This is a genomic window from Desulfovibrio legallii (genome assembly GCF_900102485.1).
GTDB classification, from domain to species: domain Bacteria; phylum Desulfobacterota; class Desulfovibrionia; order Desulfovibrionales; family Desulfovibrionaceae; genus Desulfovibrio; species Desulfovibrio legallii_A.
In genome coordinates, this window is sequence record NZ_FNBX01000011.1 from 53080 (window position 1) to 94967 (window position 41888).

The window sequence follows — 41888 nt, forward strand, 5'->3', positions numbered from 1 at the left end:
CGGCGCGGTGAACACTCTGGCCCAGGTGCGCAAGGGCGTGCGCCTGGTCTCCGACCTCTCCCAGGCCCTCTACGGCTATACCCTCACGGCCGGGGATATGGTCTGCACAGGTTTTGACAACAGCATCGGCGTTTACCGCCGCTTTACCCCGGCGGAACAGGCCGAAGCCACGCGCCACATGGCCTTCATGTTTCCGGAGGAAGACGCGGCCGGGCTTGCGTGCCTGGCGGGGCGCTCCATCCGGCAGCTTTCCACGGGGCAGCTGCGCCGTCTGTTCCTGGCCCGCGCCCTGGCCGGCGGGCCGGACGTCCTGCTGCTGGACGAGCCTTGCTCCGGCCTGGACGCCGCAAGCCGTGGCCGTTATCTGCACCTGCTGGACCAGCTGGCCGCCCGTGGCCTGCATCTGGTTTTTGTTTCCCATCACAGCGAAGACGCGCCCCTTTGCATCAACCGCGAAGCCCGCATGGAAGAAGGCAGGCTGCGCGTGCTGCTCTGAGCCCGCGCGTCCTTCTGCACAGACAGCCGAAGCGGGTCGCCAGACCCTTCCGCCATGCCCTGCCGGCTCAAGCGGGCGCCCTTTGCCGGGCCCGCCCGGTGCGCGAAAAGGCACAAGGCTTCCGGCCCAGGCTTCCCCCCGCCACGGCGGCCCGCCTTCTCCCAAAAAACGGCAAAAGGCCCGTCCGCGGCAGCTGCGGACGGGCCTTTTGGGCGCGCTTGCGCCAAACGCCAAAAAAAGACTAGTACTGCCAGGAGCTGCCGTCGTAACGGATCAGCTCGTTGAGCCGCCGGGACTTAACCTGCTCGCAGGAAGCGGTAAGCGCCTCCTTCCTGGACTTGCCGCGGCACTCAAAAACATTTTCGTGGTAGCGCACAAAGCCCACATACTGGCCTTTGGTGCCGGGGCGCAGCTCCGTGCTTACGTTGCTGGTGTCCACATCCACATAGGTGGCCACATAGTCCTTGCCCTGCTGGCGCACTTCCTTTTCAGCCTTGGAAGGCACCACGGTACGGGAAGCCTGGGCCACCAGACGATGGCCCACCATGTCCAGCTCCGCCGCAATCTGCGTTTCGCCCTTGGGGGCGGACTTGCCCGCCTTGGTCTTAGCGGCTTTTTCCGCTTTGGCTTTGGCGGCTTTTTCCGCTTTGGCGGTCTTGGCGTCCACCTTTTTGCCGGCCTTAGTCGGCGCCGGGGGTTCGGGGGCAGGGGCGGGGGCCGCCGCCTGCTCCTGAGGCTGTGCAGGGGGAACGTCTTTTTGCTCAGTATCGCCGCCGAACCAGGCGCAGCCGCCGGTGGCAAGCCCCAGAACCAGTATACAAGCCAGCATGTTACGCATCTACCAGACCTCCTCACACCAAAGCCGGGCGGCCCAGGCCGCCCGGCTTTCGCTGTAAGTCACATAAGTTGGCCGCTGAAGGCTACTCGAAAGAGATTTCGGTGCGCCGGTTCATGGCGCGGCCTTCGTCGGTTTTGTTGTTGTACTTGAAGGACTTGCCGCGGCCGATGGACGTCATGCGGCTGGCGGGGATGCCCTGCTTCACCAGGTAGTTCTTCACGGAATTGGCGCGCTCCTGAGAGAGCTTCATGTTGTAAGCGTCAGAGCCGATCCAGTCGGTCCAGCCAGAGAGGATCACGCGCTTGTTGGGATTGGACTTGATGAGGCCGGCGGCTTCGTTGAGGATGCCCATGGCCTTGCCGTCAAGAGCGTAAGAATTGAAGGCAAAGTGCACGCCGCGCAGCACGATCACGTCCTCGTCCTGGCAGAACACGGCCAGCACGAAGCGCTCCACGGCAGCGTCGCTGGTGGCCAGCTCTTCGCCGCGCACCACGATGCTGTTGGGGTTCAGAGCGGCAATCTGCTTGATGGTGGCTTCGCCGTTCTTGGTGTCGGCCAGGGAGATGATGTGCACCACCAGGTTGCGCTGGCTGGCGTAGAGCTGGCGGGCCATTTCCACCAGGTCGGTGCCGCGGTTGTTGTCGCCGTCAGTGACCAGGATGAGGGCGGCGTCGCGCTTCATGCTGGAGAGGAAGGGTTCATAGGCCTGCAGGCCGTTGCCCATGCTGGTCATGCGGCCGAAGATCTGGAAGCCGCTGCGCAGCTTGTTGATGCCCGCGGCCATGGCGGCGCGGTCCCAGGGGCCCTGTGCCACGATGGTGCTGTTGGGCGAAATGGTGTGCAGGCCGCCATTGTAGCTCAGGGCGGGGATGGCCGCGTTCACGCGCTGGAGCACGTTTTTGGCCACCACGATTTTGTCCTGCTTCAGCTGGGCGTTTTTCATCATCATGGAGCCGGAGTAGTCCACGACGAAGTCGAAGCTTTCAATTTTTTTGTTGCACGCGGGTGCGGCCGCCGCGGCCACGGCATAACTCAGCACAAGTGCAGCCGCCAGAACGAGAAGACGAAATGATTTCATAGTGCCTCCCAAACGTTGAAAGTGTCGTCGATTACCGTCATCCAACGACGGTAGATCGCGGTATGCCCGCCATAGCACCGTTCCCTGTCCGGCCAAGGGCTTCCCGGGAACGGTAACTGCTTTTCCCATACCCGGCTTTGCGAAAAACCGCAAGGCATAAATGGAAAAGGCGCTCCAGCCGCCGCCGCACGGGCAGCTTCGGCCCGGCCCCTTCGCTGGACAGCGCCCTGCGCATGGGGCATACTTTTATGAAGCGTCAAGGATCGTCCGCATGCCAGTACTGCCCTTTTCCAAATGGAGCCCCGGCGGCAACGCCACCCTCCTCTTCCCCGCCGCCGGGCTTGACGCGCGCGCCCAGGCCCGTCTGGCCGCTCAGGCCCTCAACCCTGCCCTGCTGGGCGGGGAGCAGGCGGGCTTTGTGGACCTGCCCGCACGCCGCCTGCGCATGGCCGGCGGCGAGTTCTGCGTCAACGCCAGCCGCGCCGTGGGCGCATTGCTGGCCCTTACGGACGCGGCGGCCGGACGCGGCGCGCAGAAGGCGTTGCCCAAGGCAGCGGCCGCCCCCTGCGGTACGGACCGGCTGGACACGCTCCACGTTTCCGGCTGGCCCGCGCCCGTGCTCCTGCACACGCGCGGCGCAGGGCCCTTCTGGCAGGTGGAGGCCCGCCTGCCCCTGCCGCCCTGCCCCCTGGAGGATCTCGCCCCCGGCGTCTGCCTGGCGCGCCTGCCGGGCATCTGCCATGTGTTGCTGGACGAGGCCCGGCATCCCCTCCCTGAGGATTGCCGCGCGGCCGCCGCCGCCTGTCGCCACCGCTACGGCCTGGAGGCGGAAGCTGCCGCCGGCGTGGTCTGGTGGCGGCGCACGGACGCGGCGCTGCGCATGACGCCCCTGGTCCATGTGCGGGATGCGGACACCACCTTTCTGGAAAGCGCCTGCGGCTCCGGCGCGCTGGCCCTGGCCCTGCACCTTGCCCGCCTGGACCAGGGGCGCGCTTTCCGCCTGGGCCAGCCCTCCGGCTCTGTGCTGCGGGTGCGCCTTTATGAAGAAAACGCCGCGGGCGGAACCGCCGCCTGGGCCGGGGTGGACGGTCCCGTGGCCCTTGTGGCGCGGGGCCGGGCCTGGCTGGAGGATGCCCCACAGTTATGAAAACGGCGCTGCGCGAAGGCTTCACCACGGGCAGCGCCGCCACGGGCGCGGCCCTGGCGGCCCTGTGCCTGCTGCGCGAAGGCAGCGCCCCCACAGAGGTGGAGGTGCCCCTGCCCCCCTTTGCCCCCGCGCCCCGGCCTGGCCGCCCTGCCGCTGCCTGCCCGGAAACGCCTGGCCCGGAAGCGCTTGTCCCCGCCGCCCCTGGCCCGGAAGCGTCCGGCGATGCGCAGCCCCACGGCTGGCGCACCCTGCCCGTGGCCGCCTGCGGGGCCGGCCCCGCGCCGGAGCTGGCCGCCCTGCCGCTGCCCCCCGGACGCGCGGCCCACGCCGTAGTGCTTAAGGACGGCGGCGACGATCCGGACGCCACCAACGGCGCGCGCATTACCGTCACTATTATAATAGAGGAAGCCACAAGGATGGCGGCGGAACAGAACGCCCCGGCGGCCGCGGCGGCCGCGTCCGGGTCCGGCGCGCCTGGGGATGCGCAGGCTTTTCCGCCCATCCGCATTGACGGCGGGCCCGGCGTAGGCCGGGTCACGTTGCCGGGCCTGCCCGTGCCGGTGGGTGCGGCGGCCATCAATCCCGTGCCGCGCCAGCAGATGGAATGGGCCTTGCGCCACGCGCTGTCCACGCGCCCCGGCCCGCGCCGCCCCCTGACCGCGCTGGTGAGCGTGCCCGAAGGCGCGGCCCTGGCCGCGCGCACCTTCAATCCCCGGCTGGGCATTGTGGGGGGCATTTCCATCCTGGGCACGCAGGGCACGGTGCGCCCGTTCAGCCACGCCGCCTGGAAGGCCACCATCGCCCAGGGGCTGGAAGTGGCCCTGGCCACGGGCTGCCCCGCCGTGGCCCTGAGCACGGGGCGACGCTCCGAACGGCTGCTCATGGCCCGCTACCCCCGGCTCCCTCCCCAGGCCTTTGTGCAGGCGGCGGATTTTGCGGCCTTTTCTCTCAAAGCTGCCGGCGCGTTGCCGGGCGTGGACATTATCTGGGGCTGCTTTTTCGGCAAGCTGCTCAAGCTGGCCCAGGGCCATGCCTACACCCACGCCCGCAGCGCCGATCTGGACCTGACGGCCCTGGCCGCCCTGTGCCGGGAACACGGCGCAACCTGCGCCCCCGCCGTGGCCCGCTGCACCACAGCGGCTCAGGCCCTGGAGCTGCTGCTGTCCGAAGCCGCAGGCCCCGCCGTGCTGCGCGCCGCAACGACCAAAGCTGCGGCGGTGGCCGCCGCCTTTGCCGGCCGTCCCGTGCGGCTGCACCTTTTTCATACCGACGGCAGGGAGCTGGCATGCCTATGAAACAACAAGCCCTCTTGCCCGGACTACCCCTGCCGGCACCCGTCGCAGCCCGGCCCGCCGCTCCGGCAGACGCGGCTCTTCCGGATCCCGCCGCGCCGCCCCTGGCGGACGCCCCCGCCCCCCCGGAGCAGATCGCGCCCCCCGCCGCCGCGGCCGCACTGCCTGCGCCCCTGGCCGCCCTTGCCGATCCATCCTCCGCGTCCTCCGACAGCGCGCCCGACGCCGAGGAAACGCCCGACGCCGAGGACTGGCCGCCCATGGCCCAGATGCTCCAGTCCATGTTCGTCTTTGAGCCCACCACGGCGGCCCCCGCGCCCATCACCGTGCTGGGGCTGGACTGCGGCCGCTTCCACGGCCTGGCCGACCTGCCGCCCTATGCGCGGACGCTGGTTCTGATGGCGGACGTGATCTGCGGCGGCAGAGCGCTGCTTCAGGAACTGGCTGGGCGGGACGTTGCGGACCCCGAAGCGGCGGACCCCAAAGCTGTGCGGGACACAGCGGCGGGCCCCGCAGCGGACAAAGAAGCGAACACGGCAGCGGACGCCGCAGAGGAGACACAGGATGCGGCGGCCTTGCCGCCTGTTCCTTCTCGCACATCCCTGGCCGAGCCGCCCCTCAAGGCCCGGCTGCTGCCCCTGACCACGCCCCTGGAAGCCGTGGTCACCCGCCTGAGCCAGATGCGCGCCGTGGGGGATACGGTGCTGGTGCTGGCCGACGGCGATCCTCTGCTTTTCGGCATCGGGGCCACCCTGGTGCGGCTGCTGGGGGAGGAGGCCGTGCGGCTGCTGCCCGCGGTCAGCTCACTGCAGCAGGCCTGCGCCCGTCTGGCTCTGCCCTGGCACAAGGTCATCTGCCTTTCGCTGCACGGGCGGGACGACCTGGGCCCCCTCAACGTGGCCGCGGGGAAAAACGCCCCCCTCTGCGTGCTGACGGACGCGCGCATGAGCCCGGACGTGCTGGTGCGTCACCTGCTGGACCGGGGCGTGGATTGGTTTGACGCCCATATTTTTGAGCGCATGGGCGCGCCGGATGAAACCGTGAGCCATTTGAGCATGGCCGCGGCCGCGGGGCGCAATTTCGGCCCGGTCTGCACCTTGCTGCTTACCCCGCGTGAGGCCCCGCGCCGCCCCTGCCTGGGCCTGGACAGCGCGGAACTGGCCGTGGAGCGGGGCCTGATCAGCAAAAAACCCGTGCGGGCCGCTGCCCTGGCCCTGCTGCGCATTGCGCCGCGCCATGTGGTCTGGGACATCGGGGCGGGCTCCGGGGCCGTGGCGCTGGAAGCCGCCGTGCTGGCCCACGAGGGCCGGGTGGTGGCTGTGGAGCGTTCTGCCGGGCGGGCCATGAGCATTCAGGAAAACCGCCGCCGCTTCGGCGTGGCCATCCTGGACGTGCGCCTGGGCGAAGCGCCGGAGTGCCTGCCCGGCCTGCCGGACCCGCAGCGCGTCTTCATTGGCGGCGGGCTTTCCGGCGAGGACGGAGAGGATATTCTGGGCCACGTCTGCCACCGGCTGCCTGCGGGCGGCCGGGTGGTGGTCAGCTGCGTGCTGCTGGAGACCCTTTGCCTCTGCCGCAGTTTTTTTGAGCGCCTGGGCTGGCCTGTGGAACTGGAGCAGATCGCCGCCGCCGCGGCCCGTCCCCTGGGGGACGACGTTCACCTCGCCGCCATGAACCCCGTGTTTCTGCTGGCGGCCCAGAAGCCGACCCCGCGCGCCGCCGCGCCCGGAACCGCCGCCGACTGAGCGCAGGCCGCCGCGTGCGGCAATGGCTTACAGCAACAAGGACGACAACATGAATGCCACCCCATCGGATACGGAAGCCCCGGCCCGCGCCGCGCAGCCGGGCATGGTCAGCTTTGTGGGTGCGGGCCCCGGCGATCCGGAGCTGCTCACCATCAAGGGCCGCAAGGCCATAGAAGAGGCCGCCCTGGTGCTCTACGCGGGCTCGCTGGTGCCGCCCGCAGTGGTGGCCTGCGCCGCGCCGGAGGCGGAAGTGCTCGACTCCGCCCCCCTGACCCTGGCGGAATGCCACGCCCTGGTCCGGGCCACGGCCCTGGCCGGGGGCAAGGTGGCCCGCGTGCACACGGGCGACCCTTCCCTCTACGGGGCCCTGCGGGAGCAGGCCGCCCTGCTGGAGGCCGAGGGCATACCCTGGCGGGTCATCCCCGGCATTACCGCCGCCTGCGCGGCGGCCGCAGCCGGGGGCGTCACCTTTACCGTGCCGGAAATAACCCAGAGCCTGATCATCACCCGCCTGGAGGGCCGCACCCCCGTGCCGGAGCGGGAAAGCCTGGCCGCCCTGGCCGCTCACGGCAGCTCCATGGCCGTTTACCTCTCGGCCCGCGACGCCGGCACGCTGCAAAAAGAGCTGCTGCGCCGCCTGCCGCCGGAAACCGCCGTGCTCTGCGCCCACCTGGTGGGCTGGCCCGAAGAGGAGCTCCACTGGACCCGCCTGGACGCCTTGGCCCGCTGCGTGGAAGCGCACAACCTCACCCGGCAGACCGTCTTCCTTATCCTGCCCGGCGAAGGCCGCAAGGGCACGACCTCCCGCCTCTACGCCGCGGATTTTTCCCACGCCTGCCGCGCGGCGCAACCCGCGCCGGAAAAAGAAAAATTTTAGGGCATTGCAACTTTGAAATGCCCTGGCGGCTGCGTGGGCAGACGCCCGCTGTGGAGGCGTAAGCGCAAGTTATTTGCGCTGGTAAGCGCCGAAACGAGCGTGCCGTAAACTTTGAGAATGCCTGTTCTCAAAGGTAATCTGCTCTAAAGAATAGGCAAAAAATCGCAGGATGGGGGCGTGGAGGGCAGGGAACTTTTGTTCACAAAAACTCCCTGCCCCCCACAAAAAAATCTTCTCCCCGCGCTCCGCGTCAGGCGTCTTTGGGCTTGCCAGGGTTTTTCATGTGCACCTGCCCTTCGATGACGCCGCCTTCTTCAGTGAGCAGGCTGGGGGTGCAGACCTGGCCCTCCAGCAGTCCGGAGCTGTACACCACCACGCGGCGGCGAGCGGTGACCTCGCCGGAAAAGCGGCCGGAGAGCAGCAGCTCGCCCACGTCCAGCACGCCTTCCACCTGGGCGTCCTTGCCCACATTGAGCACGCCTTCGCTGACGATTTCGCCGGTATAGCGGCCTTCAATGCGCACGGTGCCTTTGAAGTGCAGTTTGCCTTCATAGACGGTATCGGAACCCAGGTAGGCTATTTCGTCTTTGGCCACGCCCAACCCCTTTTTCGGCTTGCGGTTTACCCCTTGAACATGAAACGGCGCATGGACACGTTGAGCACAATGCCCAACAGGGTGAAGTTGACCAGCGTGGCGCTGCCGCCATAACTGATGAAGGGCAGGGGAATGCCCACCACCGGCATGAGCCCGATGACCATGCTCATGTTGATCAATATCTGCCAGAAAAAATAGAAGAACACGCCCACCACCAGGGTACTGCCGAAGCGGTCCTTCGCCTGCACCGCGGTGGAGAAGATGGAGAGCAGGAAGAGGCAAAACAGCGTAACCAGCACCACGCAGCCCACAAAGCCCCATTCCTCGCCGAACACGGCCACGGCGAAGTCCGAGTGGCGCTCAGGCAGAAAGCGCAGCTGGCTCTGGGTGCCCTCTTTGAAGCCCTTGCCCCAGAGCTGGCCGGAGCCGATGGCGATGCGGGACTGGATGATGTGGTAGCCCGTGCCGCGCGGGTCATTGCCGGGATCCAGAAAGGTGAGAATGCGCTGGCGCTGGTAGTCGTGCATGCCCACAAACCACATGAAGGCGGCCAGTGCGGGCACGGCCAGGAGGCAGGTTTTGAGCACATAGCCGCGGAGCCCGTGAAAGAGGATCATGCCCCCCAGGATGAGCAGGATGAGCAGGGTGGTGCCCAGGTCCGGCTGGGTGATGATCAGGGCGCAGGGCGCGAGCCCCACGCAGAGCACGGCGCAGAAGTCCTTCCAGCCCAGGGGGCGGCCGTCGCGGGCCAGAAGGCGCGCCCCCAGAACCAGCACGGCCAGCTTGGCCAGCTCCGAAGGCTGCACGCTCATGAAGCCCAGGGAGAGCCAGCGCTTGGCCCCGTACACGGTCTTGCCCGCCACGGGCACCAGCAGCAGAAGGAACAGGGTGATGAGGAAAAAAGGCCAGGCCAGATTGCGCAGCTGGCGGTAGTCAAAGCTCATGGCCAGGAGCATGCCGCCCAGGCCGCAGAGGCCCCAGATAAGCTGGCGCTGGTAGAAGCTGGAGAAGGCGAGGCCAGTCTCCACCCGCGTGCCGCTGGCGGAATAGAGGTTGCCCACGCCCACCAGAAAGAGCAGGAGCATGCAGGCCAGAAGGCCCCAGTTGAGATAGCTGAACAGGCGTTTGTCCATGCCGCGTCCGTGGGTTAGTCCGCGCGCCGTCCGCCGGGCGTCGCAGGGGGCGGGGGCGTGCCGGAATCCGGCCCGAAAAGGTACTCATACACCTTGCGGGCCACGGGGCCGGCCACGCTGGAACCGCCGCCGCCGTGCTCCACCATGACGACAACCACATAGGATTTGCCGTCCTTCACGCCCCAGGTGGCTATCCAGGCGTGGTCGCGCTGGGCGTACTCCATTTCGGAACTTTTGAGGCGGCGGTCGCCGGCGGCCATTTTGAGTTTGACCACCTGGGCCGTGCCGGTTTTGCCGCCCATATCCGCGTCCTTGCGGCCCACCACCTTGGCCGTGCCGCCGCCGGCAGTGCGGCGCATGGCATCCACCACAAACTTGAGGGTTTCCGGCCTGGCGGGGATGCGGCCGCGCGCCTCGCGGGGGGCGTCGTCCAACAGCTGGGGCTTGAGCAGATCGCCGCCGTTGAGCAGCCCGGCCACAAATACGGCCACCTGCACGGGCGTGACCAGAGTATAGCCCTGCCCGATGGAAATATTGTAGGTTTCGCCGCGCACCCAGGGGCGGCCGAAGCGCCGCCGCTTCCAGGCCCGGGAGGGCACCAGGCCGGACTTTTCGTGCGGCAGATCGATGCCCGTAGGCCGGCCGAAGCCGCAGGCCTTGGCGTATTCCTCAATTTTGTCGATGCCCATGCGCTCGCCCATAATGTAAAAGTAGACGTCGCAGGAATCAATAAGGGCGTGCAGCAGGTCTTCGGAGCCGTGGCCGCCGCGCTTCCAGCAACGGAAAATCTGGTTGCCCAGTTTGACCTGGCCGGGGCAGAACACGGTTTCGCGCGGGTTGCCGCCGCGCTCCAGGAGCATGGCGGCCATAACCAGCTTCCAGACCGAACCGGGGGGATAGACGCTCTGGATGACCCGGTTCTGGAGAGGGAAGCGGTTGTTGGTGCGCAGGGCGTCCCAGTCCCGTTGCGAGATGCCCGCGGCAAAGAGGTTGTTGTCGTAGGCCGGGGAGGTGACCAGGGCGCGCAGCTTGCCCGTTTCCGGTTCCAGCACCACCACGCAGCCCGCCTCGCCGCCCAGGGCCTCCCAGGCGGCCTGCTGCAGGTCGCGGTCCAGGGAAAGGCGGATTTCCCGACCGCCGCGCGGCTCTTCGCGCAGGGTTTTGCCCAGCACCCGGGCGTGGGCGTCCACCTCCACATCGTACAGCCCCTTGCGCCCGCGCAGCTGCTTTTCCAGCTCCAGTTCCAGGCCCTGCTTGCCCACCAGATCGCCCATGGCCAGGGAGCTGTCCGCGGCCATTTCCTGCTCGTTGGCCTCAGCCACATAGCCAAGCACATGGGCAAAAAGGTCTTTTTCCGGATAGCTGCGCTTGGTGCGCACCACCACTTCCAGACCGGGCCAGGCGTGGATTTCAGACTCAATGCGCGCCACCAGGTCAAAGTCGATGTCCGTGATGAGCAAAAGCGGCTCAAAGGACTTTACCTTGAAGCGGTCCTGGCGGTATTTCTCCCAGAGCTGCGCCAGAGGAATGCCGGACCACTGGCTGATCTGGGCCAGGGTGGCGGGGATGTCCGGGCAGTCTTCCCGCACCAGGGAAAGGCCGTAGGCCGTACGGTTGTCGGCCAGCACGCGGCCTTTGTCGTCCAGAATGCGGCCACGCGGCGCAAAGATGCGCTCGATGCGCAGGCGGTTGTCCTGGGCCTGACGGGCAAATTCCTCGCCCCGGTGCACCTGCAGGTACCAGAAGCGCACCACCAGCACAAAAAACAGCAGCCCCACCATGACCTGCAGCAGGATGGCCCCGGCGCGCGGCGGCTGGTAGCTTTCGCTCTCCACCTGGATGCGCAGCCAGGAGCGGATGCCGCGGCGCGGCCCGCGCGCCACGGAGGGGGAGAGGGGCGCATCAGTTTTCCGCTTCATGCCGGCTTCCGGGTCTGACGGCCACCAGAAGCCGCCAGGCAAAAGGCACAAACAGGGCCTGGATCAGGCTTTTGTCCAGGGTGTCCCGCATGTTGAAGGGCAAATCCTGCAAGGGGGCCATAAGCCAGGAGACGCCGTAGTAGGCCCCGCCCAGACAGGCCGAAAGCAGGAAGACGAAAATGAAGTTTTCCACCTCAAACAACCAGCGCCCCAGCTTGAACAGCACGATGACGGCCGCGTACCAGACGATGATCCCGCCGAAAATCCGCGTGCCCATGCCCTCCTGCAGCAGCACAAAAAGGGGCAGCAGCCAGAGCATGTTTTTGTAGTCGCGCTCCTGCAGCAGGATGATGAGGCCCACGGTCAGCGCGTCCAGCCCCGGCACGGCAGCCTGCAGCGCCACGGCGCAGGCGCAGAAGCACGCCCACCAGAGGACGTTGCGCAGGCGGCTCATGGGGCGACGCTTCCGGGGGCCGGCGGGCCGATGAACTCCTTGGGCGGCGCGCCAAGCTCCGGCGGCGGGGCCACGCCTGTGGGCTCCAGCAGCAGCACCTCTTCCAGGTGCTCCAGGTCCACCAGGGGTTCGGCCTTGATGGCCATGAACTGGGTGTAGTCGGACGGGGCCACGCTGAGCACGCGGGCCACGGGAATGCCCTTGGGGTATTTGCCGTCCAGCCCGGAGGTAATGAGGATTTCGCCCTGGCGCACCTTGGCGTCGCGGTGGACGAAGTTGACCTCCAGCTTCTGGCCCGTGCCCATGCCCGTCAGGATGCCGGGGGCGCGGCTTTCCTGAGAAAAAACGGCGATGCGGCTGGCGGGATCCGTCAGCAGCAGGACAATGGCGCTGTGGGCGCTGGCCCGCAGCACCCGGCCCACCAGCCCCAGGTTGGTGACCAGGGGCGTGCCCGGCCGCCCGCCCGTGCTGTAGCCCCGGCTGATGGTGATGCTGTCCAGCACGGCGTTGGGGCCCATGCGCCCGGCCAGCACGCGTGCGCCCAGGGGCCGCCAGCTCTGGTCCACAGGCAGCTGCACCAGAGCGCGCAGCCGCCGCAGTTCGGCCAGATCCTCGCCGTTGGCCAGCAGCCTGGCCTGGAGATCCTGCACTTCCCGGCGCAGGTGTTCGTTTTCTTCCCGCACGCCTACCAGGTCAAAGTAGCGGGTCCAGACGCCCCCTACCGAATCCTGCACGGCCCGCACCGGCTTGAGCACGGCCCCGGCCAGCTCCAGCCCCACTTCGGCGGCCAGGCCGTCCAGTGCATGGGTGCGCTGATTCCAGGAATACATACCCAGAAACAGGATGAGCAAAACGCCCGCAAGAAGGAGAAGACGCCGCAGTGTCACGTAGGGGTGCTCCCGGGGGGAGGTGGAACTTCCGCTCCTGCCAAAAAACGCGCGGCAGCGTCAGCCGCGGCCGGCGGGCAAAGCGCGCGGCGCCGCCCCGGAGCAGAAACTTCCGGCACGGCGCCGCCTGGCGACATGTGGCGCGGGGGCGGGCCGGACGGCGGGCCTCAGTCGATGCACACTTCCTTAAGGATGTGCAGATTGTCCAAAGCCCGGCCCGTGCCTACCACCACGGTGGAGAGCGGATCGTCCACCACGGTAATGGGCAGGGAGGTTTCCTCCCGCAAAAGCTGGTCCAGACCCTTGAGCAGCGCGCCGCCGCCTGTAAGCACAATGCCCCGGTCCACAATATCCGCCGCCAGTTCCGGCGGGGTCTGCTCCAGGGCGATGCGCACGGCCTGCACGATGCTGTCCACCTGTTCGGAAATGGCCTTGCGCACTTCTTCGGAGGTGATGATGATGTTCTGCGGAATGCCCGTCACCAGGTCGCGGCCCTTGACCTCGATCTGCTGCTCAGGGTCCAGAGGATAGGCCGAGGCGATCTTGATCTTGATCTCTTCCGCCGAAGATTCGCCGATGAGCATGTTGTACTTGCGCTTGACGTGGGTCATGATGGCTTCGTCCATCTTGTCGCCGCCCACGCGCACCGAGCGCGAATACACAATGCCGGAAAGGGAGATCACCGCCACCTCGGTGGTGCCGCCGCCGATGTCCACCACCATGTTGGAGGTGGGCTCCTGAATGGGGAGGTCTGCGCCGATGGCCGCGGCCATGGGCTCCTCAATAAGATAAACCTCGCGCGCGCCGGCGGACTGGGCCGATTCTTTCACCGCGCGCTTTTCCACCTGGGTGATGCCCGTGGGCACGCAGATCATGATGCGCGGCCGCACCAGGCGGCGCGAATTGTGCACCTTGGCGATAAAGTGGCGCAGCATGGCCTCGGTGATTTCAAAGTCGGCAATGACGCCGTCCTTCATGGGACGGATGGCCCAGATGTTGCCGGGCGTTCTGCCCAGCATGCGCTTGGCGTCGTGCCCCACGGCCAGGACCACGTTGTTGCCGCGCGAGTCTTTTTTTACCGCCACCACCGAAGGCTCGCGCAGAACAATGCCGTGCCCTTTGACGTAGACGCAGGTATTGGCCGTGCCCAGGTCAATGGCCAGGTCATTGGAAAACATTCCCAGTGCAAAATCCAGAAGCTTGGACATTCGTCTCACTTTCCTCGCTGTGCTGCTTGCCGCCCGACGCCCCACACCGCCGCACCGGGCGTCGCCGCTGCGCGGCGGACAGGGATCGCCCTTTTTGGTCAGGCCAGACTGAAAACAGTTCCGCTAAAACGGGCGTGAAGTCAAGACGGCGGAGCGAGGGTTCAAAAACTTTGTCCGTGCCGCCGGGGCCGGCGGCGGCGGCCGGAAGGCGCAAAAGCTGCCGCCGCGGCAGGCTTTGCGGCCTGCCCGACGCCGGGCGCGGCAGACCGCCGTGCAAAAAATTCCACTGCCGCGCCGCCGCGGCCTCTGCGCACGCCGCCCCACAAAACCACACGCGCCAAGGTTAATCCAGGTTGAGGATAACGGAAAAAGCCTTAAAAAAAACCGTCACCTTCTGCCCGGCCGTGAGCGACACGGGGTTTTCCGCGCTGCGGTTGCGCAGCGCGCAGACCAGGCTGCCTTCAGGCAGGGCCACCAGAATTTCGGCCACCATTTCGTCTTCGCGCACCCGCTCCACCACGCCCACGAAGCAGTTCTCCGCCGGAGTGGGGGCGTTTTTGGGCAGTTCCCCCGCCTGCACCAGCACCCAGGGGGCCTTGACGCTGGCGTTGACCAGCTTGCCCTCGGCCAGGGCCAGGGTTTTGCGGCTTTCGTCCGTGATCAGGGCGGCCACCCGCAGGCCGCCTGCGGTGCGCAGCACCACCTCCACCAGCAGACCGCTGCTGCGCAGCGAGGTGATGCGGCCCTGAAAGACGTTTCGGGCACTGGTTTTCATGGGTCGCTCCCTTTGCAGTTGTTCGCGCAGCAGCCGCCGGGCCTCCTGCGGGTCGCAGCGCATAAGCCCGCTCTGTCCGGGCGCGGCCCTGCGGCCCAGAAAAATGTCCACCACAGGCAGGGGCAGGCCCTGCCGGCCCAGCTCCAGGGCGCGGGTATGGCGCAGGGCGCGGGCGCTCAACAGGCCCTTGGGCAGACCACAGGCGGCCCCGCACTGCTGCAGACAACGGCGCACATAGCTGGCGTCACAGCGCAGAATTTCATGCGATTCCGGAAACATGGCGGGGTCTTCCAGCACCCGGCGCAGCCTGCGGCTCACCGTAAGCGGCAAGGGCACCTCGCGCCCGGGCGCGCCGTTGACGCCGGGCACACGGATGACGCCCTCCTGCATGTCCATATGCGTGGGCTTGAGCACAAAAATTTCCACCAGGCGCAGGGCGGCGTAGCGCAGGAGCATGAAAATGAGCCACATGCGCAGCCGGGGCCGTTTTTCCCGCGGGCCGCGAGCCGCGCTGGCGCGCTCCCAGAGCCAGGATTCCACGGCCAGCAGCTCCCGCGGGCTGATGCGCCCGGTATCCTGCAGCAGCGCTGTGGAATCGCGCCGCAGAAGCCGCTGACGGAGCCAGGCGCGGTCCGCGGACGAAAGGGTGCGCAGCAGCGCGGCCATTTCCTCACGGTTCTTGCTCTTTTCCATGCTTTTTCCCGTCTTTTTTTTTCATCTTATACAGATAAAGGGTCACGTTTGTACAGCTGTCACGTTTTTTAAAAAAAACGGGATGACCTTGCCCGACCCCTTGCCTGTTGTAGACTGCGAGAAACGCGCACTCCGCGCCACCGCTACTGGAGGATTGTATGAAGAAACTTGTCCTTGCCCTGGCCTGTGTGGCCCTGTTCTCTCTGCCCGCCCGGGCGGCCGAAATGACCGTTTCCGGCGCGGCCAGCCTCACCAACGCCTTCACCGAGCTGAAAACCCTGTTTGAAAAAAGCCACGCCGGGCTCACCGTGCATGTGAACTTCGCCGCCTCCAACCCGCTGCTCAAGCAGATTCAGGAAGGCGCGCCCGTGGACGTGTTTGCCTCCGCCGACCAGGCCACCATGGACAAGGCCGTGGCCTCCAAGGTGGTAGACCCCGCCACCCGCAAGAATTTCGCCCAGAACGACCTGGTGCTCATCGTGCCCGCCGGGGCCAAGAAGCCCGCCAAACTTGAGGCCATCAAGGCTTACAAGCGCGTGGCCGTGGGCAACCCCGCTTCCGTGCCTGCCGGCCGCTACGCCAAGGCCGCGCTGACTACCGCCAAGCTGTGGGACGCCCTGCAGAGCCAGCTTATCCTGGGCAACAGCGTGCGCCAGGTGCTGGACTATGTGGCCCGCGGCGAAGTGGACGCCGGCCTGGTATACGCCACCGACGCCAAGCAGCTGGCCTCCAAGGTGGACGTGGCCATGGTGGTGGGCGGCCACGAGCCCGTCTCCTACCCCATCGCCGTGGCCACCACGGGCAAGAACCCCAAGATGGGCCAGGAGTTCCTCAACTTCGTGCTTTCGCCTGAAGGGCAGAAGGTGCTGGCCAAGTACGGCTTCTCCAAGCCGTAGCCGCAGGGCCGCAACCGAAAAAGAGGCCGCGGCCCGCAAGGGCCGCAGCCAGACGGACAGGGCGCGGCGGGCGCAGCCCGCGCGCGAAACAGGCCGCAAGACCTGTCGCCCTCGTTCTTTGCGCAGATCCCCCCGCAGCGCGCAGCATGCGGACGCCGCTTCGGCAGAGGCGGCGTCCGCACGGGCTTCCCGGCCTGGCCGGAAGGCCGCAGCGTTGCGGAGGGCGCGTTTTTTTGCCCGGATACGGGCCGGTTTCAGGAGGAGTTTTCGGGAATGGACGGTGTCGGCATTTCCCTCGGGAGCCCGCTGGAGCTCTCCCTGCGTGTGGCGGGCCTGGCCACGGCCATCTCCTTTGTGGCGGCCACCCTTACAGCCTGGCTGCTGGCGCGCAAAAAAGGCCCCCTGCCCGCCCTGCTGGACGCCGTCTGCACCCTGCCCATGGTGCTGCCCCCCACGGTGCTTGGCTATTACCTCATTCTGCTGGTGGGCCGACGCGGCCTGCTGGGCCAGTGGCTGGCGGATATGGGCATCAACCTTGTCTTTTCCTGGCAGGGCGCGGTGGTGGCCGCCACGGTGGTGGTCTTTCCGCTCATCTACAAGTCGGCCCGCGCCGCCCTGGAGCAGGTGGACCGCCACCTGGAGGACGCCGCCCGCACCCTGGGCGCTTCGGAGTGGCGCATCTTCATCAGCATTTCCCTGCCCCTGGCCTGGAAGGGCATCTTTGCGGGCATCATGCTGGCCTTTGCCCGGGGCATGGGCGAATTCGGGGCCACCCTCATGATTGCGGGCAACATCCCCGGCAAGACGCAAACCCTGGCCCTGGCCATCTACGACGCCTTTCAGGCCGGCAACGATGCCCAGGCCGCCTGGCTCGTGGTGGTTACCTCCGTGGTCTGCGTGAGCCTGCTCATGGCCGCGGAGCTGCTCCTGAAACTCAAAAGGCGGTGACCCATGATCTCGCTGCGTCTGGTCAAAAGTTTCAAAACGGCGCGCACGCCCTTCAACCTGGACGTGAACTACAACATCGGCGACGAATACAAAAGCGCCGTGCTCTTCGGCCCCTCGGGCTCTGGCAAGACCCTGACCATGCAGTGCCTGGCCGGGCTCATGCGGCCCGACGCCGGGCACATCCGCGTGGGCGACTGCACCTTGTTTGACGCCCAGGGCAACGTCTGCGTCCCCGCGCAGGAGCGGCGCATCGGCTACATGTTTCAGGATTATGCCCTGTTTCCCCACCTGACCCTGCTTCAGAACGTGGCCTACCCCCGCACGGGCTGCTGGCCCTGGCGGGTGCGCGGGAACGAAAAAGAAAAAGCCCACGCCATGCTGGAGCGCTTCGGCATCGGGCATCTGGCCGGGCACCTGCCTTCGCAGATCTCCGGCGGCCAGCGGCAGCGCGCGGCCCTGGCCCGCGCCCTCAACGCCGACCCGCGCCTGCTGCTGCTGGACGAGCCCTTCTCCGCCCTGGATCCCCTGCTGCGCGAGCGCCTGCGCGAAGAGCTGCTGGAGCTTATGGTGGACCTCACCATCCCGGCCATCATCATCACTCACGACCCCGGCGATGTGGACGCCTTTGCGGGCAGCCTCATCCTTTATGACCACGGGCAGGCCCGCGTGGTGCCGGACTACGCCGCGCTGCGGCCCCAGTTCGCCCAGGCCGGCCCCTGCCTGCGGCACCTGGAGGCCGCCTACTGGCGCAGCGCCGCCTGAGCAGGCGGGCTGCCGAACGCTTGCCCGGCAAGCCGCAAAACGCATTCAGGCCGCCGGACGCAGCGCGCCGACGGGCCCTTTATCGCACTTTGATTTTAGGGTATTGCAACTTTGAAATGCCCTGGCGGCTGCGTAAGCAGTTTTTCAGGGCAATGAAGGGGGCGCGGCTCTGACGCGCTATCCTTCCAGCTTCTCAATAAGCTCGCGCAGCTCCCTGGCCATGCCGGCCACTTCCCGCACCTGGTGCGCCGCGCCTTCCATGGCTTCATTGTTCTGGCGGGCAATGTCCTGCACCTGGCGCATGCCGTCCGTAACCTGCGCCGCGGTCTCGCTCTGCTGCTGTGCGGCCACGGCCATACCCGCGGCGTTTTCCACTGTGGCTCCGGCCAGATCCAGAATGCGCGCCAGGGCCTCGCCCGACTGCCGGGCCAGATCGTTGGCCTCGGCCACGGCCTCGCTGGTCTGGACCATAAAGGCCACGCTGGCCTTGACCGAAGCCTGAATGCCGGAAATTTTGCCTCCCACGGCCTGGGTGGCGGTAACGGTTTTTTCGGCCAGCTTGCGCACCTCATCGGCCACCACGGAAAAGCCCCGCCCGGCCTCGCCCGCACGGGCGGCCTCAATGGCCGCATTGAGCGCCAGCAGGTTGGTCTGGTCCGCAATATCCGTGATGACGCCCATAATGCCCGTAATGCCCTCGGCCATTTCCCCCAGTTCCGCCACCTGAGCGTTCTGCTTGGCGGCCAGGGCGTTAACCTGCTCGATGGCCTGACCGCACCTGTGCACCACGTCCACCCCGGCGGCGGCGTTTTCCCTGGAGCCGTGCGCGCCCTCGCTGGAATCCCCGGCCCTGCGGGCAATGTCTCTGGCCGCCGCGGCCAGCTGGTCCAGGGCCGTCAGGCTGCTCTCCATTTCGCCGTGCTGGCGGGCGCTGCCCGCATAAACGTGCTCCACGCCCCGGGCAAGGTCCGCCGCGTGACCGGCGAGCTCCGCGGCGATGCCCTCGGCCTGCTGGGCGATGGCGTTCATATGGGCTACCAGCGCGCTGATGCGTTCTTCTTTTTCCTCCGCGGCGCGCAGGGCCTGGCGCGCCTCTGCGGCGCTGGCCTCGGCCTCCTGCGATTTTTTCTCATTTTCGCCCAACTTCTGCTTCAAGCTGTCCAGCAACGCGCCCAGGGCGCGGGAAAGCGTGCCGATTTCATCCTGGCGGCGCAGGCGCAGGTCCACATCCAGGTTGCCGTCCTCCACTACCTGGCGGGATTTTTCCAGCAGGCCGCGCAAAGGCCCGCGGATGGAGCGGATGGTCAGCGCGCCGAGCCCGGCCAGGCCCAGCAGCCCCGCCAGCAGCAGGGCCACGGCCATATAACGCCCGTTGCGCACCACCTTGCGGTAGCGCAGGCCATCCGCCTCGGCGGCGTCCAGAGCGATCTTGCGCAGCTCGCCCAGCGCCTTGATAACAACGCCGGACTGCGCCTGGGTAACGTCCGTAAAGGTCTTGCGGGCCGCGACCGCAGCGCCGGACTGGACGAGCTTTTCAATGGCTTCCGCGCTCTGGTGCAGCTCCAGGTGCGCCTTCTCCATGGCGGCAAACCGCTCGCCCGCGCCCGGCAGGAGGGCCTCCGCCTCCTGGCGGCCGCCGCCGTAAAACCATTGGCCGAACAGGCACTTGTGCCCATCTTTCTGCACACGCAGCCTGCCGTCCGCCGGTGGGGCCGCCACATAGGCCCCCACCTGCTCGCGCCAGTGCATGTGGTCCGCCTCGCGCATGGCGAAAATGGCGGCCAGCTCCTGCTTGTGCAGGGCGCTGTCCGCCCAGCGCATGATCTCTGCGGAGGCGTACCAGGCCACCACGGCAAAACCGAGCGCTATGGCCAGTGCGCCGCCGAACCCCACGGTCAGTTTTTTGCCGATGGACAGATTTTTCCAGGACATAGAGCCCCCGCATGGAGAAGGATATAAATGCTAACACATTTGTAGTGTTTTCGGCGGACAACAAAAAAGGATTAGGGCAGCTTCCTGCTGCGCGGCCCGCGCCGCCGCGCAAGCGGGGGCCGCCGCAAAGGCGCGTACTGCGCGGGGATGCGCCGCCGTGAGCGCCCTGCCTGGCTTTGCGGCGGCCAATTCTTAACGGCATCCGCCCAGGACGCCTTGAGAATCGGCTGCGCTCGCCCCGCGGCCGACCGCCTGCCCCGTCCGCTGCCGCGGGGATGCCCCCCGCAGTTTTTGTGAATGCTTCTTAATACTATTGTTAGCCGATGGCCACAAAATCGTCAATATTTTGTGGCCAACAGTTGGGATTATTTTTATTTTTCCCTGAGAAAAAAAAATTTTCAGCCCAGGCTGTTTTAACTGTTCAAACAACCAATTTCATGCTAAGCAGGAAACCGTTCGAGAACGAATTGCGGCCAAGGGCGGACCGCGGGCAGCGCTCCCCTGCCTCGCCCGCGGCGGCCTTGCGGGGCAAGGCTTTTCTGGACGTGCGGCGGCACTTGGTATATGTTTTTCAGTGTCGCAGGACGGCAAAACACAAATTTCACAACTCGCACCGGACGGCAGCCCTGCCGCTGTTCACCCCCCGCCCGCGCGGGGCACTCTGGAGAATGCGGGTTCCCGCGCCCAATTGGAAACAACACGCGCCCTGCCGGGGCGCCAAGGAGGAACAGATGGCTCACATGAAAACCATGGACGGCAATAACGCCACCGCGTATATTGCTTATGCCCTGTCGGAAACGGCAGCCATTTACCCCATTACCCCCTCGTCCGTCATGGGCGAAGTGATGGACGAGATGGCCGCCAAGGGGCAGAAGAACCTGCTGGGGCAAAAGGTTATCGTGCGCGAAATGCAGTCCGAAGCCGGCGCGGCCGGCGTGGTGCACGGCATGCTTTCGGGCGGCGCGCTCACCTCTACCTACACGGCCTCCCAGGGCCTGCTGCTCATGATCCCCAACATGTACAAGATTGCGGGCGAGCTGCTGCCCGGCGTCTTCCATGTGGCGGCGCGCGCCCTGGCCTCGCACGCCCTTTCCATCTTCGGCGACCATCAGGACGTCATGGCCGCCCGGCAGACGGGCTTCTGCTTCCTGGCCTCCGCCTCGGTGCAGGAAGCCATGGACCTCGCCCTGGTGACCCACCTTTCGGCCATTGACGCCAGCCTGCCCTTCTGCCACTTCTTTGACGGCTTCCGCACCTCGCACGAAGTGCAGAAGATCAACGTCATTGACTACGAAGACATCCGCCCCCTGGTGAACTGGGACAAGGTGGAGGAATTCCGCGCCACCGCCATGAACCCTGAGCACCCCCATGTGCGCGGCACCGCCCAGAACCCGGATATCTACTTCCAGAACCGCGAAGCCTCCAACCTCTATTATGAGGCCGTGCCCTCCATCGTCATTGAGAACATGAAGAAGGTGGAGTCCATCACCGGGCGCAAGTACCACCTCTTTGACTATGTGGGCCACCCTGAAGCCGACCGCGTCATCATCTCCATGGGCTCCTCCTGTGAGGTCATCGAAGAGACGGTGCAGTACCTCAACGGCCTGGGCCAGCGCGTGGGCCTTGTCAAGGTGCGTCTGTTCCGTCCCTTTGCCGCCGAATACCTGCTGCGCGCCCTGCCGGCCACGGTTTCCGCCGTCACCGTGCTGGACCGCACCAAGGAAAGCGGCGCCCTGGGCGACCCCCTGTACCAGGACGTCTGCACCGCCTTTATGGAAAAGGGCGAAGCGCCCACCATCGTGGGCGGCCGCTACGGCCTGGGCTCCAAGGACTTCACCCCCGGCATGGCCAAGGCCGTGTTTGACAACATGCTGGGCCTGCAGCCCAAAAACCACTTCACCGTGGGCATCAACGACGACGTGACCAACACCTCCCTGGATGTGGAGGAAGAAATCGACACCGTGCCCGCCGGCACCGTGCAGTGCAAGTTCTTCGGCCTTGGCGCGGACGGCACCGTGGGCGCCAACAAGCAGGCCGTGAAGATCATCGGCGACAACACCGATCTCTACGCCCAGGCCTACTTTGCCTACGATTCCAAAAAATCCGGCGGCTTCACCGTATCGCACCTGCGCTTCGGCAAGGAGCCCATCAAATCTTCCTACCTCATCACCAAGGCCGACTACATCGCCTGCCACAAGTCCGCCTATGTGACCCAGTATGACATTCTGGAAGGCGTCAAGGAAGGCGGCACCTTTGTGCTCAACTCCAACTGGTCCCTGGCCGACATGGAGAAGCACCTGCCCGCCGCCATGAAGCGCACCATCGCCCGCAAGAAGCTCAAGTTCTACAACGTGGACGCCGTGAAGGTGGCCCAGGAAGTGGGCCTGGGCGGCCGCATCAACATGATCATGCAGACGGCCTTCTTCAAGCTCGCCAATGTGCTGGACTTTGACAAGGCCGTGGCCCTGCTCAAGGAATCCATCAAAAAAACCTACGGCAGCAAGGGCGACAAGATCGTCAACATGAACATCGCCGCCGTGGACAAGGGCACGGACGCCCTGGAAGAAATCAAGTACCCCGCCTCCTGGGCCGACACCACCGAAGGCGCCGAGGTCTGCCACTGCGGCGACGAAGAATACATCCGCGCCGTGGTGCGTCCCATCCTGGCCCAGCAGGGCGACAAGCTGCCCGTCTCCGCCATGGACCCCGCGGGCTTCATGCCCCTGGGCACCGCCGCCTGCGAAAAGCGCGGCGTGGCCATCAACATCCCCGAATGGCAGGTGGAAAACTGCATCCAGTGCTGCCAGTGCTCCTTTGTCTGCCCCCACGCCGCCATCCGGCCCGTGGTAGCTACGGACGAAGAGCTGGAAGGCGCGCCCCAGAGCTTTGCCACCAAGCCCGCCATGGGCAAGGAGCTCAAGGGCATGCACTTCCGCATCCAGGTCTACCCCGAAGACTGCCTGGGCTGCGGCTCCTGCGCCGAAGTCTGCCCCGCCAAGGTCAAGGCCCTGGTCATGAAGCCTCTGGAAACCCAGATGGAAGCCCAGAAAGCCAACCTGACCTTTGCCGAAGGCCATGTGACGCTTAAGGACGACCTGGTGGCCCGCGACAGCGTGAAGGGTTCGCAGCTCCAGCAGCCCCTGCACGAGTTCTCCGGCGCCTGCGCCGGCTGCGGCGAAACCCCCTACGTCAAGGTGCTTACCCAGCTCTTTGGCGAGCGCATGCTGGTGGCCAACGCCACGGGCTGCTCCTCCATCTGGGGCGCCTCTTCCCCCACCACGCCGTACTGCACCAATAAGGACGGCCACGGCCCGGCCTGGGGTAACTCCCTGTTTGAAGACGCCGCCGAATACGGCTGCGGCATCGGCCTTGCCTATGTGCAGCGCCGCAAGCGCCTGGCCATGATTGTGGAACAGGCCCTGCAGGTGGAAGGCCTGACCCCTGAGCTCAAGACCGCCCTGGAAAGCTGGCTGGCCAACAAGGACGACCCCGAAGGCTCCCGCAAGTTCGGCGAAGATGTGCTCAACAACATCGACGCCCTGAACAGCCCCCTGGCCCAGGAGATCTGGGACATGGGCGACCTCTTCACCAAGAAGAGCGTCTGGATCTTCGGCGGCGACGGCTGGGGCTACGACATCGGCTACGGCGGCCTGGACCACGTCCTGGCCTGCGGCGACGATATCAACGTGCTGCTGATGGATACCGAGGTGTACTCCAACACGGGCGGCCAGTCCTCCAAGGCCACCCCGCTGGGCGCCGTGGCGCAGTTTGCCGCCGCGGGCAAGCGCACCGGCAAGAAGGATCTGGGCCGCATGGCCATGACCTACGGCTATGTGTATGTGGCTTCCGTTTCCATGGGCGCGGACAAACAGCAGGTGCTCAAGGCCTTCCGCGAGGCCGAAGCCTACAAGGGCCCCTCGCTGATCATCGCCTACGCCCCCTGCATCAACCAGGGCCTGCGCAAGGGCATGGGCAAGAGCCAGGAGGAATCCAAGCTGGCCGTGCAGACCGGCTACTGGCCCCTGTACCGCTACAACCCCGAGCTGGCCAAGGAAAAGAAGAACCCCTTCCTGCTGGACAGCAAGGCCCCCAGCGCGGACATCCAGGAATTCCTGGGCGGCGAAACCCGCTACGCCTCGCTGGAAAAGAAGGATCCCGAAGCCTCCAAGAAGCTGCGGGCCGATCTGGCCGAAGCCTATGCGGAGCGCTACGCCATGCTCAAGCAGCTGGCCGAAATGCCCTACCCTGACCCCGCTGAGGTCAAGTAGGGGAGAACCACCGCAATGATGCCCGCGTCCGCCCGGAACCGACGCCGCCCTGCCGGGGGCGACGCCGCGGGAACGGCGGACGCGGGCAACGCCGGACATATACACGTGGTCAGGGCGCGGCAAAGCCCGCGCCCTTTTTGTGTTCCTCCGCCAGCGCAGCACTGCCCGGCGGGCCGCGCCGCGGCCCGGCCCGGCGCACCAGAGACTGCGCGCACGACGGCCAACTGCTGGAGGCACCATGCATAAAGGTCTCTACATCACCGCCACCGGCCCCATGACGGGCAAAAGCGCCATTGCCCTGGGGGCCATGCAGCTGCTCAGCCGCAGCCTGCGCAAGGTGGCCTTTTTCCGCCCCATCATCAACGAGCCCCTATGGGACGACCGCGACCCGGACATCAACCTCATGCTTGAGTACTTCAAACTCAACATGGATTACGCGGATACCTTCGCCTACACCCAGCGCGAAGCCCGCCAGATCATCAACCAGGGTTCGCGCAACCTGCTCATTGAGCACATCATCCAGAAATACAAAAAACTGCTGGAAACCCACGACTTCGTCCTCTGCGTGGGCACGGACTTTCTGGCCAAAGACCCTGTCTTTGAATTTGAGCTCAACGCCGAAATCGCCGCCAACCTGGGCTGCCCGGTCATCCTGGTCACCAGCGGCTATAACGTGAACGCCGAAGACATCCGCGAATCTCTGCAGATCACCATGGACAGCCTCAAGCCCTATGCGCTGGACGTGGTGGCCACCATCATCAACCGCCGCAACCTGAGTCAGACCGAGCTGGACGAGCTGCGCACCCAGTTCAGCACGGAGGACCGCCCGGCGCTGATCTACTCCGTGCCCAACGACCCCACCATCGGCCAGCCCACCATGCGCGACGTGAAAAAGGGCCTCAACGCCGAGGTGCTGTTCGGCGAGAACCGCCTGGACGCCCTGGTGGGCGACTACCTCATCGCCGCCATGCATGTGGACAACGTGCTGGGCTACATTGCCAAAGACCAGCTGCTGGTCACCCCCGGCGACCGCACGGACGTGCTGCTGGCGGCCATTGCCTCGCGGCTTTCCTCCTCCACGCCGGACATTGCGGGCGTGCTGCTTACCGGCGGCCTGCGCCCCTCGGAACGGGTCTGCAAGTTCATTGAAGGCTGGACCGGCTCGCCCCTGCCCATCCTCATGACCCAGGACCACACCTACAAGGCCGTGCTGGCCCTGCAAAGCATCATCGCCCCCATTGAGCCGGGCGACCTGCGCAAGATCAACACCGTGCTGGGGCTCTTTGAGCACCACGTCAACGGCAAGGAGATCACCAACCGCATCGGCGGCGAGCGCAGCAGCCGCATCACGCCCATGATGTTTGAATTTGAGCTCATTGAGCGCGCCAAGACGGACAAAATGCGCATCGTCCTGGCCGAAGGCCTGGAGGAACGCATCCTCCGCGCCACGGATATCCTGCTGCGCCGTGACGTGGCCGACATCATCCTGCTGGGCGACGTGGATAAAATCCGCGCCAAGGCCAGCACCCTGGGCCTGGACATCGCCAAGGCCACCATCATCGACCCCGTGCACTCGCCCTTGTTTGACGACTACGCCGCCACCTACTACGAGCTGCGCAAAAAGAAGGGCATCACCCCGGAGCAGGCCCGCGACACCATGACCGACGCCACCTACTTCGGCACCATGATGGTCAAGAAGGACGACGCCGACGGCATGGTTTCCGGCTCCATCAACACCACGGCCCACACCATCCGCCCGGCCTTTGAGTTCGTCAAAACCAAGCCGGGCTTCTCTGTGGTTTCCTCGGTCTTCCTCATGTGCCTCAAGGACCGCGTGCTGGCCTTCGGCGACTGCGCCGTGAACCCCAACCCCACGGCCCAGCAGCTGGCCGAAATTGCCGTGGCCTCGGCCCACACGGCCCAGGTTTTCGGCATTGAGCCGCGCGTGGCCATGCTCTCCTACTCCACGGGCACTTCCGGCAAAGGCGCGGACGTGGACGTGGTGGTGGAGGCCACCCGCATCGCCAAGGAAATGGCCCCGAATCTGGCCCTGGAAGGCCCCCTGCAGTACGACGCCGCCATCGACCCCACCGTGGCCAAGACCAAAATGCCCGACAGCAAGGTGGCCGGCCGCGCCACGGTGTTTATCTTCCCGGACCTCAATACGGGCAACAACACCTATAAGGCTGTGCAGCGCGCCGCCGGGGCCGTGGCCATCGGCCCTGTGCTTCAGGGCCTGAACAAGCCGGTCAACGACCTCTCGCGCGGCTGCACCGTGCCCGACATTGTCAATACCGTGGCCATCACCGCCGTGCAGGCCGCGGCGGAAAAAAAGGCCGCCCAAGCCTAAGCGGGCCTGCCGACGCGCCAATGCCGCCGGCAGCAAGGGGGGCCTTGCCCCCCTTGCCCACCGGCTTTTTCTCACGGCCTGAGTGCCGCAACCGGTAGGGAAGGACGCCGCCCGGCGACGCCCCTCCACGAAAAAAGGTAACTCTATGAAAGTTCTGGTCATCAACGCGGGCTCTTCGTCCTGCAAATACCAACTGCTGGAAATGGACGACCGCAGCGTGCTCTGCTCCGGCCTGGCCGAACGCATCAGTCAGGAGGGCGGCCGCCTGACCCACAAAATCGCCCCGGATACGGACAAGGAAGAAAAACTCGTCCGCGAAGCCAGCTTCCCCACCCATGTGGAAGCCATGGAGCTGGTCATCGCCCTGCTCACCGACCCGCAGAAGGGCGTGATCAAAGACAAGAGCGAAATCTACGCCATCGGCCACCGCGTGCTGCACGGCGGCGAGGCTGTGAGCCAGCCCGTGCGCGTGGACGAACGCATCAAGGGAATCATCCGGGAATGCTTCCCCCTGGGGCCCCTGCACAACCCGGCCAACCTTATGGGCATTGAAGTGGCGGAAAAGCTCTTCCCCGGCGTGCCCAACGTGGCCGTGTTTGATACGGAATTCGGCATGGGCATGCCCAAGGAAGCCTACATGTACGCCCTGCCCTACGGCCTGTACGAGGAGCTGAAGATCCGCCGCTACGGCTTCCACGGCACCTCGCACAAGTACATCGCCCACAAGACGGCGGAATACCTGGGCAAGCCCCTTAAGGATCTGCGCTCCATCACCATGCACCTGGGCAACGGCTCTTCCATGAGCTGCGTTAAGAACGGCAAGTGCTTCGACACCAGCATGGGCCTCACCCCGCTGGAAGGCCTGATCATGGGCACCCGCTGCGGCAGCATAGACCCGGCCATTGTGCCCTTTGTCATGGAGAAAAAGGGGCTCAGCCCGGCCGAGGCCGACACCCTTATGAACAAAAAGTCCGGCCTGCTGGGCCTTTGCGGCTACACGGACATGCGCGACGTGCACGCCCAGGTGGATAAAGGCGACGAGCGCGCCGCCCTGGCCCTGGCCATGCTGGTGCGCAGCATCAAAAAGACCCTCGGCGCGTATCTGGCCCTGCTGGAAGGCAAGGCGGACGCCCTGGTCTTTACCGCCGGCATAGGCGAAAACGACGACATCGTGCGCGCCCAGGTCTGCGCCGGCATGGAAGCCTTCGGCATCAAGCTGGATCAGAAGGAAAACAGCACCCGCAAGCCCGGCGCGCGCACCATTTCCGCGCCGGAAAGCCGCATCCCCGTGCTGGTCATCCCCACCAACGAAGAACTGCAGATCGCCCTGGCCACTGTGGAAGTGCTGGGCTGATCAGCGCCTTTACGGCCCGTTCCGCTGCAGGTTCCCCTGCCCCGGAACGGGCTTTTTTCTGCCTGCGCTGTTTTTTCGCTTTTCGCCCAGAGTACCCCCTGCGCGTCGCCTGAGGAGAGAAACGTCTTTTGAATAGGGATGTGGGGGGGAAGGGAAACTTTTGAGCGCTGCTGTCTTCGCCCGTAACTAGCGCTGCTGTCTTCGCCCGTAACTAGCGCTGCTGTCTTCGCCCGTAACTTCCTTCGTCGTAACGGGCTAAGCTCCTTCGTCGTAACGGGCTAAGCTCCTTCGTCGTAACGGGCTAAGCTGACCAAAAGCTTCCCCTCCCCCCCACAAAAACAATCTTCCCCTACAACACGCCCTATCCGCGCTGGAGCTGGCGGCCGGCCAGGCGTTTGCGCAGGCTTTCGGCCACGGCGGCGGGCTCCTGGGGTTTTCTGGCTATGCCGCTTGCAATGGCGGCTTTGGCGGTGGCGGCGGCCACTTGCGGGGCCACTTCGGGGTTGAGGGTGGAGGGGATGATGTATTCCGGGCTGAGTTCTTCGGGTTTGACCAGGCCGGCGATGGCCTCGGCGGCGGCGATTTTCATGGCGTCGTTGATGTCTGTGGCGCAGACGTCGAGCGCGCCGCGGAAGATGCCGGGAAAGGCCAGCACGTTGTTGATCTGGTTGGGGCAATCGGAGCGTCCGGTGGCCACCACCCTGGCCCCGGCGTCTTTGGCGCGCTGGATGGGCCAGATTTCAGGGATGGGATTAGCCTGGGCGAAGACGATGGGGTCTTTGCCCATGCTGCGGATCATGTCCTCGGTGAGGGTATCGGGGGCGGAAACGCCGATGAAGACGTCCGCGCCCTTGATGGCGTCGGCCAGGCCGCCCTTGATTTTGTTGGGATTGGTGCGGGCGGCTATGTCGTCCTTATAGGGGTTCATGCCCTCGGCGCGCCCCTGCCAGATGGGCCCGCGGGAATCGCACATGATGACGTTTTTGAGGCCCAGGGCCATGAGCAGCCTGATAATGGCGATGCCGGCCGCGCCCGCGCCGCTGGTGACCACGGTGATGTCGTCCAGCTTTTTGCCCACCAGCTTAAGGGCGTTCATGAGGCCGGCCAGGGTAACCACGGCGGTGCCGTGCTGGTCGTCGTGGAAGATGGGGCCTTTGAACACGCCGTTCTTTTTGAGGCTGTCTTCAATAACAAAGCATTCCGGGGCCTTGATGTCCTCCAGGTTCACGCCGCCGAAGGTGGGGGCCATAAGCTCCACCAGCTCCACGATTTTGGCGGTATCCTTGGTATTCACGCAGATGGGGAAGGCGTCCACGTCGCCGAAGGTCTTGAAGAGCAAGGATTTGCCTTCCATAACAGGCATGGCGGCAGCGGCCCCGATGGCGCCCAGGCCGAGCACGGCGGTGCCGTTGGAGACCACGCAGACGAAGTTGGCGTGGTTGGTGTAGACGTCAAGGGCGTCAGGATTGCGGTGGATTTCCATGCAGGGTTCGGCCACGCCCGGCGAATAGGCCAGGGTAAGGTCATCGGCGTCGCGCACGGGCGCTTTGACCCGCACCTCGATCTTGCCCTGGTATTCCTTGTGCATAGCCAGGGCTTCTTCCCGCAGATTCTTGATCCGTGACATGGCTCACTACTCCTTGAATGGTGATGGATGGAACAGGGCGCCGCGGCAAAGGCGGCAGGCCTGTGCGCCTCCCCAACGTCCGTCGCAGGGTCGGGGAGGCGCGCGCCCGGTCCGGCAAAGGCCTGCTGGGCGCGGCTCCTGGCCGCGCCCGCGGACCCGCCGGAGTGGGCTCAGGCCTTGGGGCGCTCCTCATTTGTCATATGCAGTTTGCCGTCTCGCAGCCAGTAGCGCAAGCCGTCGAGTTTTTTGAAGCTCTCAATGGTCGCGTCCAAGGCGGCGGGGTTGGGGGAACGGAAGCGGATTTTTACCTGCCGCATGCCGTTTTCCACCGTGGCGGAAAGCACGGAAATGACGCTCATGCCGTTGGCCTTGAGCACATCCAGCAGAGCGCGGATGGTGCCGGGCTGGTTGGGCACCACAAAGCCCGCTTCCTCGCCGGGCTGTTCCGCGCCGCTGATGGTGAGCAACGCATGGAAGACGTCCCAGCCGGTAAGAATGCCCACCAGCTTGTCTTCCTCATTGACCACGGGCAGGCAGGCCACATGTTTGTCAAACATGAGCTTGGCCGCCTGCTCCACGGTATTGCCGTAATAGATGGTGGTGGGGGCCACCACCATTACGTCCTTGGCCTTGGTTTCGGCAATGATGTCCATGGCCTCCAGGATTTCATAGCCCGTGGTGTGCAGGGGGGAGTAAGCCTTGAGGTCCGAGGAGGAAATAAGGCCCACTACCACCTTGTCCTTGTCCACCACGGGCAGGCGGTTGATGTGGTGGTCTCTGAGCAGCTTTTTGCACTGCAGCAGGGTGGTCTCAGGCGAAACGGTGACTACATGGGGTTTCATCCAGTCAAGAATAAGCATGGCACCCTTCCTTTGGGCGGGGGGGCCCCGCCCGGAGCAACTTGGGGTTCAGGCGCAGCGCGGCCGGGGCGGCCGCCTAGCCCTTGGCGCAACCGCAGCCGCAGCCCTGCATTTTGCGGCGCAGGCCTTCGGGCAGAATGCCCCGCACCGATTCCATAGTAACCATCCGCCGCATGATGCCCAGCTGGTCCTGCAGGGGCAGCTGCTTGGGGCACACGCTGTCGCAGGCCAGCAGGCCCATGCAGCCGAACACGCCGTTGTCGTCGCCGATAAGATCGTAGTAGTCGGCCGGGGCGCGGTTGTCGCGCGGGTCAATATAGAAGCGCGCCATGCGGTTGATGGCCGTGGCACCGATAAAGTCTTCGCGCATGCGGGCCGTGCCGCAGGCCGCCACGCAACAGCCGCATTCGATGCAGCGATCCAGCTCAAAAATTTTGGTGGCCAGATCGTTGCTCATGCGTTCTTCCTGCTCGGCGGGATCAAAAGCCTTGTTGGTGTGGATCCAGGATTCGATTTTTTTGCCCACGTTGCGGAACCAGGTGCCCGTATCCACGGAAAGGTCGCCCAGCAGCTTAAAGACCGGCAGGGGATGCAGGCTGATGTGGTCCGGCAGGTCGCAGGTCTGGGTGTGGCAGGCCAGACCGGGCCTGCCGTTGATGACCATGCCGCAGGAACCGCAGATGCCGGCGCGGCAGCAGAAATCGAACTGCAGGGAGGCGTCCTGCTTTTCGCGGATCATGTTCAAGGCGATGAAGAGCGTCATGCTGGGGTGCTCTTCCAGCTGGAAGGTCTGCATATGCGGGGTGGAATGCGGATCCAGCGGATTGTAGCGGAAGATCTCAAAGGTAAGATTGCGTCCCATTATGCTGTCCTCCCTTAGCCTTTCTGATCGTAGGGAACGACCTGGTCTTCCCTGATTTCGCCGGGTATGATCTTGCCGCCGCCGTAGCCCCGATCGCCCGGGGGCATGATGAAGAACGGCGTAGCGGGCTCATACTTGAGCGTGGGCAGACTGTCGCCTTCCTTCCAGTAGGCCAGGGTGCGCACCAGCCAGTCTTTGTCGTTGCGCTCTGGGTAGTCCTCGCGGGCGTGCGCGCCGCGGCTTTCAGTGCGCATAAGCGCGCCGTAGGCCGTGCAGAGGGCCAGCTTGAGCATGCCCGGCACCCGCAGGGCCATGGAAAGCTCGGCGTTGGGCCCAGGGATGTTGCCGCTGACCAGACGCATGTTTTTGCAGCGTTCCAGAAGCTCCTGGAGCTTGTCCACGCCTTCCTGCAAATCCTTGCCGTTGCGGAAGATGCCCACATGCTCCATCATCACGTCCTGCATGGCGTTGCGCAAGGTGTAACAGTCGTCGCCCGCGCCGCGCAACAGCGCCGCAATGCGGTCCTGCACCCTGGTCGTGCCTTCCTTCATGGCGGCGGTGGAGAACACCGTCTCGTAGCCTTCCAGAAATTCCACCAGTTTTTTGCCCACAATGCGGCCGGAGACCACGGTCTCCGCCAGGGAGTTGCCGCCCAGGCGGTTAAAGCCGTGCATATCCCAGCAGGCGGCCTCGCCGGCGCTGAAAAGCCCCTTGAGGCCGTAGGCGTGGCCGTCTTTGTTGATGCGCACGCCGCCCATGCTGTAGTGGTGGGTGGGCCGCACGGGGATGAGCTGGTGGATGGGGTTCACGCCCAGGAAGTGAGTGCAGATGTCGTAAACTTCCCGCAGGTTGGTGGTGATGTGCTTTTTGCCCAGGTGGCGGATGTCCAGCCAGAGGTGCTCACCGTAGGGGCTTTTGACGCCGTAGCCCTTGCGCATGTGCTCGGTCATGCGGCGGGAGACCACGTCGCGCGAGGCCAGCTCGGCCTTTTCGGGTTCGTAGTCGGGCATGAAGCGGTATTCGTTCACGTCCAGCAGGGTGCCGCCGTCGCCGCGGCAGCCTTCGGTCACCAGGATATCCGTGGGCACCGTGCCCGTGGGGTGGAACTGCACGGCCTCCATGTTGCCCAGGGGCACCAGGCCGGTTTCCAGGGCAGTGATCTGGCCGCCGCCGTCGCAGATGACCGCATTGGTGGTGGCCCGATAGATGCGCCCGTAGCCGCCCGTGGCGATGAGCGTGGCTTTGGCAAAGTAGCCCGTGAGCTCGCCGGTGCGCAGGTCGCGGGCCACGCAGCCCATGCAGTGCTCGCCGTTGTGAACCAGAACCTCGGCCTGCATGCGGTCGTGCACTTCCACGCCCAGCTGCAGCAGGCGGTTGTCCAGGGTAAAGAGCACGGCGTGGCCGGTGCCGTCCGAGGTATAGCAGGTGCGCCACTTGGCCGTGCCGCCGAAGGCGCGGGAGTGGATCAGGCCTTCGTTTTCCTTCTTTTCCGTAGCCTGAAAGGGCTTGCCGCCCTTAAAGTAGGTGTGTTCGCCCGGCACCACGCGGCTCCAGGGCACGCCCATCCAGGCCATTTCGCGCATGGCGATGGGCGCGGTTTCGGCAAAAAGGCGGGCCACCTCCTGGTCGCAGCCCCAGTCCGAGCCCTTGACGGTATCGGCAAAATGGATCTGCGAGCAATCGCCGTCGCCCATGATGGAATTGCCCAGGGCCGCCTGCATGCCGCCCATGGCCGCCGAAGAGTGCGAGCGCTTGGGCGGCACCACCGAAAGACAGATGACCCGGAATCCGGCCTGGGCGGCCTCCACGGCCACGCGCTCTCCGGCAAGGCCGGCTCCGATGCACAGAACGTCGCTTTCAAAAATACGCATGCGGCACCCCCCCTATCCCTGGAACCAGGCGCGGGTCAGGGCCAGCGCGCCGAGCAACAGATAACATGCCATGACAATCCAGGTCCATTTGCGCCACCGCGGCTTCGTGCTCTTGGTGCAGATGCCGAACTTCACGGCGATGCGGTAGACGCCGATGCCCGTATGCAGGATGACGCAGGGCAAAAAGACCACATAGAAGGCCAGCCAGCCGTTGTGCAGGCGCTTGGCGCTGCCCGCCACGTTGATGGGCAGATCCGTCATGACGGTGTACACATGGTAGAATGCGCCCAGCAGGATGACGATGGCCGTAAAGACCTGCACCAGCCACAACCAGGTGTCAAAATCCTTCAGGCTTTTGCTGTGCTGCACAAAAATGCCCAGCTCATGCGCGCGGAAGGGCATTTTGCGGGCCGCGATATAAAAATGGAACACGATGAGCAAAAGCACGATGGGGGCGGCCAGCTGCGCAAGCCAGGTAACCTCCAGAAGCCAGGCAATGCCGTTGGTCAGGGCCGGGCTGATCACCACGGTGCCCTCCAGCACCAGGTGAACGCACACGAACAGGGCCAGAAGCGCGCCTGAGGCGGCCTGCCAGAAATCCAGGCGCGTCTTGCCCTCAAGGGGAACTCTGCTCGAAGCCATAGCAACTCCTTCTGCAAAGGGTGGGTTGGAAGCAGTCATTATGTGGTAACCGCCTTGGCTATAAGTGCCGGTAAGGGGCCTGGCCGGTGGCGTAATAGTCGTCGCCCGTGCTGTCGATAACTACGATGGCCGGGAAGTCTTCCACCTCCATGGCGGCCACGGCTTCGGGGCCGAGGTCCGGGTAGGCCAGCACGGTGTATTTTTTGACGGAGCGCGCAATGAGCGCGCCCGCCCCGCCCACGGCCGCCAGATAAGGCACGCCGTGCTTCTTCATGGCCTCCACCACTTTTTCGTTGCGGTAGCCCTTGCCGATCATGCCCTTGAGGCCCTGATCCAGCAGGCGGGGGGTATAGGCGTCCATGCGGCCGGAGGTGGTGGGCCCGGCGGCCCCGATGGCGTGGCCGGGCCGGGCCGGGCTCGGCCCTACATAATAGACCACCGCGCCCTTGAGATCCACGGGCAGGGGCTCACCCTTGTCCAGAGTCTCCACCAGGCGCTTGTGGGCCGCGTCGCGCGCGGCCAGGATGGTGCCCGAAATGAGCACCCTGTCCCCAGCGCGCAGGGAACGGGCCGTGGCCTCGTCAAAAGGCGCGCGGATTTTTTTTACGGTGTCGGACATGGCGGCCTCCTACAGCACAACTTCGGCGTGGCGCGCCGCGTGGCAATTGATATTGACGGCCACCGGCAGGGAAGCGATGTGGGTGGGGGCCCACTCCACATGCACCTTAAGGGCCGTGGTCGCCCCGCCCAGGCCCTGCGGGCCCACGCCGGTCTTGTTGATCATCTCCAGCAGCTCGTCCTCAAAGGCCGCGTAGCGCGGGTCGGGGTTGCGGCTCTCCAGATCGCGCGCGGCCGCGCGCTTGGCGCAGATGGCGGCCAGCTCCATGGTGCCGCCCAGGCCCACGCCCACCACCAGGGGCGGACAGGAATTGGGGCCCGCCGCCAGGATGGCCTCCAGCACCACCTTGCGCACGCCTTCTATGCCGTCCGCGGGCACCAGCATTTTGAGCACGCTTTTGTTTTCCGATCCGGCTCCCTTGGGGGCCAGCCGCAGGCGCAGACCGTCGCCAGGCACCAGCCGGGTATGGAGCACAGCCGGGGCGTTGTCCCCGGTGTTTTTGCGCTCAAAAAGCGGCTCCGCCACACAGGACTTGCGCAAATAGCCGTCCACATACCCCCGGCGCACGCCCTCGTTAACGGCGTCCTCAAAAGCGCCGCCCACGATGTGCACCTCCTGCCCCACCTCGGCGAAGACCACGGCCAGGCCCGTATCCTGGCAAAGGGGCACTTCGCCCTGGGCGGCGATGGCCGCGTTTTCCAGCAGCTGATCCAGAATGTTGCGGCCCACGGGCGAGGGTTCGGCCTCGCGGGCCCTGCGCATGGCCGCCGTCATGTCCGCGGGCAGGCGGTAGCAGGCCTCCACGGCCAGCTGCGCCACGGCCCGCGCAATGTCTTCGTACTGAATTTCCTTCATAACCTTGCCTCGATGTTCCGGTTGTCGCGCCGTCCTGCCGCCGCAGCCGCGGCGGCCGCGCCCTTTATAACCACGGACCTAGTGGAAAGGCCAGATAAGCGGAATGAGCAGCCAGCACATGAGCAGGCTGATAACCTGCAGCAGCCAGCCCGCTTTGACGTAGTCCATAAAGGAATACCGGCCGGGGCCCAGCACGATGGTGTTGGGCGGCGTGGCAATGGGCGTGAGGAAGCAGCAGGAGGCGGACATGGCAATGCCCATGGCGATGGGCAGGGGGGAGATGCCGCTGCCCATGGCGATGGGCAGGGCCAGCGGGGCCATAAGGGCCGCCGTGGCCGTGTTGGACATAAAATTGGTGATGATGGCCGTGAGCGCGCAACAGACCAGCATGAGCATCCAGGGGTCGTGCACCAGACTGACCACGGCGTTGGCCACAATGGCCGCCGCGCCGGACTTGTCCATGGCCGCGGACATGGAAAGCATGCCCGCAAACAGGAAGATAGTGGTCCAGTCCACGCTGCGGAAGGCCTCGCGCATGGTCATGCAGCCCGTGATGATCATCAGGCAGGCCCCCAGCATGGCCGCCGTGGTCAGGGGCATCAGCTCGCTGGCCATCATGACGACCACAAAGGCAAAGATGATCATGGCGTGCCACATTTTGTTCTCGCGCCGGTGCTGGGCGCTTTCGGTCACCACGTCGTCGTCCACCGGGGCCACGTCGGGCAGGAAGCGGTGGCCGAGGAGACCGTAATAAACCAAGCCGGCCACCAGCAGGGGCACGCCGATAAGGCCGAACTCAAAAAAGCCGAAAGGCGTCTGGCCGGTCTGGGCCAGCATGGAGTTGATAATGCCGTTGGGCGGCGTGCCCACCAGAGAAACCGTGCCGCCCAGGGAAGCTGCAAAAGCCACGGGCATAAGCACCTTGCCGGGGGCCAGCTTGGCCTTGAGGCACATGCCCATGATCATGGGCACGGCCACCACGGTGGTGCCGGTGTTGGACAGCACGGTGGAAAGCAGGCCCACCGCGGCCATGGCGTAAACCAGCAGCTTGATGGGGCTGCCTTTGGAGAGCTTCACCGCCAGCGCGCCCACCTTATCCGCAAAGCCGGTGATAAAGGTGGCCTCGCCCACGATGAACATGGCCATGAACAGCACCACCGTGGGATTGCCGAAGTAGCTGAAGGCCACTTTAGAGGTAATGACATGGGTAAGAGAGAGGGCGATGGGCACCAGCAGCGCGGTGACGGGCAGCGGCACTACCTCGGTAAAGAACATGACGGCCGCCACGAACAGAATGCCCAGGGTGATGTAGGCTTTTGTGGGATCATCCGGCAGCTTGATGCCCAGCTGCTGGGCGGCGAACACGTCCTGCCCTGCCAGGAGCACCGCCATAACCACAACCACCGCCAGTAAGAAGGACCGTTTCATCCGTCAACCTCCAAGGGGAAATAGAGTTGATGGTGTCTCCATAAAGTCCGCAACGGATTTTTGCGGCACGCGAGAGACGCAGAAAACTTAAGACGGCAAACTTGCCGAATACATGACACTATCTCTGCGTTGATGCAATAGGTTTCCGTTGAGCGATTGAACAGTTTTATATTTTTTTCAAAGATTCCAATATAAACGTTGAAAAAATTTTTTTGCAGCAATATGTACAAAAAATCACAATATGTAAGAAAAAACTTGGCATTTCCATTTGTTTTTGGCATAGTATAAAATGAGATACATTGTGAATTATTTATCACGATGTATACATATAAAGACCACTTCTGCTATGGCGCTGGGCCACAGCCTTGGCGTCAGACAAGTGCGCTCCGACCATACCAGTAATAGATACTCACAACGGAGACACAACATCTTTGCGTCCGACGGCGGATCCTGCTATGTGTGGCAGAAACGTTACGGCACAGGCCCGTCGGCGCGCGGCCCCGGCACAGGGGCGGCGCTCTCGCCCGGCTCCGCCGCCCTGCCCCCCGGCGGGCAGCCCCCCGCAACCTCAGCCCCAACGGAGTAGGTATGCAATTTTCCAACATCCTCGTCCCGGTAGACGGCTCGGAGGACGCCCTGTTCGCCTGCCGCGTGGCGGAGCAGCTCACCGCCGCCATCCCCGGCAAGGAAACCGTTACCCTGCTGTACTGCGTGGAGCCCATCCCCGCCCTCATCGGCGGCGCGCAACGCGCGGAACTGGAAGAAGAACACGCTAGGGAAAGCGGCAGAATCTTTGACGCCGCCCGCAACGTGCTGCAACACAGCGACCTGAACATCGTCACCGCCTTCCGCTACGGCGAAACGGCCCAGACTATCGCAGACGCAGCCGAAGAACTGGGCTGCGGCCTGATCATCATGGGCACCCGCGGCCGGGGCGAACTCAAAAGCCTGGCCCTGGGCAGCGTAAGCCACGAGGTGCTGCACAAGGCCACGGTGCCCGTACTGCTGGCCAACAAAACCCACCTGCAAGGCAAGAAGCAATGACCGCCCCTCTCCAGGCGGCCCATCCAACCCCAACTGCTGGAGCCCCCATGTCAAAACTGCCGTTTTTTCTCACCGTGCCCGCCGCTGTGCTTGGCTTGCCCGCGGCTGCCCTGGCGGCCCAGGGGCACCCCACCGTCCCCGGAGCGGAACTGGCCGTTTACTGGGCCATCCCTTTTGCCTGCATGCTGCTTTCCATCGCCCTCATGCCCCTGCTGGCCCCGCACTTTTGGGAGCACCATTTCGGCAAAATATCCCTGTTCTGGGGCCTGGCCTTCCTGGTCCCCTGCGCCCTGGTTTACGGCTTTTCCACAGCGCTCTATGAATTTTTGCACATTATCCTTCTGGATTATATTCCCTTTATTATCCTGCTGTTCACCCTCTTTACCGTAGCCGGGGGCGTGCGCCTTAAGGGCTCGCTCACCGGCACGCCCCTGGTGAACACGGGCCTCCTGGCCGTGGGCACCGTGCTGGCCAGCTGGATGGGCACCACCGGCGCGGCCATGCTGCTGATCCGCCCCCTGCTCCGGGCCAACGCCCACCGCCGCTACAAGGCGCACAGCGTGGTCTTTTTTATTTTTCTGGTGGCCAATATCGGCGGATCCCTCACCCCGCTGGGCGACCCGCCGCTTTTTCTGGGCTTTCTGAAGGGCGTCAGCTTTTTCTGGACCACCACCAACCTTTTTCTGAAAACTGCGCTCATGTCGGCCATTCTCATCTGTCTTTACCTGGGCCTGGATACGGCCCTCTACGCCAAGGAAGGCAAGCCCCGCCCTGCCCCTGAAGACCGCGGCAACGGCGAAAAACTCGGCCTGGACGGCAAGATCAACCTGCTCTTCCTGCTGGGCGTGGTGCTGGTGGTGCTGGCCTCCGGCCTCTGCCCCCTGGGCGTGCTGTTTGAAGTCTACGGCGTGCCCGTGGAAGGCCAGAACCTGCTGCGCGACGTGCTGCTGCTCTGCCTTGCCGGGCTCTCCCTGCGCTTTACCGCCAAAGAATGCCGCAAGCTCAACGACTTTACCTGGGCCCCCATTGAAGAAGTGGCCAAGCTCTTTCTCGGCATCTTCCTCAGCATGATTCCGGCCATCGCCATCCTGCGGGCCGGCACAAACGGCGCGCTGGCCGGGCTCATCCAGCTCGTGACCACGGCGGACGGCCAGCCCAACAACGCCATGTACTTCTGGCTCACGGGCGCGCTCTCCAGCTTCCTGGACAACGCCCCCACCTACCTGGTCTTCTTTAATACCGCAGGCGGCGACCCCGTGCACCTTATGAACGACATCCCCGCCACCCTGGCCGCCATCTCGGCCGGCGCGGTCTTTATGGGGGCCAATACCTACATCGGCAACGCCCCCAACTTTATGGTCCGCTCCATTGCCGAAAACCAGGGCGTGCGCATGCCCAGCTTCTTCGGCTATATGGCCTGGTCCGTCGGCATCCTGATCCCCTCGTTCTTGCTGATCACCTGGCTGTTCTTTTAAGGCCTTTTACCCTTGAAACGCCCTGGCGGCCGCATGAGCAGCCGCCAGGGCATGCTCCGGAATGCGCTCTTGCCCCTGGGAACCCCGCCTTCTCAGGGGCAAGAGGCCCCCAAAAACACGCGCAGGGGGCGAAACAGCCATTGCGCACAACTGCGGACAAGGTTATCCTGACGGACTACACTTTTATTTACAGGAAAATCATGACCGCATCTTTTGAAGACCTGGGCTTGTCCCAGGATTTGCTCAGCGCCGTAAAAGAACTGGGCTTTGAAGAGCCCTCCCCCATCCAGCTTCTGGCCATCCCCCCCCTGCTGGAAGGCTGCGACGCCGTGGGGCAGGCCCAGACCGGCACCGGCAAAACCGCCGCCTTCGGCCTGCCGCTGCTGGAAAAACTTGTTCCGGAAAAAATCGTGCAGGCCCTGGTGCTGTGCCCGACGCGCGAGCTGACCATTCAGGTGGCCACGGAACTTATCCGCCTGGCCGCAAAAAAACGCGGCGTTTCCATTTTGCCCATTTACGGCGGCCAATCCATTGAACGACAATTCCGGGCGCTGGAAAAAGGCGTGCAGGTGGTCGTCGGCACACCGGGCAGGCTTCTTGATCACCTGCGGCGCGGCACGCTGCGGCTTTCGGCGGTAGCCATGACCGTACTGGACGAAGCCGACGAAATGCTGGACATGGGCTTTCGCGAAGATATCGAAACCATTCTTGAGCAAACCCCGGCCCTCTGTCAGCGCGTGCTGTTTTCCGCCACCATGCCGCCGCCCATCCGCGAGCTGAGCAAGCGCTTTCTGCGCGATCCCCAGATGCTGACCATCACGCACAAAATGCTGACCACCCCCGCCATTGCGCAGGTCTACTATGAGGTGCGCCCGTACCAGAAAGTAGACGCGCTGTGCCGCGTTCTGGATTCCCAGGGCTTTCGCAAAGCCCTGGTTTTCTGCTCCACCAAGCGCAGCGTGGATGAGGTAAGCACGCATTTGCAGCAGCGCGGCTACCAGGCCGACGCCCTGCACGGCGATCTGGCCCAGGCGCAGCGGGACCGGGTGATGCAGCGTTTTCGCACGGAAGGCGTCGATATCCTGGTGGCCACCGACGTGGCCGCCAGAGGCATAGACGTGGACGATGTGGACGCCGTGATCAATTACGACATGCCGCATGACGTGGAAAAATATGTGCACCGCATCGGCCGCACCGGCAGAGCAGGCAGGGACGGCAAGGCTTTTACCTTTGTGACGGTGCGCGACCGCTGTAAACTGCGCGACATTATCCGCTACACCGGGGCGCGCATCACACAGGGACGGCTGCCCACCCTGCAGGATGTGGACAATCTGCGCCTGACGCGGCTGCTGGAAGAAGTGCTGCACGCCGTTAAGGAAGATCCGCTGGAACGCTGGCTGGCGGTGCTGGAAAATTTTACGGCCGAGCACTTTCCCCAGGGCGAGGCCGCCCACCGGGAGATTTCCGCGGCGCTGCTCAAACTGCTGCTGCAAAAGACCTTTGGCGACCAGAACGCCGCCGGGGAAGATATTTTTGCAGAGCCGCGCAGCGCGAGGCGGCCAAACGACGTTCAGGACAGGGAGGACAGGCCCGAGGGCAAGCGGCAGCGCGGGCCCAGAAACGCCGGCCCCATGCGCAAGCTGCAACTGAATGTGGGCCATGCCCATAGGGTTGCCCCCGGCCAGGTGGTGGGCGCCATTACGGGGGAGTGCGGCATCCCCAGCAGCGCCATCGGCGCCATCAGCATTCAGCCGCACTGCAGTTTGGTGGAGATCGCTGAAGACGTTGCCGACGACGTCCTGGCGGTGCTGCAAAAGGGTGTTTTTATCTGCGGAATACGGGTAACGGCCAGGGCGGACTCCGGCAAGGGGACCATGACGCCGACGCGCAAACGCTTTGCCGGAGCGCGCCGCCAGCACCCGGGAAAATTCGGCAAAAAAATGCGGACCGGCAAGGAAGCGACAAGGGACGAAAAGACCCCGCGGCAGTAGCGCTTAACGCCGTTGCGCTTAACGCCGGGGGCAAAAGCCCGCCTGTACGCAGAAGTGGGTTCTCTTCTTCCAGAACGACACGGATCTTAAACTCGGCGGTGAACTTCCGTCTCAATTGGGACATAAAAACCTTTTGCGGCTTCTTACGTCCACCTTAGCCCCTGGTCCGGTTTGCCGAAACCACTTCTGTGCCCCCGTGTCGGCCGGTCCTGTCCTTGACAATAAGTATATTTTTTATGCCATATCGGCATGAAATTTGAGTATGACCCGGCCAAGAGTGCGGCCAACAAAATAGCACGGCCTCGACTTTGAAGAGGCCAAGGCCCTGTGGCAGGATGAAACCTGCGGGAGGCGACGTGCTGCGCTCAGGCGAGCCGCGCTTCCTGGTTATCGGCATGATCAAGGGCAAAATATGGACCGGGGTTATCACACCGGGGCGAGGCCGTGCGCATCATTTCCGTGCGCGAGCCCGCAAGGAAGAGGTGGAACACTATGGCTCGCGAACATATTTCAGCAGAAGAGTTCGACCGCCGCTTTGACGCGGGTGAAGACATTTCCGCGCATGTGGACTGGGCGGCCGCCCGCAGGCCCAACAGGCAGATGCAGCGCGTAAACGTGGACTTTCCCACCTGGATGGTGGAAGCGCTGGGCACAGAGAAAGCCCCTCCTCCTGGTAGATTCTTTCTGTCCGCTTATGGTTCCGCACCAGGCCCTCACGCCGCAGTAATTCATGCAGGCGAGGGGAACCGAAGCGCCGCCGCTCTTCCGCCAGCTCCCGCAAGCGGGTACGCAAACGCAGATCGCGATCCTCGGGTGGCGGCCGCCTGGCGGAACAGCGGTTCAACTGGATCCTCGGCAGGCCCGCCGCTCTGAGAGGCCGTGTTGCACCTGGATATAGCGCACGGCTTCCCTCTGGGCTGCGGGCTTCAGAAGTTTTTTGAGAGCACGTCCTTCAGGACGACAATATCCA

At 64.8% G+C, this 41888-nt stretch carries 32 protein-coding genes and 2 pseudogenes (1 of these 34 running past the window's edge); 15 read left to right on the forward strand and 19 right to left on the reverse strand.

Annotation, left to right across the window (positions count from 1 at the left end):
- Positions 1 to 496 carry the 3' end of an ATP-binding cassette domain-containing protein gene (locus BLS55_RS07930; protein WP_092154092.1) on the forward strand. It extends 1031 nt beyond the left edge of the window, so only the last 496 of its 1527 coding nucleotides appear in the window; the start codon falls outside the window, past its left edge; the stop codon is at positions 494 to 496.
- Between the two features lie 241 nt (positions 497 to 737).
- On the opposite strand, the gene BLS55_RS07935 is transcribed toward BLS55_RS07930, so the two are convergent.
- Positions 738 to 1334: a translation initiation factor 2 gene (locus tag BLS55_RS07935; protein ID WP_092154094.1), complete on the reverse strand. Its 597-nt coding sequence runs from the start codon at positions 1332 to 1334 to the stop codon at positions 738 to 740.
- Positions 1335 to 1416: 82 nt separating this feature from the next.
- Positions 1417 to 2412, reverse strand: a complete 996-nt coding sequence (locus BLS55_RS07940; protein ID WP_092154096.1) for an OmpA family protein — start codon at positions 2410 to 2412, stop codon at positions 1417 to 1419.
- 271 nt (positions 2413 to 2683) lie between these two features.
- Between BLS55_RS07940 and BLS55_RS07945 the strand changes: the two genes are divergently transcribed.
- Genes BLS55_RS07945 through cobM form a run of 4 tightly spaced genes read left to right on the forward strand, consistent with a single transcriptional unit; the run spans position 2684 to position 7470 of the window.
- Positions 2684 to 3559 carry a histidine racemase CntK family protein gene (locus BLS55_RS07945; protein ID WP_092154097.1) on the forward strand — a complete coding sequence of 292 codons (876 nt, stop codon included), beginning with the start codon at positions 2684 to 2686 and terminating at the stop codon, positions 3557 to 3559.
- On the forward strand, positions 3556 to 4854 hold the full coding sequence (gene cbiD / locus BLS55_RS07950) for a cobalt-precorrin-5B (C(1))-methyltransferase CbiD (RefSeq protein WP_218970736.1): 1299 nt from the start codon (positions 3556 to 3558) through the stop codon (positions 4852 to 4854). Before BLS55_RS07945 ends, cbiD begins: the two co-directional genes overlap by 4 nt.
- Positions 4851 to 6593: a precorrin-6y C5,15-methyltransferase (decarboxylating) subunit CbiE gene (gene cbiE / locus BLS55_RS07955; RefSeq protein WP_257243187.1), complete on the forward strand. Its 1743-nt coding sequence runs from the start codon at positions 4851 to 4853 to the stop codon at positions 6591 to 6593. Before cbiD ends, cbiE begins: the two co-directional genes overlap by 4 nt.
- A gap of 49 nt (positions 6594 to 6642) precedes the next feature.
- Positions 6643 to 7470 (forward strand): precorrin-4 C(11)-methyltransferase, encoded by an 828-nt coding sequence (gene cobM / locus BLS55_RS07960; RefSeq protein ID WP_180365424.1) that lies wholly within the window; start codon positions 6643 to 6645, stop codon positions 7468 to 7470.
- Between the two features lie 250 nt (positions 7471 to 7720).
- On the opposite strand, the gene BLS55_RS07965 is transcribed toward cobM, so the two are convergent.
- From BLS55_RS07965 to BLS55_RS07995, 7 genes are all read right to left on the reverse strand, one after another.
- Positions 7721 to 8065 carry a bactofilin family protein gene (locus BLS55_RS07965; RefSeq protein ID WP_092154101.1) on the reverse strand — a complete coding sequence of 115 codons (345 nt, stop codon included), beginning with the start codon at positions 8063 to 8065 and terminating at the stop codon, positions 7721 to 7723.
- Between the two features lie 26 nt (positions 8066 to 8091).
- A complete protein-coding gene (gene rodA, locus BLS55_RS07970) occupies positions 8092 to 9198 on the reverse strand; it encodes a rod shape-determining protein RodA (RefSeq protein WP_092154103.1) in 1107 nt (368 codons plus the stop codon).
- 14 nt (positions 9199 to 9212) lie between these two features.
- Positions 9213 to 11117 carry a penicillin-binding protein 2 gene (gene mrdA / locus BLS55_RS07975; protein WP_092154104.1) on the reverse strand — a complete coding sequence of 635 codons (1905 nt, stop codon included), beginning with the start codon at positions 11115 to 11117 and terminating at the stop codon, positions 9213 to 9215.
- Positions 11101 to 11571 (reverse strand): hypothetical protein, encoded by a 471-nt coding sequence (locus BLS55_RS07980; RefSeq protein WP_092154105.1) that lies wholly within the window; start codon positions 11569 to 11571, stop codon positions 11101 to 11103. Before BLS55_RS07980 ends, mrdA begins: the two co-directional genes overlap by 17 nt.
- Positions 11568 to 12422: a rod shape-determining protein MreC gene (mreC, locus tag BLS55_RS07985; RefSeq protein ID WP_257243188.1), complete on the reverse strand. Its 855-nt coding sequence runs from the start codon at positions 12420 to 12422 to the stop codon at positions 11568 to 11570. The genes BLS55_RS07980 and mreC overlap by 4 nt, the downstream gene beginning before the upstream one ends.
- Before the next feature lie 203 nt (positions 12423 to 12625).
- Positions 12626 to 13666 carry a rod shape-determining protein gene (locus BLS55_RS07990; RefSeq protein WP_092154109.1) on the reverse strand — a complete coding sequence of 347 codons (1041 nt, stop codon included), beginning with the start codon at positions 13664 to 13666 and terminating at the stop codon, positions 12626 to 12628.
- A 343-nt stretch (positions 13667 to 14009) separates the two neighbouring features.
- Positions 14010 to 15134: a TOBE domain-containing protein gene (locus tag BLS55_RS07995; protein ID WP_092154111.1), complete on the reverse strand. Its 1125-nt coding sequence runs from the start codon at positions 15132 to 15134 to the stop codon at positions 14010 to 14012.
- A 158-nt stretch (positions 15135 to 15292) separates the two neighbouring features.
- Between BLS55_RS07995 and modA the strand changes: the two genes are divergently transcribed.
- From modA to BLS55_RS08010, 3 genes are all read left to right on the forward strand, one after another.
- Entirely contained in the window at positions 15293 to 16030 is a 738-nt protein-coding gene (gene modA / locus BLS55_RS08000; protein WP_092154112.1) for a molybdate ABC transporter substrate-binding protein, read from the forward strand.
- A gap of 273 nt (positions 16031 to 16303) precedes the next feature.
- On the forward strand, positions 16304 to 16978 hold the full coding sequence (gene modB, locus BLS55_RS08005; RefSeq protein WP_092154114.1) for a molybdate ABC transporter permease subunit: 675 nt from the start codon (positions 16304 to 16306) through the stop codon (positions 16976 to 16978).
- A gap of 3 nt (positions 16979 to 16981) precedes the next feature.
- Entirely contained in the window at positions 16982 to 17740 is a 759-nt protein-coding gene (locus tag BLS55_RS08010) for an ATP-binding cassette domain-containing protein (RefSeq protein WP_092154116.1), read from the forward strand.
- Between the two features lie 177 nt (positions 17741 to 17917).
- Here BLS55_RS08010 and BLS55_RS08015 read toward each other — a convergent pair whose 3' ends face one another.
- Positions 17918 to 19672, reverse strand: coding sequence for a methyl-accepting chemotaxis protein (locus BLS55_RS08015; RefSeq protein WP_092154118.1), 1755 nt, complete (start codon positions 19670 to 19672; stop codon positions 17918 to 17920).
- Positions 19673 to 20403: 731 nt separating this feature from the next.
- Between BLS55_RS08015 and nifJ the strand changes: the two genes are divergently transcribed.
- From nifJ to BLS55_RS08030, 3 genes are all read left to right on the forward strand, one after another.
- Entirely contained in the window at positions 20404 to 23940 is a 3537-nt protein-coding gene (gene nifJ, locus BLS55_RS08020; RefSeq protein ID WP_092154120.1) for a pyruvate:ferredoxin (flavodoxin) oxidoreductase, read from the forward strand.
- 238 nt (positions 23941 to 24178) lie between these two features.
- Positions 24179 to 26290, forward strand: coding sequence for a phosphate acetyltransferase (pta, locus tag BLS55_RS08025; RefSeq protein ID WP_092154122.1), 2112 nt, complete (start codon positions 24179 to 24181; stop codon positions 26288 to 26290).
- A 145-nt stretch (positions 26291 to 26435) separates the two neighbouring features.
- The gene (locus BLS55_RS08030; RefSeq protein ID WP_092154124.1) at positions 26436 to 27644 is read left to right on the forward strand and encodes an acetate kinase; all 1209 of its coding nucleotides are present in this window, start codon (positions 26436 to 26438) and stop codon (positions 27642 to 27644) included.
- 361 nt (positions 27645 to 28005) lie between these two features.
- Here BLS55_RS08030 and BLS55_RS08035 read toward each other — a convergent pair whose 3' ends face one another.
- From BLS55_RS08035 to BLS55_RS08070, 8 genes are all read right to left on the reverse strand, one after another.
- Positions 28006 to 29271, reverse strand: coding sequence for an NAD(P)-dependent malic enzyme (locus BLS55_RS08035; RefSeq protein ID WP_092154126.1), 1266 nt, complete (start codon positions 29269 to 29271; stop codon positions 28006 to 28008).
- 170 nt (positions 29272 to 29441) lie between these two features.
- Positions 29442 to 30131: a CBS and ACT domain-containing protein gene (locus BLS55_RS08040; RefSeq protein ID WP_092154128.1), complete on the reverse strand. Its 690-nt coding sequence runs from the start codon at positions 30129 to 30131 to the stop codon at positions 29442 to 29444.
- Positions 30132 to 30207: 76 nt separating this feature from the next.
- The gene (locus tag BLS55_RS08045) at positions 30208 to 30993 is read right to left on the reverse strand and encodes a fumarate reductase iron-sulfur subunit (protein WP_092154129.1); all 786 of its coding nucleotides are present in this window, start codon (positions 30991 to 30993) and stop codon (positions 30208 to 30210) included.
- Positions 30994 to 31007: 14 nt separating this feature from the next.
- Complete coding sequence (locus tag BLS55_RS08050; protein ID WP_092154131.1) at positions 31008 to 32864, reverse strand: fumarate reductase flavoprotein subunit; 1857 nt, start codon at positions 32862 to 32864, stop codon at positions 31008 to 31010.
- Between the two features lie 12 nt (positions 32865 to 32876).
- Positions 32877 to 33506, reverse strand: a complete 630-nt coding sequence (locus tag BLS55_RS08055; protein WP_092154133.1) for a succinate dehydrogenase/fumarate reductase transmembrane subunit — start codon at positions 33504 to 33506, stop codon at positions 32877 to 32879.
- A 58-nt stretch (positions 33507 to 33564) separates the two neighbouring features.
- Positions 33565 to 34125, reverse strand: a complete 561-nt coding sequence (locus tag BLS55_RS08060) for a Fe-S-containing hydro-lyase (protein ID WP_092154135.1) — start codon at positions 34123 to 34125, stop codon at positions 33565 to 33567.
- 9 nt (positions 34126 to 34134) lie between these two features.
- Positions 34135 to 34980: a fumarate hydratase gene (locus BLS55_RS08065; protein ID WP_092154137.1), complete on the reverse strand. Its 846-nt coding sequence runs from the start codon at positions 34978 to 34980 to the stop codon at positions 34135 to 34137.
- A 78-nt stretch (positions 34981 to 35058) separates the two neighbouring features.
- A complete protein-coding gene (locus BLS55_RS08070) occupies positions 35059 to 36408 on the reverse strand; it encodes an SLC13 family permease (protein ID WP_092154139.1) in 1350 nt (449 codons plus the stop codon).
- A gap of 588 nt (positions 36409 to 36996) precedes the next feature.
- Between BLS55_RS08070 and BLS55_RS08075 the strand changes: the two genes are divergently transcribed.
- The 4 genes and pseudogenes from BLS55_RS08075 to BLS55_RS12400 all read left to right on the forward strand — a co-directional run.
- The gene (locus BLS55_RS08075) at positions 36997 to 37452 is read left to right on the forward strand and encodes a universal stress protein (protein WP_092154140.1); all 456 of its coding nucleotides are present in this window, start codon (positions 36997 to 36999) and stop codon (positions 37450 to 37452) included.
- Between the two features lie 47 nt (positions 37453 to 37499).
- Positions 37500 to 38927 (forward strand): sodium:proton antiporter, encoded by a 1428-nt coding sequence (locus tag BLS55_RS08080; RefSeq protein WP_092154142.1) that lies wholly within the window; start codon positions 37500 to 37502, stop codon positions 38925 to 38927.
- Between the two features lie 200 nt (positions 38928 to 39127).
- Positions 39128 to 40918, forward strand: coding sequence for a DEAD/DEAH box helicase (locus tag BLS55_RS08085; protein WP_092154156.1), 1791 nt, complete (start codon positions 39128 to 39130; stop codon positions 40916 to 40918).
- Positions 40919 to 41410: 492 nt separating this feature from the next.
- Positions 41411 to 41515, forward strand: a pseudogene (locus BLS55_RS12400) (type II toxin-antitoxin system BrnA family antitoxin); the annotation flags it as partial.
- Positions 41516 to 41570: 55 nt separating this feature from the next.
- Here BLS55_RS12400 and BLS55_RS12315 read toward each other — a convergent pair.
- Positions 41571 to 41888: pseudogene (locus BLS55_RS12315) on the reverse strand (IS3 family transposase); the annotation flags it as partial.

What these genes read in the sequence shown, in the direction of transcription:
- BLS55_RS08015 (WP_092154118.1), bottom strand. Translation starts at nt 19,672, where the DNA reads ATGTCCTGGAAAAATCTGTCCATCGGCAAAAAACTGACCGTGGGGTTC.
- BLS55_RS08035 (WP_092154126.1), bottom strand. Translation starts at nt 29,271, where the DNA reads ATGTCACGGATCAAGAATCTGCGGGAAGAAGCCCTGGCTATGCACAAG.
- BLS55_RS08075 (WP_092154140.1), top strand. Translation starts at nt 36,997, where the DNA reads ATGCAATTTTCCAACATCCTCGTCCCGGTAGACGGCTCGGAGGACGCC.
- pta (WP_092154122.1), top strand. Translation starts at nt 24,179, where the DNA reads ATGCATAAAGGTCTCTACATCACCGCCACCGGCCCCATGACGGGCAAA.
- BLS55_RS08040 (WP_092154128.1), bottom strand. Translation starts at nt 30,131, where the DNA reads ATGCTTATTCTTGACTGGATGAAACCCCATGTAGTCACCGTTTCGCCT.
- BLS55_RS07945 (WP_092154097.1), top strand. Translation starts at nt 2,684, where the DNA reads ATGCCAGTACTGCCCTTTTCCAAATGGAGCCCCGGCGGCAACGCCACC.
- cbiE (WP_257243187.1), top strand. Translation starts at nt 4,851, where the DNA reads ATGAAACAACAAGCCCTCTTGCCCGGACTACCCCTGCCGGCACCCGTC.
- BLS55_RS07980 (WP_092154105.1), bottom strand. Translation starts at nt 11,571, where the DNA reads ATGAGCCGCCTGCGCAACGTCCTCTGGTGGGCGTGCTTCTGCGCCTGC.
- BLS55_RS08080 (WP_092154142.1), top strand. Translation starts at nt 37,500, where the DNA reads ATGTCAAAACTGCCGTTTTTTCTCACCGTGCCCGCCGCTGTGCTTGGC.
- BLS55_RS08045 (WP_092154129.1), bottom strand. Translation starts at nt 30,993, where the DNA reads ATGGGACGCAATCTTACCTTTGAGATCTTCCGCTACAATCCGCTGGAT.
- BLS55_RS07990 (WP_092154109.1), bottom strand. Translation starts at nt 13,666, where the DNA reads ATGTCCAAGCTTCTGGATTTTGCACTGGGAATGTTTTCCAATGACCTG.
- rodA (WP_092154103.1), bottom strand. Translation starts at nt 9,198, where the DNA reads ATGGACAAACGCCTGTTCAGCTATCTCAACTGGGGCCTTCTGGCCTGC.
- BLS55_RS08060 (WP_092154135.1), bottom strand. Translation starts at nt 34,125, where the DNA reads ATGTCCGACACCGTAAAAAAAATCCGCGCGCCTTTTGACGAGGCCACG.
- mrdA (WP_092154104.1), bottom strand. Translation starts at nt 11,117, where the DNA reads ATGAAGCGGAAAACTGATGCGCCCCTCTCCCCCTCCGTGGCGCGCGGG.
- BLS55_RS08085 (WP_092154156.1), top strand. Translation starts at nt 39,128, where the DNA reads ATGACCGCATCTTTTGAAGACCTGGGCTTGTCCCAGGATTTGCTCAGC.
- cbiD (WP_218970736.1), top strand. Translation starts at nt 3,556, where the DNA reads ATGAAAACGGCGCTGCGCGAAGGCTTCACCACGGGCAGCGCCGCCACG.
- BLS55_RS08050 (WP_092154131.1), bottom strand. Translation starts at nt 32,864, where the DNA reads ATGCGTATTTTTGAAAGCGACGTTCTGTGCATCGGAGCCGGCCTTGCC.
- BLS55_RS07995 (WP_092154111.1), bottom strand. Translation starts at nt 15,134, where the DNA reads ATGGAAAAGAGCAAGAACCGTGAGGAAATGGCCGCGCTGCTGCGCACC.
- BLS55_RS08010 (WP_092154116.1), top strand. Translation starts at nt 16,982, where the DNA reads ATGATCTCGCTGCGTCTGGTCAAAAGTTTCAAAACGGCGCGCACGCCC.
- cobM (WP_180365424.1), top strand. Translation starts at nt 6,643, where the DNA reads ATGAATGCCACCCCATCGGATACGGAAGCCCCGGCCCGCGCCGCGCAG.
- BLS55_RS08070 (WP_092154139.1), bottom strand. Translation starts at nt 36,408, where the DNA reads ATGAAACGGTCCTTCTTACTGGCGGTGGTTGTGGTTATGGCGGTGCTC.
- BLS55_RS08030 (WP_092154124.1), top strand. Translation starts at nt 26,436, where the DNA reads ATGAAAGTTCTGGTCATCAACGCGGGCTCTTCGTCCTGCAAATACCAA.
- BLS55_RS08065 (WP_092154137.1), bottom strand. Translation starts at nt 34,980, where the DNA reads ATGAAGGAAATTCAGTACGAAGACATTGCGCGGGCCGTGGCGCAGCTG.
- BLS55_RS07935 (WP_092154094.1), bottom strand. Translation starts at nt 1,334, where the DNA reads ATGCGTAACATGCTGGCTTGTATACTGGTTCTGGGGCTTGCCACCGGC.
- nifJ (WP_092154120.1), top strand. Translation starts at nt 20,404, where the DNA reads ATGGCTCACATGAAAACCATGGACGGCAATAACGCCACCGCGTATATT.
- BLS55_RS07940 (WP_092154096.1), bottom strand. Translation starts at nt 2,412, where the DNA reads ATGAAATCATTTCGTCTTCTCGTTCTGGCGGCTGCACTTGTGCTGAGT.
- BLS55_RS08055 (WP_092154133.1), bottom strand. Translation starts at nt 33,506, where the DNA reads ATGGCTTCGAGCAGAGTTCCCCTTGAGGGCAAGACGCGCCTGGATTTC.
- modA (WP_092154112.1), top strand. Translation starts at nt 15,293, where the DNA reads ATGAAGAAACTTGTCCTTGCCCTGGCCTGTGTGGCCCTGTTCTCTCTG.
- modB (WP_092154114.1), top strand. Translation starts at nt 16,304, where the DNA reads ATGGACGGTGTCGGCATTTCCCTCGGGAGCCCGCTGGAGCTCTCCCTG.